Here is a 56,333-nt window from a genome sequence, read left to right as displayed (position 1 = left end):
TAGACGAGTACGTCCCCCCGCGGCCTTTTCGCCTCCGGCGTCGTCGCGGTCACATGTCGGGAAGGGAAACAACCCCCTGTCCGATGACTGTCGTATGGCCGCCGATTGTGACATGAGAGAGTCGGCCGCTACGGCGGTGAGCGCTGGCGTCGATCAGGCTCGGGCGACCCATCCGGACCCCTTGAGTGATACGGAGATGGTAGTCCGTATCGTCGTGGGCGGAATCCTGAACGAGGCTCGCGACGAGGGCCGCCGCGGCCGAGCCGGTGGCGGGATCTTCCTCGATCCTCAGGTCCGGTGCGAACATTCGAGCGTGCAGCGTACTGCCGTCGTCGAGATCGCCGGCGAACACGAACAGGTGTGGAGACCAGCCGTCGGCCAGGCCGGTCGACCATTCGGCACGATCGATGGCGGCTCGATCGACGGCCTCGCTATCGGCAAGGTGTACCAGGCAGAACGGCACGCCGACGCTCCCGTACCAGCAACCGCGGACGACCTCCCCGGAGAGCGACAATGCCGCGGCAACGGCCCTGAGCGTCGGCCGCTCCTCCGGCCGTCGGAATGGTGGAGTGAAAATGAGACGGCTGTATGTCCCGTCGATCCGAACGGCGATCGGCCCGACGGTCTCCTCGAGTATCAGGGTGGTTTCGGGCGCCGTCGTATCGACGAATCCGCCGGCGGCCAGCACCGATGCGGTACCTACCGTGGGATGCCCGGCGAACGGCAGTTCGTTGGATGGGGTGAAGATCCGCAAGCGACGAGTATGGTCCGGGTTCTCGGGTGGGAAGGCGAAAGTCGTTTCGGAGAACCCGAATTCACGTGCCAGGTCTTGCATCTGTTGCTCGGACAGTCCACCCGCGTCCGGAAAGACGGCCAGTTGGTTGCCTCCGAACGGCGTCTCGGTGAAGACGTCGGCGATGACGAACGTGTACTCCATAGTCGTGCTCTGCGTGTCAAGCGACAACCGCGTCCATCTCGACGGCGGCACCCAGAGGCAGGGCTGCCACGGCGATGGTGGTTCGGGCCGGGTAGGGAGCGTGAAAATACTTGCCGTAGACACTGTTCACGGCAGCGAAATCAGTCATGTCGGTCAGATAGACACCGACACGGACGACGTCGTCGAGGGTTTTCCCTGCCGCCTCGATGACAGCCGTCAGATTCTGCAGGATCCGTTCGGCCTGCGCGGCGGCGTCCCCGTCGATCAGCGCCCCGGTCGCGGGATCCTGTGCTACCTGTCCGCTCAGGAAGGTGAGTTCGCCGCGCACCGCCAGGGAGAACGGGCCGATCGGTTGGGCGACCTTGTCGGTGGTGACGATGTCACGTGTCATGGCTGTACTCCCTGTTTCCGAAAGATGTTCTTGTATTGGATGATTCAGACGGCGGTGACCTCGGCCAGTTGCTCCGAGGCGCGGAGTAGCATCCGTAATCGGTCGAGCAGGTCGTCGGCATCGTCGGTGCCGACGACGTCTCGCAGTCGCTGCTGGACCACGATCCAGTGGTGACGAGCTTCGGCCAGCTTCGCCGTTCCCGCAGGTGTCAGCCGGAGCATCCGCCGACGGCGGTCGTTACCGACCTCGGCGGTCAACAGACCGGCCTTGTTGAGCGCCTCCACCTCTCGCGAACACGTTGTCCGCTCGAGCACCAAGCGATCGGCGAGGTCGCTGATCATCAACGGGCCCTCGGCGTCGATCCGGGACAGGATCGAGTACCCGGCCTGCCGCAATCCCGCCTCGCCCAAGGCCCTGTCGTAGAGACGCACGACGGAACGCGTCGCCATGCGCAATGTTGTGCACACGCAAGGTGTTTCCACCGGCTCCATAATATAAGTGTATATACACTCATTTTCTCCGGTCAACCCCTCAGGCCCTGGGGCGCGCTCCTATTGGCGGCCGGAGGTGGGATCGGGAAGATCGGTGCGGCCGGGATCCGGGAGACTCCCGCCGACAGCTGGGTACCGCCGGCCGCCCGACCATCGACGGCAAGTAGCCGGAGCCTTCGGTCCGCCGGACTTGCTCGCCTAGTCGGTGATGATGGCGACGGCGTCGATTTCGACGAGCATTTCCTCGCGGGGGAGGCCGGTGAAAACCGTGGTGCGGCAGGGGAGTGCGTCGCCGGTGGTGTGGGCGGAGACGAAGGCGCCGTAGGCCTCGTTCATGAGGGGGAAGTCTTCGCGGGTGGTGAGGTAGACGCGCAGCATGACGATGTCGTCGAAGGTGGCGCCCGCGGCCTCCATGATGGCCTTGACGTTCTGCAGGGTGCGGGTGGTCTGGGCGGCGACGTCGCCCGGGTGCAGATATTCGTTGGTGGCCGGGTCGACCGGACCCTGGCCGGAGACCTGCACGAACGGGCCCTTGCGCACGCCCTGGGAGAACGTGTGCGCGGGCGCGGGGGCGTCGGTGGTGCGGACGGCGATCTTCTCACTCATGGTGGGCCTTTCGGTGGTCGGGGCTCGGACTCCAGCCGAGCGCGGTGGAGACGGCCTCGGCGGTGGCGCGCACGCGCGGGAGCAGGCCGAGGACCTGGTCGTGGTCGAGCAGGACGTCCGGCACCGACACCGACAGGGCGGCGACGACCGCGCCGGTGCCGTTGCGCACCGGGACCGCGATGCAGTTGACGAAGCTCTCGTGCTCCTCGTGGTCCTCGGCGAAGCCTTGGGCGGCAACGGTTTCCAGTTCCGCCACGTAGCGTTGCGGACTGCGGATGGTGCGTTCGGTGAACGGGTGGTAGTCCAGTTTCTCCGCGATGGTCCGCCACTGCCCGCGCGGTTGCGCGGCCACCAGCACCTTGCCGACGGCGGTGCAGTGCAGCGGCGCGGGACGTCCGATGCGCGAATACATCCGGACGCTCTGGGTGGCGTCGAGCTTATCGATGTAGATCGCCTCACCGGATTCGTAGGTGGCCAGGTGGACGGTCTGGCCGGTGGCGGCATTGAGCGCCTCCAGGTGCGGACGGGCGACGGTGCGCACGTCGCGCCCCTCGAGCGACCGGTTCGCCAGCTCGAACAGGCGCGACCCGAGCAGGTAGCGATGGTCGGAGCCGTGGGTGACGAACCGCTGCGCCTCCATGGTCTGCAGCAGGCGCAGCACCGTCGACTTGTGCACGCCCAGCCGAGTCGCCAACTGGTCCAAGGTCTTCGAATCCTCGCCGAGTTCGGTGAGGATCGTCAGGGCACGCTGCAGGCTCTGACTCATGACGCCACCTCCGCGACGATTGTGCCGTACTGCATTCGCTCCCACTCGGAAGTGCTTGCCGCGGCACGGGATTCGAGACGTGACAGGGGTGGGAGCTCGGCGATGTCGCCGGTTCCGGTGAGCGCGGCGGCCGCGCACAGATGGCCAAAGCGCAGCAGCTGCTCGTGCGGGCGCCCGTGCAGCAGGGCGGCCAGATACCCACCGGCGAATGCGTCACCGGCACCGATCGCCTCGGTGACCTCCAGCCGCAGCGCGGGCACCTCCCGGTGCTCGGCGCCGAGGAACCCGGTGACCGAATGCCCACTGTTCTTCACCACCAGATGCCGTGGCTGCGGGAACATCTCCCGTAAGCGGACGGGATCGCCGGTGCCGAAGACCTCCTCGGCCTCGTCGGCGCCCAGGAACACCACATCGCTGCGCCGCACATGGTCGGCCAGAATCTCGGCGGCCGACTCCGACCGCCGAATCCACAGTGCCGGACGGTAATTCAGATCGAAACTGATGAGCAGGCCGGTACGCGGCAGTGTGAGCAGCGCCTCGGTGAGCTCGGTCGCCGACCGTGACAGCGCGGTGGTGACCCCGGTGAAGTGCACGAGCCCGCAACCGTCCAGCAGTGCGGTGGCCGCGGCCAGATCCGCCGGTGACAGCGCGCTGGCGGCCGATCCGGCGCGGTAGTAGAGCATCCGGCTCGCACCGGCCCCCAGATCGGTCGGCCGCCCCGAACCACTGCCGCGCTCCTTGACATAGATCCCCGTCGGGCGGGCGGGATCGGTGTAGACCGCGGAGGTATCCACCCCGCGCTCGGTCAGATGTCGGACGAGATAGCGACCGAAACCGTCGTCACCGACCCGCGAGATCCAGGAGGTGTCGATACCCAATTGAGTGAGTACGGTGGCCACATTCGCCTCCGCGCCGCCCGCGGTGCGCTCGAAGACCGGCGAGTCCTCGAGCGGGCCCGGCCGTGCGACCAGGACCGCCAGCCCCTCGCCGACGGTCACCGCACGCGGTCGGGTCGGCGTAGGACGGGTCACACGAATCTCCTTCGGGTGCTTGCGGGTATCGGTGGTCCCGTGCAGAATAACCACAGCAAGCACAATGTGCAACAGCCGTTGCAGTATACGCAATAGCTGAATGTTATAGCGAGACATCGGGAAAGGAGCGCCGTGGCCATCGACAGCGGCGAGAGCATCAGGTCGGTCGGCGCGCCCCACCCGGTCCGCATGGACACCGACGCCGTGGCCGCTCTGGACGAGCTGGTGCTGGGCCCCGAGCACAAGGCGCTGCCGCCCGCGGCATGGGGGACCACAGTGCGCGAATTCCTGGCCACCGCACCACATCTGGACGATCTGCAGACGCCGGTACTCACGCTGGACCGGGCGGCGCTCGAGGGGAATGTCGCGGTGCTGGCCGACTGGTCCGCGGCGGCCGGGGTGCGACTGGCTCCGCACGGCAAGACCACCATGGCGCCGCAGCTGTGGGCCGAACAGGCCGCGGCCGGGGCGTGGGGCATCACGCTGGCGACCGGATGGCAGGCGCAGGTGGCGCGCTCGTTCGGGGTGGATCGCATCCTGCTCGCCAACGCCTTGATCGATCCTGTCGGATTGCGCTGGTTGGCAGGGGAATTGGCGCTCGATCCAGATTTCGAATTCCTCAGCTGGGCGGACGGGGTCGGCACTGTCGAGGTGATGGACCGGCATCTGGCCGACGCGCCCGACGGTGTGCGGGTGCCGGTGCTGGTGGAACTCGGCGGCGCGAACGGCCGCACCGGTGCGCGCAGTGTCGAGGAGGCGCTGGCGGTGGCCGATGCCGTGCAGCGTTCACCCCGGCTCGAATTGGCCGGTGTGGCGGGGTATGAGGCCGCGCTCAGCCACGATCGCGAACCCGAGTCGCTGGCCGTCGTTCGCGCATACCTCGACGCCCTGGCCCGGCTGCACCGCGAACTGGCCGCGCGCTATCGGCGTCCGGCGATCGTCACCGCGGGCGGCAGCGCATATCCGGACCTGGTGGTGGAACGGTTGGCCGCGCTGGCGGACGAGCAAGGCGCACACGGCATTCCGACGACGGTGGTGCTGCGCTCGGGCGCTTACATCATCCATGACGACGGCTTCTACTCCGGCATCTCACCGCTGGCCGGGCCGCGGGCGGAGTGCCCGCTGCGGTCGGCCATGCACGGGTGGGCGCGCGTGCTGTCGCGGCCGGAGCCGGGCCTGGCGCTGCTGGACGCCGGAAAACGGGACCTGCCGTTCGATGAGGGACTGCCGGTGCCGCAGCGGTCGAGGGGAGCCGGGGGAGGGGTGCCCGTCGAGGCGTACGTGTCGGCGCTCATGGATCAGCACACCTTCCTCCGGCTCCCGCACGGCGGCGACCTGGCCGTCGGCGATGTGGTGCGGCTCGGCCTGTCGCACCCGTGCACAGCCCTGGACAAATGGCGGCTCATTCCGATGATCGACGATGCCGACGCCGACCGCCCTCGCGTCGTCGATCTCGTGCGGACGTTCTTCTGAGTTGCTATGAGTTACTTGCTGTTTCGCGACGTCGACATCGTCGACGGCACCGGTGCCCCCCGTTTCCGCGGCGATGTCGTGGTAGAGAACGGGCGCATCGCCGATATCACGGCACCGGGGGCGATCACGGAGGCCGACCGCGTCATCGAGGGTGACAACCGGGTGCTGGCACCGGGTTTCATCGATATGCATGCGCATTCGGATCTGCATCTGCTCACCGAACCGGAGCACTTCCCGAAGATCAGCCAGGGGATCACCACAGAGGTCATCGGGCAGGACGGCCTGTCCTATGCGCCCGTCGACGATGCCGCCCTGGCCGTGCTGCGCCGCCAGATCGCCGGGTGGAACGGCAATCCCGCCGACCTCGACTTCTCCTGGCGCACCGTCGGTCAGTATCTGGATCGGCTCGACCGCGGTATCACGCCCAATGCCGCCTATCTGGTGCCGCAGGGCACGCTGCGGCTGCTGGTCGTCGGCTCCGAGCAGCGACCCGCAACACCGGCGGAGATCGCCCGGATGCAGGAGTTGCTCGCCCAAGGACTGGTCGAGGGTGCGGTGGGCATGTCGAGCGGGCTCACCTACACACCCGGAATGTATGCCGACACAGCGGAATTGGCGGCACTGTGCGAGGTGGTAGCCGAGGCGGGCGGCTTCTACGCCCCGCACACCCGTTCCTATGGCGCCGGTGCGCTCGAGGCCTACGCAGAAATGATCGATCTGGCCCGCCGGACCGGCTGCGCGCTGCATCTGACCCACGCCACGATGAACTTCGGTGTGAATCGCGGTCGCGCACCGGAATTGCTGGCGATGATCGACGCCGCCCTCGCCGAGGGCTGCGACATCACCCTCGACACCTACCCGTATCTGCCCGGCTCGACCACGCTGTCGGCGCTGCTGCCCAGCTGGGCCATGTCGGGCGGACCGGATGCGGCGCTGGCTCGGCTGGACGATCCGGGTGCGCGTGCGCGAATCGTATTGGACGTCAATGTGAAAGGCTCCGACGGTTGCCACGGCGTGACCGTCGAGTGGGACACCATCCAGATCAGTGGTGTGGCCAATGCCGAACTCGACAGGTATGTGGGCCACACGGTCGCCGAGATCGCGGCGGCGGAGGGGATCGCGCCGGTCGAGGTGTTCTTCGATCTGCTGCGGCGCGACCAGTTGGCGACCACCATCCTGCAGCATGTGGGCCACGAGGAGAACGTGCGCGCGATCATGCGGCACTCGCGGCATATGGGCGGCAGCGATGCGCTGCTGGTCGGTGAGCGGCCGCATCCGCGAGCCTGGGGAACCTTCCCGCGCTACCTCGGGCACTACGTGCGCGAGGTCGGGGTGCTGGGGCTCGAGGAGTGCGTGCACCATCTCACCGGGCGGCCCGCCGATCGACTGGCGCTGCGGCAGCGTGGGCTGGTGCGCACCGGCTACGCCGCCGATCTGGTGCTGTTCGACCCCGCCACCGTCGCCGACACCGCGACGTTCGAGCGCCCGAAACAGCAGGCGCGCGGCATCACTCATGTGCTGGTCAACGGTGAATTCGCCATCGATGAGGGCAGGCCGACCGGCCGGCTCGCCGGGCGGGCACTGCGCCGGAACCCGAACGCGAAGGAGACTCGGTGACCGCTCTGGACGTCATCCGCGCCGACCGGGTATTGACCGTCGTGCGCGCGCCGGAGATTCCGGATCCGCTGGCCCTGGCCGAGTCGCTGGCCGGTGCCGGAATCCGCGCCGTGGAACTGACTTTCACGACCCCGGGTGTGCTCGAGGCGCTGCGCAAGGCCGCGGCGTCGGAGCGCGCGGTGGTCGGGGCGGGCACGGTGCTCACCGAGGAACAGGCCGCCCGGGCCATCGACAGCGGAGCACGGTTCCTGGTCACCCCCGGCATTCGCGCGGAGGTCGCGGAAGTGGCTGTGCGGCATGGTATTCCGGTCGTGATGGGCGCCTTCACGCCGAGTGAGGTGTTGCAGGCACTCGATCTCGGTGCGGCGGCGGTGAAGATCTTCCCGGCCCGTGCGCTCGGCCCCGGCTATCTGAAGGATCTGCGCGGCCCCTTCCCCGAGACGGCGTTCATCCCCTCCGGCGGTGTCAACGCCGGGAACGCCGCCGAGTTTCTCGCGCACGGCGCGGTGGCGGTGACAGCCGGTACCGATGTCGTCGCACCCACCGACGTCGCGGCGGGCCGATGGTCCGACATCGCCTCGCGCGCGGCGTCGTTCGTTCGATCCATGAATTGAGGTACATCATGGGGCCCGCCGTCGACTGGCTGCGCACCACCACACCGGGGCTGTTGGTGCTGTGCGGCCTGGCCATCGCCGTGTTGCTCGTGGCCATCATCCGGTTCAAGCTGGAGCCGTTCGTGGCGCTGCTACTGACCGGACTGGCCCTGGCGCTGGCGGCCGGGCTACCCGTCGAGAAGATCGTCGGCACCCCGCTGAAACCCGCCGACTCCCTGCTGGAAACGGGATTCGGCGGCATCCTCGGCCATATCGCCGTCATCATCGGGTTGGGCACCGTGCTGGGCGCCATTCTCGAAAAATCCGGTGGTGCCGACGTTTTGACCGAGCGGCTGCTGAAGTTGTTCGGGCCCAAGGGCGCGCCGATCGCGATGGGCGTGGTGGGGCTGATCTTCGGGATTCCGGTGTTCTTCGACATCGGCATCTTCGTGCTGGCGCCGCTGATCTATGTGGCGGCCAAGCGCGGTGGGCGATCGCTGGTGCTGTACGTGCTGCCGATGGTGGCGGGCCTGTCGATGACCCACGCGTTCCTGCCGCCGCATCCCGGCCCGGTGGCGCTGGGCGGGCTGCTGGGGGTGAGCCTGGGCTGGCTGATCCTGATGGGGCTGGTGTGCGGCCTGCCCGGATTCCTGGCCGCGGGCATCGTCTGGGGCAACTATATCGGCAAGCGGATCCATGTGGAGGTGCCCGACGAATTCCTGGTCCGGCCCGAACCCGCCGTGCGCGGCGATGGCCCGGGCACGCCCGCGGAACCGAATTCCCCGCCCACCCTGGAGAAGTCGCCGCCGTCGCCCGCATTGATCGGCGTGATCATCGCGATCCCGCTGGTGCTCATCCTCGGCGCCACCTTCGGTAGCCAACTGCTGGACAAGGGCTCGAAACCGTTGCAGGTGCTGACGTTCCTGGGCACGCCCGCGGTGGCGCTGCTGATCGCGGTGCTGGTGGCGTTCTATGTGCTGGGCCTGCGCCGCGGTTCGACGGTGCAGGAGCTGAGCACCCTCACCGCCGAATCGCTGCGCCCGGTGGGCATGCTGCTGCTGGTCGTCGGCGCGGGCGCCTTCTTCGGCAAGGTCATCTCCGCCACCGGCATCGGTAATGCCCTGGCGCACACCATGTCCGAGGCAGGTCTGCCGGTGATCGTGCTCGCCTACCTGATCAGCTGCGGCCTGCGCATTGCGCAGGGCTCGGCCACCGTCGCCATCGTCACCACCGGCGGCATCGTCGCCCCCCTGCTGCCCGGCCACGACTACTCTCAGATCTCGCTGGCCTTGATCGCCATGGCCATCGCGGCGGGCTCCATCATCCTCAGCCACGTCAACGACGGCGGCTTCTGGATCATCGCCAAATTCTTCAACCTCACCGTCAAACAAACCCTGCAAACCTGGACGGTCCTCGAAACCATCCTGTCCGTGGTGAGTTTCGCCGTCGCCGCGGTCCTGTTCGCCCTCGTGACGTGAGCGCCGCATCACCTCGGCTGCCGCATCCTCGGTGCGGCCGGTCGACGGTGGACGGGTAGCGGATTCCACCAGTTGAACCGGCCCAGCAGTCTCATGAGCGCCGGTACCAGCACACCCCGGACCAGGGTCGCGTCGACCAGGACCGCGACCGTCAGGCCGAGGCCGAACAGTTGGATGAACGACACCTGCGACGAGACCATCGCGAAGAACACGATGGCCATCAAACACGCGGCGGCGGTGACGATTCGACCGGTACGGGCAATACCGCGCGCGACCGATTCGGTATTGGCCGAGGCGGTGCGGTCGGAGGCGAGCCACTCCTCGCGGATCCGCGACAGCAGGAATACCTCGTAGTCCATGGACAATCCGAATGCCAGGCAGAACATCAGGATCGGAATGGTGGGTACCAGGTAGCCGGTCGGCGTGAAGCCCAGCAGATTCGCCAGGTGACCGTCCTGGAACACCCAGACCATCGCGCCGAAGGTCGCCGACAGCGACAGCAGGTTCAGTGCGAGTGCCTTGACCGGCAGCACCACACTTCGCGTGAACAGGTACAGCACAACGAAAGTGATCAGCACGATCAGCCCGATCGCCAGCGGCAGCCTGGCCCTGATCATCGAGAGCGAATCCTGGTTCTGTGCAACGGCCCCGGTGAACAGTACGGGGGCGGGGCCGGGGACGGCTCGCAGCTGATCGAGTTGGCTGCTGCCGGTCGTCGTATAGGGGTCGACTCGGGTGCCGACGGCCAGCACGGCGCCGTTACCGGCGCTCAGCTCGGGGGGAGCCGACGCCACCCGCAGCCCCGAGACGAATGTGCCCGCACCGGAGGCGACCCATGCCACGCCGTCGACCTCGGACAAGCGCGACGCGTAGGACGGCAGATCGGCCGGTCCGTCCCGCAGGTCGGGCAGAACGGCGTAGATCGTGTTGGCGGGATCGGGCGTGAACTCGGTGCGCAGCACATCGCCGACCTGTCGGCTGGACGCGGAGGTCGACAGGACCCGGTCGTCCGGAAATCCGAATCTCACCGCGAGAAATGGGCTGCCCAGCAACAGCAGGAGCACCACCACCGCGGTCGCCACCGGGAGGGGACGACGGGTCACGGCCCGGACCACGCGGTACCAGAACATGCTCTCCGACTCGATGCCGCGCGGGGGCCGATGCAGCAGCCGGTGCAGGGGCGCTCGGACGTCCAGGGCATCGATACGCCGCCCGATCAGCGCCAACGCGGTCGGAAGCAGTAGCAGCGCCGCAAGTGCGGAGGAGATGACGACCGCGAGGGCCGCATACGCGAACGATTTCAGGAAGTAGTGCGGGAAGATCACCAGCACCGGCAGCGAGATGGCCACGGCCAGTGCGGTGAACAGCACGGTGCGACCGGCCGTTTGCACGGTTCGCACCACCGCCGAGCGCACATCGAGTCCGTTGCCGAGCTCCTCCCGGAATCTGCTCACCATGAACAGGCCGTAGTCGATCGCGAGCGCAAGGCCCATACCCGTGGTGATGTTGAGGGCGTAGATCGACACATCGGTGACCATCGTGAGCAGTCGCAGGATCGCGAGGGTGGTGAGGATGGCGAACACTCCCATGACGACCGGGAGCAGGGCGGCGACCAGGCTGCCGAACACCCAGACGAGGAATATCCCCGTCAGCGGAACGGCAATCGCCTCCGCGATCATGACATCGGTCGTGGCCTGCTTGTTGATCTGATCGAGTGCGATCGCCTCACCGCCCGCGCGCACCGTCACATCGGGGCCGACGTCGGGCAGCCCGTCCACCACCGCCGCGGCGTTGTGCGGCGCGTCCGAGTCGTCGCCCGCCACCCGCGCGGCGATGATCCCGTGGCGGCGGTCGGCGGACCGCAGCCCTTGCGCGATATCGGGTTGGACCGACCAATACGACTGCACCGCAGTGACATTCGGATCGCTGCGCAGTGCGTCGGTCAGGGTCGCGCCTGCCGCGCGGGCGGCCGGGCCGTCGACGCCGCCGTCGGCGGTCACCAGCAGAACCAGGTTCGGTGCGCCACCGTGGAATCGGTCGGCGAGCATCTCGCTCGCCCGGGTGGACTCGGTATCGGCGGGTGTGAAGCCGCCGGCACGAAGATGAGCCGTGGCCGATGAGCCGAATACCCCGGACAGGACGAGGATCAGCACCGCGCTCCACAGGATGGCGCGCGGCATGCGCAGTGCGAGTGTTGCGATTCGAGTGAGCATCGCGGCCCCTTGCCGCCGTGACCGGTGACTGGCTGTTGCCACGGTAAACCGCGGCATAGGCGGGCGCAGCCGTGCTCGAGAAAGATTCAAGAATCCCGTCCAGACGCCCCCCTTTGAATCGGAGGACCCCGCGGTGCGGTTCGTTCACCTGCAAAGGAGGCGCAGGCAGTGTCGACAGCTTCCGTGTCATGTATCGCCGGAAACGGGAAGCCCAGGCTCGCCCGAGCGCTCGCCATGTTTCCCGGTCAAGGTTCGCAGCGGGCAGGTATGGCCGATCATCTGCTGCGGGAATATCCGCAGACGGTGGGACCGATCTTCGCCGAAGCGGATGAGGTGCTGGGTCTTCCCCTGACCGAACTCTGCCTCACCGGCGACGCGGTCGACCTGACCCGCACCGAGGTCGCACAGCCGGCGATCCTCGCCACCAGCATCGCGACCTACTCGATCCTGGCGGCCAACGGCTTTCGCCCCGAAGTGGTTGCCGGGCACAGCCTCGGTGAGTTCAGCGCGCTCGTCGCGGCCGGAGTCCTCACCTTCGCCGACGCGCTCGCGCTGGTTCGCCGTCGCGGGCAGTTGATGGGCGGTGTCGCCGATCGGATTCCGGGCGCGATGGTCGCGATCCTCGGAATCCCCGCCGGCGATGTCGAGCAAATCTGTGTGAACGTGGCGGCGGCGACGGGTGGTGTCGTCGAGGTGGCCAACCTGAACGCGCCCACGCAAACGGTGATCTCCGGCAGCCGTGGCGCGGTCGCCGCGGCGGCGAGACAAGCCCGGCAGGCGGGCGCCGATCGTACCGTCCGGCTCGATGTCGGCGCGCCGTTCCACTGCTCACTGATGCTCTCGATCGCCGAGGAATTCAGCGACGAACTGGCCACCGTCCCCTTCTCCGACCCGTGTTTTCCGGTGCTGAGCTCGGTGACCGCGAGCGTCGTCAAAGGTGGCGAACATGCCCGGCGGCTGCTGCGCTGTCAACTGGCCGGACCGGTTCGATGGACCGAATTACTCTGCGCCGCACGGTGGTTCGCGGTCGACTACTACCTCGAGGTGGGTCCGGGCCGGGTGCTCAGTGGCTTCGTCGACCGCACCGGTGCCGAGGCAGCGGTGCACAGCACCAATGACGCCCGCCGGCTCGCCGCGGTCCTGCACACCCTGCAAGCCTCCGTCGCATCTCCTCGAAAGGCAGTACGGAAATGACCAGCACCATCAGCGATTACGAACGCATCGTGCAGATAGCGGTGGCGGACGCCCTCGGCCTCGACCCGTCGGAGGTCGTCCCGGAGGCCACGCTGATCGACGAATTGGGTGCCGAAAGCATCGATCTGCTCGACATCATGTTCCGCGTCCAGCGCGACACCGGGATCAAGATCGCCGTCTCGGATGTGGCGGCCCTGCTGCAGGGCGGAATCCCGGACGAGGAATTCGGCGACGAGAACGAGGTGGTCAGCGACGTCGGCCTGACGCATCTGGAAAAGGTTCTCCCCCAGTTCGATCGTAGCCAGCTGGACGGGCCGCTGAAGGCCGACCAGGTGCTCGGCTTGATCACGGTGCAGAACCTGATCGACCTCGTCGTCGATCGTGCCGCCGCGACAGAGGACACCCGATAGCCATGTCGGGGCTGCTGGAGGGCCGCATTGCCCTGGTGACCGGAGCTTCCCGCGGTATCGGCAGGGCGATCGCGCAGGAGCTGGCGCAGCGGGGCGCAGCCGTCGCCGTCAATTACCGCACCCGCGTGGAGGATGCGGAGAAAGTCGTGCGAGAGATCAGGAGCTGGGGCGGCACGGCCGTCGCGCTCGGTGCCGACGTCTCGATCCCCGGCGAGGCCGAACTGCTGGTGGAGCAGACTATGCGGCGCCTGGGCGGGCTGCACATCCTGGTCAACAATGCCGGCGCCACCGGCGACGGCCTGATCTACGAGACGACCTTCGCCGACTGGTGGAAGGTGCTCGAGGTGAACCTCGGCGGGACATTCAACTGCACGACCGCCGTGGCGGAGCATTTCATGAGCCAGTACGACGGTGCGATCGTGAACATGTCGTCGATCATGGGCGATTTCGGCCTGCCCGGGCAATCGAACTATTCGACGTCCAAGGGTGCGATAAATTCGTTCACCTACGCCTCGGCGGTCGAGTTCGCCCGGTTCGGTGTGCGCGTGAACGCGGTTCTGGGCGGGATCATCCCGACCGACCTCATCTCCCACGTCATGGTCCGCGACGACGGCCGCGGCCGCCTACAGATCCCGATGCGCAGGTACGGGACCGTCGAGGACATCGCGGCGACGGTCGCCTTTCTCGCGGGCCCCGAGGCCTCGTACATCACCGGCGAGCTCATTCGCGTCGACGGCGGCCTGTCGTGCCGGCTCGGCCTGATCCTGAACGCCAACGCGCATCGGTAGCGCCCGAGTTCGCCAGGGAGGCAGATATGCGGTTCCACCTCGTCGATCGAATCGAGTCCTGGGAGTCGATGCGGCACATCACCGCCAGCAAGGTCACCTCTGTGTACGAGGACTATTGGCAGCCCACCGCGAGCGGGTCGCTGCTTCCGTTCGGGATGGCGCTCGAGGCACTGTGCCAGGCCGGTACGTGGCTGGTCCTGCTCAGCTCGGAGCACACCAAGCGGGCGGCGCTGTTGACGGTGGGGGAGGTGTCGATGCACCGGGACCTGCGACCGGGCGACATCCTCCGCATGCACGTCGAGGTCGTCTCCGCCGACCGCGACGCCGCGGTCGTGGACGGTCGGATCGAGGTGGACGGGGCCGTCGTCCTGGAGGCCAGCACCATCATGTGCGCGCTCATCGACGCCGAGAACCTCGACGATCCGGCCGACACCCGCGCCCTGGCGCGACAGCTGCTGGGCCAGGGGGCGCCGCGATGAGGCGCGTGGTCATCACCGGAATGGGGGCGGTCATCCCGCTGGGTCTCGACGCGGAGACGACCTGGCGCGGCCTCGTCGCCGGACGCAGCGGTGTGCGACGCCTGGCCACCTTCGACTGCACCGGGTTCCCGGTGCGGATCGGCGGACAGGTGCCCGACGATTTCGACCCCGATAGCGCGATCCCGCCGAGCACCGACCGTCGCTGGGTCGGCAGGCCCGGCCTGTTCGGGCTCGCCGCCGTGACCGAGGCGCTGGCGGACGCGCACGGCGCCGCCGTGGCGTATCCGCCGGACGAGCGCGGCGTGGCCATGGGCGCCAGCGTGGGACGGCCCGACCTGCACCACCTCCTCGAAATCGCCAGGGTGCGACGCGAATCCGGCAATCCTGCGGCGTTCGTGGCGCAGCCGCCGCGGCGGGTCATGACCGACGACCAGAACGTGGCGTTGAACGCGATGGCGCGCATGCTCGGCGCGTCCGGCCCGATGGTCGGGATCCACACGGCCTGTTCGGGTTCCGGCCATGCGATGGGCGAGACATTGCGGCTCGTCCAGGACGGCGACGCCCGTCTCATGGTTGTCGGCGGCTACGACTCGTTGACCACCTGGGCCGACATTCTGGGATTCGCGCTGCTCGGCGCGATGACCGACCGGTACAACGACAATCCCCCCGCGGCGTCGCGTCCGTTCGACAACAACCGCTCCGGGTTCGTGATCGGCGAGGGCGCGGTCGCGTTCGTCGTCGAGGAACTGCGGTCGGCGCGGGCTCGGGGAGCGCACATCCACGCCGAAATCCTGGGCTACGGATCGAGTCTCAACGCCTGGCGGATCACCGACTCGCCGCCGGACGGGGCGGGCGCGATCGAGGCGATGGAGGCCGCGATCGCCGACTCCGGCCTGGCCGCGGACGAGATCGACGTCGTCGTCGCGCACGGCACCGGCACCCAGGGCAATGATGTGTCGGAGACCAGGGCGATCAAGAAGGTGTTCGGCGACCACGCGTATCGCCTCGCCGTCACCTCGCCCAAGTCGATGACCGGTCATCTGACCGCCGCCGCGGCCGCGCTGAATGTGCTCGTCGGCATCGGAGCGATGCGCGAATCCCTCGTGCCGCCGACGATCAACCTCGAAACCCCGGACCGCGCCTTGGATCTGGACTACGTGCCCCGGCGCGCCAGGCCCATGCCCGTCTCGGCCGTCCTGATCAACGCGCTCGCCTTCGGCGGGTCGAATACGAGTCTCGTCCTCGCTTCCTATCAGGAGGATTCGCTATGACCGCCGCCGTGCTACCGGCATCGATCGCCGATCCGGGATTCGACCGGATACTCGAACTCGAACCCGGCCTCCGCGCCGTCGCGATCCGGAATATCCCGGGAACGCTGCCGGTGTTCGCCGATCACTTTCCGCGCTATCCGATCATGCCCGGAGTGTTGTTGCTGGAGGGCATGATCGCGCTCGCGGGCCGGGCGGCGGGCGCCGGCGAGTGGCGGTTGCGCACAGCGGAGGCGGTGCGTTTCCGGCGGTTCGTCGTCCCCGGAGACCAGGTCGTGTTCACCGTCGAGGCCGCCGGGTACGACGCCGACTCCGGGCTCTGGTGCTGCACGGCAACGGTCGACGGCCGGGTGGTCGCGAGCGCACGGACACTGCGGCTGGTCCGGATGTCCCCGCGCGGAACGAGCCCCGCATGACCGCGCCGCGCCGCGCCATGGTCACCGGCATCGGGATCATTACCGCTCTCGGGACCGGTGTGGAGGAGAACTGGGCGGCCATCGTGGCGGGCCGCACAGCGGTGCGGCGATTCCGGCTGTTCGACCCCGCCCCGCTGCGCACCCACCTGGGCGCGGAGATCCTCGACTTCGATCCGTCCCGGTACCTCAACGCGCGGGCCCGCAAGATGTCCACGCGGGGCGATCAATTCGCCGTGGCCGCGGCCTCGCTGGCACTCGACGACGCGGGGATCGAGAAATCGGCACTGGGCCACCGCGCCGGGTTGTTCCTCGGGGGCAACAAGGACATCTGCCACCGTGACGAGACGATCGCCGAACTCGACAGCGTCCGCAAGCCCGACGGCACGATCGACCTGCGTGCCCTCGGCGAGAACGCCAGAACGCTGATACCGCCGCTGGCCTACGTGGAGGGTCTGCAGAACGGCGCCGTTTTCCACGTGTCGTCGAAATTCGGTATCCAGGGGGCGAATTGCTTCTACGCGGGTACCGCGGATGCCGGTGCGACGGCCATCGGTCGGGCGATGCGTGCGGTGCGGCGCGGTGAGGTCGATGTGGCGCTGGCCGGTGGTTTCGACGACGCCACGACCTGGTGGGCGATGTCGCGGATGGACGGGCTCGGCGTACTCACCGACCGAAACGAGTTGGGCGAGCGTGCGTTCCGGCCCTTCGACAGGGACCACAGCGGGTCCGTGCTGGGTGAGGGCGCGGTCGTGCTGGTCGTCGAGGAACGGGAGCGGGCGCGTAAACGTGGCGCTGGATGCTACGCGGAGATCACCGGATTCGGTGCGGGAAACGATGGAATGCGTCCCCCCACACCGGAACCGCAAGGCCGCGGCCTGTCCAGGGCGATTCGATACGCCGCCGCCGACACCGGCGACTCGGTGCACTCGATCGATTACATCGCCGCGCACGGGTGTGCGACTCCGGCCGGTGACGTCACCGAAACCCGCGCCCTGCATGCCGCTTTGGGGCCGGCCGCACGGCACGCCCAGATCAGCAGTGTCAAACCGCAGGCCGGACATCTGGTCGGTGGCGCCGGCGCCCTCAATGCCGCGGTCGCGGCCATGGCACTGCACTCGGGCATCGTGCCCGCGACGCAGAACCTGCAGACACCGGCGCGGGGTTGCGATCTGGATTTCGTTCCGGGTGCGGCCCGGCAGTCGTGCCCGACCAGCGCTCTCGCGCTCGCCCGCGGACTGGAGGGCCAGGCGGTGGCGCTGGCGCTGAGCAAGGCCGGATGAGAGGACCTCACGAGATGGACGAGCGGGATACACGGGTCGTCGTCACGTCGCTCGGCGCGGTGACGGCACACGGTATCGGTGTGGCGAGCCTGTGGGACGAGGTGCGCCGGGGAAACGTGGCGATCGGCGCGATACACGGTCTGTCGCTGGACGGGTTCGACGCACCGATCGGCGGCGAAGTCCCCGAATCGCGTCGGCCGAAATACGACTATCTGACCCGGCTCGGGCTGCGTGATCCCGAGCCCGCCGTGGATTTCGCGCTCCTCGCCGCGGAGGAGGCGATGTCCGGCGCGGGCGTCGCGGTGCCCGCGACGCGGTGGGGCGTCTCGCTCGGCACCTGCAATGGCGGAATACGCAGCGGCGAAAGGGTTTTGCGGCGGACACGGGGGCAGGGCGCGAATCCGCGCGACGACAAACATCTGCTGCTGGTGCCGCCGCATGTCATCGCGGAGGTGCTGAGCGCGGCATTCGGACTTCGAGGCCCGGTGTTGACGGTCAACACCGCCTGCGCATCGAGTGCGCACGCCTTGGCCCACGCCGTCGAGATCATTCGTGCCGGGCGTGCGGACGCGATGCTGGTGGGCGGCAGCGATGCGCTGACCGAGATGGCGTACGTGGGATTCGGCAGTGTCGAGTCGCTGTCCGCGCGCCCGGCCGCGCCGTATTCGCGCAGTCGCGACGGCTTGTCGCTGGGCGAGGGGAGCGGGATGCTCGTCGTCGTTCGTGCCGATATCGCGCTCGCCGCCGGTGCCCCGATCCTGACCGAGATCCTCTCCTACGGCATGTCCGCCGACGGCTATCACGCGACCGCCCCGCACCCCGCCGGTGAGGGCGCGGCACGCGCGATCCGCAGTGCGTTGTGCGAGGCCGGTCTGACCGGTGCCGACGTCGCGTACATCAACGGGCACGGGACCGGCACGCCGAAAAACGACTCGGCGGAAAGCAATGCGGTGCGCTCGGCACTCGGCACCGCCGCCCAGCAGGTGGTGCTGAGCAGTACGAAGTCGATGATCGGGCATCTGCTCGGTGCGGCCGGTGCGGTCGAGGCGATCGTGACGATCAAGGCGCTGGAGGACCAATGGGCCCCTCCCACAGCGGGATTCACCGGTGCCGACCCCGGCTGCGGGCTGGAGGCCGCACCCAACGAAGGTCGCCCGCTGGCCATGGACGTCGCGCTGTCGAACAATTTCGCCTTCGCCGGAGCCAACGCCACAGTCGCCTACGCCCGCCCGGGAACCCGCACCCGCCCGAGAACCCGATTCCCCGTGGACGACGTGGCGGTCACCGGCATCGCGGCGGTGAGCCCGGCCGGAACCTCGATCGACGAACTCTGGCAGGCCTATCGCGCCGGAATCCGCCTCGGCCGTGACGAAGACGGCCTGCGGGTCGCCCGGATCACCGCCGACATGACGCGCTACACCGCACCGAGGCAACGACGCCGGATGGATCGGCTCGGACAGCTCGCGGTGGCGACCTGCCGGGGAGCGCTCGAGCATGCCGGACTGGACGCCGACGAACGGGTCGGTGTCGTACTCGGCACCGGAATCGGCCCGATCCAGAGCATCGGGGACTTCTTCCTGCCGGTCGTCGAGGGCGGGCCGTCGATGGCCAATCCGGCCTTCTTCCCCAACACCGTCTTCAACGCGGCCGCGGGCCAGGTGGCCATGGTGCTCGGCGCCAAGGGCCCGACATCCACGGCGGCCGTGGGACATTCGGCCGGTGCCGCGGCGTTGACGATCGCCACCGACCTGCTGCGCGCGGGGCGGGCGGAGGCGGTGCTGTGCTGCGCCGTCGACGAGCTGTCGAGTTATGCGACCGACGCCTACCGTGGTCTGTCGCTGTTCGGCGGGCGCTCGGGCCGCGACTACCTGCTCGCGGAGGGCAGCATCACCCTGCTGCTGGAGCGAGCCTCGCTCGCGCGTGCGCGCGGCGCCCGAATTCTCGCCGAGGTGGGCGGATACGCGACGACCTCCGACGCCGTCGGCATCGCCCGCTGGGATCCGCGTGGTCGCGGCCTGGAACGGGCCATGCGCGAGGCGCTCGGGGAGGCGCGGTTGCGGCCCGATCGACTCGCTGCCGTCTGGGCCAACGCGGCGGGCCTGCACGTGGCCGACAACCCGGAGAACCGCGCGATCGCTCGGCTCGGTCTGCCGGATTCCTGTCGCGTCGAACGCCCCAAGCGCGTGCTGGGCGAGCCCGGCGGCGCCGGGGCGCAGCTGTGCGCGGCGCTGGCCGTCGCGAGCTGGAAGAACGGATTCCCGTGCGGCCCAGCGCTTATCAATTCCTCGTCACTCGGCGGCACGCACACCGGCCTGGTCCTGCGCCCGCCTACTTCATCGTGAAACGGAGTGATCCACCATGCCCAGTACGACCGACCGGCATGTGTCCGTCCTCAGCACCGGCGCACACGTGCCCGGCGAACCCATCGACAACGCCCGGCTGGCGCGGCTGTGCGGACCGCTGCCCGAGGAGGTGGCCGACGGCATCCAGGTCCGCTCCCGGTACTGGATCGCCGACCCCGAGACCGGCTCGCACCGAACCGGTACCTCGGCGATGGCCGTGGCGGCCGCACAACAGGCGCTCGACCGGGCCGCGGTGGATCCGGACGAGGTGGATCTGCTGATCATGTCGACGGCCAGCCCGGAGTATCCCCTGCCCGCGGCCGTGACCTACGTCCAGGAGCAGCTGGGTCTGCCACACTGTGCTGCGATGGAGTTCCGGGCGGCGTGCGCGGGATTCGTGCAGGGCGTGGACTACGCGCGGCGGCTGCTCGCCGACGGCACCTACGACACCGCGGTGGTGATCGGTGCGGAGTCGATCTCGCCGCTGCTCGTTCCCGTGTACCTCGGCAAGGATCCGCAGCGGGTTCGGATGCGAGATCGGCTCTGTCTCTACACCTTCGGTGACGGTGCCGGTGCCGTGGTGCTGCGCGCGGATGCCCAGCACCCGCCGCCGCGAAAGCCCGGCCTGCACGTCTTCGCCACCCAGTGCCTGGGGGGACAGCGCAGGCCCGGCATGCGGATCGTCGGTGGCGGTACCGATCTGCCCGCCGCGGAGCAGGCGCGGCGCAAGCGACTGGTGGAGATCGAACTCGATGTCGCGGGCACGGCCACGGTCGGCCCGCAGGTCTTCCACACCGCCCTGCGCGACATGCTCGCCCGCACCGGGCTGGCGATCTCCGACATCGACGCCTGCGTCCTGCCGGAGGGCAACGCGGAATACTTCGCGGAGGGATTCGACGCCGCAGGCATCTCCGGTGCGGACCAGGCCGCCCTGCAGAAATGCCTCGTGGAGAACCTCTCCGACGTCGGTGCGACCGGTGCGGCCGCGGTTGCGCTGGCACTGGATGCGGGCTGGGTGAGCGGCAGGATCCGTCCCGGCGCCACGGTGCTGCTGCTCGGCGTCGAGGCCAGCCGCTACGTCTACGCGGGGCTGACCCTGGAATGGGAGGCGCCCACACCACCGCGGGCGGAGCGCCATGGATGAGGAGTACAACAAGGCCGTCATCCGCCGCGTCTTCGACGAGTTCGTCAACCGCGGCGACTTCTCCGTCGTCGACGAGATCTACCGGCCCGACGTGATCGATCACCAGCCGCTACCGGGCGCGCCCGAGGGACGCGACGGGGTCAGGTACACCATCGCCGGATTGCGCACCGGATTTCCGGACCTGCACGTCACGATCGAGGCGATGAGCGCCCACCGGGAGTATGTCGTCATCCACAATACTTGGCGCGGAACACATCTCGGTGAGTTCCTGGGCCTGCCGCCGACGGGTGAGGCGATCGAGTTCCACGGCGTCGTGATCTGGCGCCTGGCCGACGGGCTCATTGCCGAGCGATGGGGGATCGGCGTCGAGTCGAGCGTGCTCTCCGCGCTCGGGCTCGGCTGGCTGGCACCGGGAGGACATGTGAGGGGTCCTCGAGGAACTCGTCGATGACGGCGAGTTCCTCGAGGTGTGCTCGAGATAGTCGTCAAACAGCCCGGCCCACACTGGGATCACCATTCCCGCCGGCGGTGAAGGAGATACGGCGATGTCAGCGGAACCGGTGCGGCGTGTTCTCGTCGCCGGTGGCGGCATAGGCGGCCTGGCCGCCGCAGTTGCCCTGCAACACAAGGGTTTCCAGGTCAGTGTGTTCGAAAGCGCCGATGCCCTGCGCGATGGTGGTGCCGGACTGCACATCTGGACCAACGGCACGATCGCGCTCGACCGTCTCGGCGTCGCCGACGCCGTACTGGAAACCGCACCCGCACAGCGGATCTGCCACTTCGGCACTTGGCGGGGCGAGATATTCGGCGCGTGGCCGGTCGGTGACTTCGTGGCCGAGTACGGTCGGCCGACCCTCGCCGTAGAGCGATCGGTCCTGCACGCGATCCTGCGTCGTGCGCTGGCGGGCGACCCGGTGCGCACCGGGGCCGGGGTGGTCGGCTTCACCCAGGACACGGACGGTGTCACCGTGCGGCTCGCCGACGGGCGGTACGAGCGCGGCGACGTGCTCATCGGCGCCGACGGCATCCACAGTGTGGTGCGCGCCGGGCTGCTCGGTGCCGCGCCGCCCCGGTTCAACGGCTATATCGCCTGGCGCGGTAAGGGATACCTGGAGCACGAGCTGATCCCGCCCGGCAGTTTCTACGCACTCTTCGGTCGCGGCACCCGATTCACCTTCTACGACGTCGCGCCCGGTGTCGTGCACTGGATGAGCGTGGCCAACGGCCCGCCCGGAGGTCACGACGGGCCCGGCGTCGCGGCACTGCTCGCCGATCGTCATCGCGGGTGGATGCCGCCGGTCCAGGACATCCTCGCGGCCACGCCGGAGACGGAGATCATCCGCAGCGACGTGCTCGACCGAAAGCCGGACCGGCGCTGGGGAACCGGCCGCGTCACGTTGCTCGGCGATGCGGCGCACCCGATCACGTTCAATATCGGTCAGGGCGCGTGCCAGGCGCTCGAGGATGCGCTCGTGCTCGCCGACCGGCTCGGTGCCCGCCCTGACGATCCCGCGCGCGCACTGCGGCGCTATGAGCGAGACCGGCGCGGCCGCACCGCCTCGATGCAACGCGTCGCCTGGCTGATCGGCCGGATGGGCGCGGTGGAGCATCCGCTGCTGATCGCCGCGCGGGAGATGTTCATGCGGCTCGTCTGGCCGACGCTGGCGTTCCGCATCGCCGAGCGCGACCAGATCGCCTATGCGAAACGGTGGCGCACACCGGCCCCACCGCTGTCGAGTACGGAAGTGCAGAACCGATGACCGATCACACCGTGAACGACGACTATTTCTTCGGCGCATTCGCCGACAGCTGGTGGGACCGCGACTCGCGGATGCGGGGCCTGGCGTCGTTCCAGGGCCCGCGGTTTCGATATTTCGACCGCTTCGTCGGGGAGTGGACGGGCAAGCGGGTTCTCGACGTCGGCTGCGGCGGCGGTTTCACCACCGAGTTCCTGTGCGAGCGCGGTGCCGACGTCTGCGGGATCGACCCGTCGCCGCGACTGATCGACGCCGCGCGCCGGCACGCCGAACAGACCGGCAGGCGCATCGACTACACCGTGGGGAAGGCCGAGGAATTACCCTACGACGACCGCTGTTTCGACGTCGTCACCTGTGTGGACGTCCTCGAACACGTCGAGGATCCGGCGCGGACGATAGGCGAGATCGCCCGCGTGCTGATGCCCGGGGGCCTGTTCCTCTACGACACGATCAACCGGACGCCGCTGTCGCGTCTGGTCATGATCTGGATTCCCGAATACCTCACCCGGATCGTGCCGCGCGGGGCGCATCGCTGGCAGGACTTCATCACGCCGAAGGAGATGCGACGGTATCTCGCGGACGCCGGGCTGGTGCCGGTGGACAAGATGCGCGGACTGTCGATCCTCGGTCAGCGGCGCGACGGCCGATTGATCTTCCTGCGAACCCCCGATGTCTCGGCCACCTATATGAGTGTCGCCCGTCGCCCGGTCGACCTCGTCGAGGAGTAACGATGAAAGCAGTGTTCTACCGCCGCTTCGGCGATGCGGACGTCCTGGAATACGGCGACCTGCCCGAACCCAAGATGGGCCTGGACAGTGTGAAGATCCGGATCAAGGCCGCGGCGGTCAATCCCGTCGACTGGAAGGCACGCGAGGGATATCTGGATTCGGTGTGCGACACCGTCTTTCCGGTGGTCCCGGGCGGCGACTTTGCGGGTGTCGTCGTCGACGTCGGCATCGGTGTCACCGAATTCGCCGCGGGCGACGAGGTGATCGGATTTCAGCTCGACGATTACCTGTCCCGCGGCACGTTCGGTGAGATCGCGGTGGTGCCCACCCGCGCGGTCACCCGCAAACCCGCCCGGCTGGGCTGGCTCGAGGCCGCGGCGCTGCCCCTGGCCGGTATCACGGCGTATCAGGCGCTGGTGCGCGCTCTGGACGTGCGGCGGGGACAGACCGTGCTGGTCCATGCCGCGGCGGGCGGGGTGGGCAGTGTCGCGGTCCAGATCGCGGTGAACCTCGGCGCGCGAGTGATCGGAACGGCAAGTCCGCCCAACCACGAGTTCGTGAAATCGCTCGGTGCCGAGCCGGTCGATTACCGTCGCGGACTGGCGGAATCGGTTGCGGCGCTTGCTCCCGGCGGAGTCGACGCGGTTCTCGACGCCGCCGGCAAGCGGACGTTGCGCACGCTGGGGCCATTGCTGCGGCCGGGCGGCAGATTGGCCTCCGTCGTCGACCCCGGCGTCCGTTCCGCGGGTGGGCACTACGTGCTGGCCCGGCCGCACGGGCCCGACCTCGCGACGGTCGCCCGGATGGCGGCCGACGGCGCCGTGAAGGTCGAGGTGAGCCACACCTTCCCGCTGCGCGAGACCGCGCAGGCGCATCGGCTGAGCCAGGGCAGCCACACCCGCGGCAAGATCGTCGTGGTCGTCGACGAGTCGGTCACGTACAGGCAGCAATCCTGAGCAGGAGAGGGATATGGATGAGGTCCGGCTCGTGCGGCGAGCGCAGCCCCTGGTGAAGCAGATGGCCTGGTCCCAAGGCCTGGCACGAGTACTGATCGGCACGTCGATGTTCGCCGCGCCCGCGCTCGTGGCCGGATCGTGGACCGGCGAGGCCGACACCGCGACGGTGCGCCTGCCGATGCGGGCGCTCGGACTGCGCGATGCCGTGATCGGTATCGGCACGCTGTGGTCGCTGCGCCGACGGCAACCGGTTCGGCATTGGTTCGTGCTCGGTGTCGCAGTCGAACTCGTCGATGCGTCGGTGACGCTGAACAAGCGCCGTCGCCTCGGCGCTACCGGACATCCGGATGCCTGGGAGCTGCTGACCGCGGCGGGACTGGCCGGTGGCGTGATCGTGGCTGCGGCACTGCGGGATTGAGCTTCGCTCACACCTGCCGCACGAGCTCTTCCGAGGTCCGCCACAGCAGGTCGCCGCGCTGCCTGTCGTAGGAGGCCGGCGCGCTCGCCACCGGCGTCCTGCCGGTGAAGTAGCGACCGGTGACCTCGGCGAGCTCGGGGGCGGTGGCAAGCCAGGCCAGATCGGCGGCGGACTGCGCCACGCTGCGCCCGATCGGCATCAGGCGCCGGACCATCGGCGCCAGCAACCGATAGGACTGCCGCATCGGTGCCGGATAGTCGCGCGACAGCCCGGTCTCCGGCATCAGACCCGGATTGAAGGCGTTGACGGCGATTCCGCGCGGGCGCAGACGCTCGGCCAGCTCGTACGCGAAGTACACATTGGCCAGTTTGGACGTAGCGTAGCGCACGCGCCCGGCGCGGCCGGAGGCGCGATCGCGTTGCACGCCGACGTCGGCCAGATCCTTCGGGTGCATCCACACCGGTGCCGGGAAGCCCATCGACTTTCGCGGGCCTTGATGAACGTCGCTGGACACCACCAGGATTCGTGACCCGGCGGGCAGTCCGCCGGCCAGCTCGGTGACCAACTGGAAATGGCCGAGGTGGTTCGTCGCGAAGGTGAGTTCATACCCGTCCGCCGATTCCCGGACGCCGTGCACGATCTGCAAGCCTGCGTTGCAGATGATTCCGGCCAGTGGCTGCTCCGCGAGGATCTGTGCCGCACGGTGAACCGACGAGATCGAGGCGAGGTCGACGATGACGGTCTGCACCTGCGCATCCGAGGCGGCGCAGCGGATCTCCTGCGCGGCAGCTTCCGCGCGGGCGGGATCGCGGCACGCCAGGATCGTGTTGTGCCCGGCCCGGGCGAGTTCCTTCGCTGTTGCCGAACCCAACCCGGACGATGCGCCGGTGATGACGAACCATCCGGACATCAGCTGTCTCTTCTGTGCGCTCGCAGCCATTGTTCGGTGAAACAGGCTGTATCGGCGGCTTCCTCCCGGACACCGTCGATCATCCGCGCCTCGATCGGCTTGCCGAGGACCGGGATGTGGACCGTGACCGTGCCCGCGAAGTGGAGTACGCATCGCGAATCATCGCCCCGCAGACGAAAATCGGCCGAGACCGTGATCGGTGCGCCGACGACGCGGCCGTCCATGTGCCCCTCGGAGCATCCGTCGACCAGAGCCGACCACGACTCGCGGTATTCGAACCGGACACCGGAGGGGCGCAACAGCGCTGCTTTGTCCGGCATCCGCTCCGGGGGAATGAGCTTCGAGACGGCCAAACGCACGGTGGCGCCGTCGGATTCGAAGGAATCCAATGTCGCATCCTCGCCGTCCACCTCGGCGATCCGCGCCTCCCAGTACGCCCGATTCAGTACAGCATCGTGGAACGCTGCCGCCGAGAACGGATATTCGGTGGTTCGGTCAACCTCTGTGGACATGATCTGTTCCCTGACCCTGAATTCAATTGGTGATCACCTGGAGATGGTCTGTCAGCGATGCGGTGGAGACCGCCCGGGGCAGGCGACGACCCCGCTCCGCGGCATAGATCCGGTACACGTCGAGCATGCTGTACTGGATTCGCCCGAGTGGGTCGCGGCCGACGACATTCAGCAGGTGCGCATCGACCAGCCGATCCAACGCCTCCTCGGCGTCGATCATACGGTCGAATCCGAGACCGGGCGACGCGGTGATGATCGTGCCGGGCCGCAGATTGCTGCCGAGGTGGGTGAACATGCGCGCGGCTCTGCGGTCGAGCCTGTCGTAGCTCGAGTCGATATAGGCGCGCATATCCATTGAGCCGAAGGACAATTCGTCCAGGCGATTCGTCTCGTCGGCAAGCCGGGCGGCCAGCTGGTCGAAGGTTCGATGCGGTCGGCTCGTCATCCGGCTCGCGACGATGCGCAGGGCGGACGGCAGGCCCGAACAGTAGCCGGCCAGTTCTTCGGCCGCGTCCCGTTCGCCGAGCACCCGGGCTCGCCCGACGATGCGGCACAGCATCTCCACGCTGTCCGCGACCGACAATTCTCGTACCGTGTGCCGGCACATCCCCGCGACGGCGAGGCAGGTCCGGCTCGTCATGAGCGCCACGCTGCCGCGGCCCCCGGGCAACAGCAACCGCAGCTGCTCCTCGTTCGCGGCGTCGTCCAGGACGATCAGGATCCGGCGACCCGCCACGCGATTTCGGTAGGCCTCGGCGCGGGCGTCGAGATCGGCCGGGATCGCGCCGGAGGACGTGCCGAGCGCCCGCAGGAACCTGGTGAGAATCGTCCCCGGATGGGCGGGCAGCGCGCTGGTGCCGCGCAGATCGGCATAGAGACATCCATCGGGAAACGCTGGTCGCAGGATGTGTGCGGCTCGGACGGCGAGTGCCGTCTTACCCACACCGGGGCCGCCGGTGATGAGGATCGGACGAGCGTCGGCGCGACGCGACAGTGCCTCGTCGAGCCACACGACCTCGCGGTCTCGCCCACCGAAGTCGAGGACGTCCATGGGCAGCAGATCGGGTGCCTGGTCGGGTGCGACGGCGTTCTCGGGTGCGGTGGCCGGTCTGGTCGCCGGTCGCCGAGCCGGCCGGGGCTCGGCGGGACCGGGCGGCTTACCCGGCACGATGGGCGGGCGGCCCTGCAGAATCATCGTGTGCAGCACGCGCAGGGTCGGTGCCAGGTCGGCACCGAGTTCGTCGGCGATGCAGCGGCGGGCGCGATCGTATTGGCGCAGCGCCTCGGCGGTCTGCCCACCCAGGTAATACGCGCGGATGAGCCGCTCGTGCAATTCCTCCGCGAGCGGCTCGTCGAGCAGTGCCTTGCGCAGTTCGACGATGGCCCGGGCATGGCGGCCGGCGCGAAGTTCCGCGTCGGCCCATTCCGCGATGGTCTCGTGTTTGAGCTGTCGAAGTGTGTCGCTGAACCGGCGGGCCCACCCGCTGGTCAATCCGGCCAGGGCCTCTCCGCGCCACAGCTGCAGGGCACGTGCCAGATATTCGGCGCGCAGCGGGTCGTCGGCCGGTAACGCGCGGGCGCCGTCGGTCAGGGCGCGAAAATTCGACAGGTCGATTTGGTCGGGCCGCACGTCCACGAAATACCCTCCGCCATTTCGGGACACGGTCACCGGTCGGCCGGTGCATTCGGTTGCCGCTTTCAATGCCCGCCGCAGCCGCGCGATGTAGGTGTATACGACACTGCGCACGGCACCCGGAGGTTCATCGTCCCAGACCCGATCGATCAGCGCTTCGATCGAGAGCGGACGTCCCGGTTCGGCCAGCAATGCCGCCAGAATGCCGCATTGCCGGGGAGGCCCCAGGTCGACACGCCTTCCCAGCACTCGGAGCTCGACAGGTCCTAACAATCTGAATTCGATCACTGAGTTCCGCCTGAGCCTAGGCGTGGATAATCGCGATGCACAGCCCGGTCAGTGCCGAGCCCTGCAACGCGACACGGGCATTGATGACGCTGTCCCACTTGTGCTGTAGTGCCCGGGCGTCGGGGGAGACGGCACCGGCGGCGGCCGCCTGCTTCAGCTTCTTGTTCACGGGGGCGCTGATCGTGGCATAGATGCCCAACCAAATGAGCAATGCCGCGGTCGAAATGCTCGCGGACACAGCGGGAACCGTATTGCGATCGTGGATCGCCGCGGCAGCACACACCGCCGACGTCACCGCGCCGATTGCGCCGGGTATCGGCATCCGCTCGTCTCCGTATCTATGAATGTGGCCCATGGTGGCCGTGAGGGTGCGGTCATCGATCCGGGCCATGGCCGGGCGCTGTACTGTCGCGCAGAAGAAGTCCGTGCCGTAAATTGCGGCATTGGCAATGACCGACGCTGTTCCCAGCGTCTTGATCAGATTTCTCACAATCGGCCTCTCGAACGATGTGTCGCACTTCCCGGACCGCCGCTCGGGAGTGCGGAGAACGAAGTCCACTGTGGCGGTGACAACTTGCCGGTTTCCTCGAGGAAGTCTCGAGAGACTCGGTGTTTCCGTCGTGAAGATTTCCTTTCTGTACCTTCGGCGACCTTGCACACCATCCAGACTTCCTGCGGTTGCGTACCTGCCACTGAACTATCGCCTAACAGGCTGCTCTTTCCGGTTGCAGTGGGTGGCTCCCGGTCTTGGTTGCGCTTAGGCTGACTGCGCGGGGTGTGCGATGGGGAGGGAAGGTTATGTTGGCGGAGAGGCAGATTCGATACGGTGTGCTCGGTCCGGTCACGGCGTCGCGGGATGAGCAAACTATTGATCTCGGGCAGGCCCGGCAGCAAGCCGTTTTCGTGACGCTACTGCTGGAAATGAACCGTCCGCTATCGGTGAATTCGATCATCGATGCGGTCTGGGGCGAGCATCGGCCGGGAGATGCGCGCAACGCGATCCAGACCTATATCAGCCGGTTGCGCCGGGCCCTGGCGCTCGGGCGCGAGCCGGACGAGCCGGGGCCCGCCCTGCTGTGGACCGAGCGAGGGTATGTGTTGCGGGGCGATCCCTCGCTGCTGGATTGCGTGGTGTTCGAACGACACATGGCCACGGCGGAACTGTGCAGGCGCCATGGGGATTACGGCGCCGCGGCCGAAAAGATCGAGGCGGCGCTCGAGCTCTGGCGCGGTGAGCCGTTCACCGGTCTGGACGGCCCGTTCATCGAGGCCGAACGACGACGGTGGTCGGAACGGTACCTGTCGGCCCTCGAGTGCCGCGCGGCGACGAAGATCGACCTGCATCGGTATGCCGACGCGGTCGCCGAACTGACGCAATTGGTGGCGGCGCATCCGCTGCAGGAGCGGTTCCGGGCGCTGCTCATGTTCGCGTTGTATCGCTGCGGTCGCCGGGCCGAAGCCCTGGAGGTATTCCAGGACATTCGACGCCGGCTCACCGAGGAGCTGGGGATCGAGCCCGGGCCCGAGCTTCGGAAGCTGCAACAGCAAATACTTCGCGGTGAATTCGAGCAATCCGAATACACGCATCCCGAGGTGTTGGTCAGCAGAAATCAGCTGCCGGGCGATATCGCGGACTTCACCGGTCGCAAGGACGAGATGGCGCGCTTGATGGCCGCCATACCGCGGGATACGGCTCCGGCGACCGTGCTGGTGGAGGCCGTCGACGGCATGGCCGGGGTCGGCAAGACGACACTGGCGGTGCACGCGGCTCACCAGCTCAGCAGCCGCTACCCGGACGCACAGCTCTATATCGATCTGCACGGCCACGCCGCCGAGCAGGAGCCCACCGAGCCGGCGGCAGCGCTCGACACGCTGTTGCGGGCGATCGGAGTCCCGGGCGAGGTGATCCCCGGTGATCTCGATGCGCGGGCGGCCCTGTGGCGCAGCAAGCTTGCGGTCCGTTCGGCGCTGATCGTGCTGGACAACGCGGCCGACGCCGATCAGGTGCGGCCGCTGCTGCCCGGCACGCCCACGTGTTTCGTCCTGGTCACCAGCCGGCGCCGACTGATCGACCTGGAGGGATGCCGGACATTGTCGCTGGGCGTTCTGCCGCTCGAGGACGCGGTGGGCTTGTTCGCGACAATCGTCGGTGACGATCGAGTGGCCGCAGAACCCGAGGCTGTGGAGGAGATCGTCCGACTGTGCGGACGTCTCCCGCTGGCGATCCGTATCGCGGCCGGCCGACTTCGTGCGCGTCCGGCCTGGCGCGTCGGTGAGCTGGCGCAGCGGTTGCGACAACCGCGTCGTCGGCTCGATCATCTCAGCGCGGGCTCGCGCAGCGTGACCGCCGCTCTCACCGTGGGCTACAAGGATCTGCCCGTCGATCAACAGCGGGTATTCCGGCTGCTCGGACTGCATCCCGGGCCGGATTTCGACGCCTATGCCACCGCCGCCCTGGCCGACATCGATGTCGATGTCGCCGAACAGATCCTGGAGGCGCTGGTCGATGTCCACCTGCTGGAGCAGGTCGTCTCGGGGCGCTACAGCTTTCACGATCTGGTCAGAGATTTCGCGGCGACGCTGACTCGCCCATCCGACCCCGGTCGCGCAGCCGCCTTGACGCGGTTGTTCGATCATTACCGGTACGCCGCCTGGACCGCCAGCACGACGCTGTTTCCCGACGATTCGGTGCGTTCCCTCGATCCACTCGAGCCTACGACGCCGATCCCCGCACTGACCGATCCGCACGATTGCATGGCCTGGTTGCACAGCGAACGGCCCAACCTCCTGGCCGTCGCGAAGTACGCGGCGCGGGTGTGCTGGCCGGGTTACACGAAGCAGTTCTCCGAGATTCTGTGGCAATTCCTGACCGGCCTGCAGTGCTCGGACGACGCGATCAAATTGCATTCCGATGCGATCGAAGTCGCTCGCCGCACCGGGGAACAGGAACAAGAGTGCCGCCTGCTGACCAATCTCGGATTCACGCTCTGGCGGACCCGCCATGGCAGGCAAGCCCTTTCGGTGCTGAACGAGGCCGTGCAACTGGCCCACGCGCGAGGCGACCGTGCCGCCGAGATCCGGGCAATGCACCACTGTGGTCTTGTCTATTTCCGTTTGGGTCGTTATCGCGATGCCTTGATCAGCTATCACGGCGCCTTGTTGTTGTCGCGCATCGGTGGTGACCGGTTCTTCGAAGGCCACGCGCTCAATGGTTTGGGGCTCGTGTACAAGGTGATGGGGTATCACGAGGAGGCGCTGTCGTGTCTTCGGCGGGCGCTGCGCGTCGCGGACGACACCACAAATCTGTATCTACGCGCCTCCGCCCTGATCCGGGCGGGAGAGACCCGTCTGCGGACGGGCCGGTACGAGCAGGCCCTTGTTCACCTGGAGGACGCTCGCGAAACTCTGGCACCGATGTTGCCGCACACCCTGTTTCACAACTGGCTCTGGGTGCAGATCGGCATCGCGCATTATCATTTGGGGCAGCACGAGGCGGCACTCGACAACTTGAGAAGAGCCTTGGCGCTCGCCGAGCGAAACAGGGATCTGATTCCGGAATGCTATGCCCATCTGGGATTGGGTAACGTCCACCGGTGGCGGGGGCAGCATCACACCGCACTCGTGCACTACAGCCGGGCGCTCGGCATTTCCCGGTCGACCGTATCGCCCTATGAAGAGGTGCTGGCCTGCGACGGCATCGCGTTGTCGTATTTACAGAATGTGCGCATCGCCGACGCTCGTCGTTACTGGGAAACGGCTTTCGCCATAGCCTCCGATCTGGGGATACCCGAGGCCCTGCCAATCGCGGATCGCCTAGGAGCCGTCGACCCGAATTTCACTGCTGAGCAGGCGGTTCGATCTGCCGCGTCCCGGTCGGCGGAGTTCCGCGCGGTCGCCTACTCGATTCGAAGCGATATCTCACCATTCGGCGTGGCAACTTCGTCGCCGCTCGTGTTCACCGAGGTCGACCCCGAAGCATCCTGACACCAACGGCGGCGTGGATCGTCGATCAAGGCTTGAATGTCGGCGTAGCTCGGGACGTTCGGCGATGGCCGACCCGCACGGACCGCTCGCGCGGTGCCCACGGCCGCGGCGATGGCGGCGCGGAACAGCAGTCCGCCGGTGCTTACCCGGCGCACACCGAGTGCACCCAGCTGGGCGACGGAGGGACCGCCGGGAAGGGACAAGACGTTGAGCGGCAACGGGATTGCGGCCACCACGCGGCGGATGTCGTCCGGCTCGCGCAGGCCCGGCACGAAAATGCCGTCGGCTCCGGCCGATCGGTACTGTTCGGCACGGTCGAGGGTGGAATCGTGGTCGATGTTCAGCCAGTAGGTGTCGACGCGGGCATTGACGAACACCTCCGGCGTGCGGGCCTTGATCGCGGCGACCAGCTCGGCGTGGTGCGCGGGATCGGCGAGCGTGCCGCCCGGACGGCCGTCCTCGATATTGATCCCGGCCACCCCCAGTGCGGCCAGGGTGTCGGCGAAGTCCGCCACCTCCGCCGGATCGGTGCCGAAACCGCCCTCGATGTCGACGGTGACCGGCACCGGAAGCCGCACGAGTCGCCGTGCGAGGGAGAGGGTTTCGTCCTTGGTGGCACCGGCGGCATCCGGGCGTCCGGCCGCGGCGGCGACGCCCAGGCTGGTGGTGCCCACCGCCGGAAACCCCGCCGCGACCAGCGCCGCGCCCGAGCAGTAGTCCCACGCATTGGGCAGTACCAGGGGCTGCTCTCCCCGATGCAGGCAGCGGAACAGTTCCGTCTCTCCGATCGCAGTCATGGCGCGACCGTACGGACGGAATGCTTCGGCCCCGGCCGAAGTGTCGTCGGGCGGGGCCTCCTGCATTGAACCTTCAAGGTATCGGCCCTTCCGGGGGCGGCCCCCACCCGGTTGTGTATGAGCTTGCACGATCGTGCATAATCATCACATGGCGGATACCTCGGGTGGGCCCGTGCTGCGGGTCGCGGTGGCTGGTGCGAGCGGATACGCGGGCGGTGAAGTGCTGCGTTTGCTGCTGGGGCATCCGGCCTATCGATCGGTGCGCCTCGAGATCGGGGCGCTGACCGCGGGCTCGAATGCGGGGACCGCGCTGGGGGAGTTGCAGCCGCATCTGCTGCCGCTGGCCGAGCGGATTCTGGTCGAGACGACGCCGCAGACGCTGGCCGGGCACGATGTGGTGTTCCTCGGGCTGCCGCACGGGCAGTCGGCGGCCATCGCGCAGGCGCTCCCCGAGTCCACGGTGATCATCGACTGCGGTGCCGACTTCCGGCTCACCGATGCCGCGGCGTGGGAGAAGTACTACAAGACCCCGCACGCGGGCAGCTGGCCCTACGGTCTGCCGGAGCTACCCGGCGCCCGCGACCGGCTGCGCGGCGCCACCCGCATCGCGGTGCCCGGCTGCTATCCGACCGTGTCGAGCCTGGCGCTGGCGCCCGCGGTGGCCGCCGGAATCGTGGAGCCACGGGTGAATATCGTTGCCGTGAGCGGAACCTCGGGTGCGGGCCGCAAACTCGATGTGGGACTACTGGGTTCGGAGGTCATGGGTTCCGTGCGCGCCTACGGCATCGCGGGCGCGCACCGGCACACCCCCGAGATCGCCCAGAATCTCGCGGCAGTCGCCGGTGCCGATGTCGCGGTGTCGTTCACCCCCGTGCTGGCGCCGATGCCGCGCGGCATCCTCGCCACCTGCACCGCCCCCACCCGCGTGGACGCCGCACAGGCCCGCGCGGTCTACGAAAAAGCCTATGCCGACGAGCCGTTCGTGCACCTGCTGCCCGAAGGCGTCCTGCCGCAGACCGGTTCGGTGCTCGGCTCCAATGCCGTCACCCTGCAGGTCACGGTGGACGCCGACGCCGGGCTGCTGGTGGTGATCGGCGCCGTCGACAATCTGACCAAGGGCACCGCGGGCGCCGCGGTGCAGTCCATGAACCTGGCGCTCGGCTTCGACGAGACCGCCGGACTTTCCACCGTAGGAGTGGCACCGTGACATCCACCGATACCGCCAGCGGAAAGTTGGTTCGGAACCAAGGCGTGACGGCGCCGCTGGGCTTCCGCGCCGCCGGGATCGCCGCGGGCATCAAGGCCAGCGGAAAGCCGGATCTGGCTCTGGTTTTCAGCGAAGGGCCGGAGTATTCGGCGGCCGGTGTCTTCACCCGCAACAAGGTGAAGGCCGCACCCGTGCTGTGGTCGCAGCAGGTGCTGAAGGGCGGGCAGCTGCGCGCGGTCATCCTCAACTCCGGCGGCGCCAACGCCTGCACCGGACCGGGCGGGTTCCAGGACACCCACGCCACCGCCGAGGAGCTGGCGAAGGCGTTGAGCAACTGGGGAACCGAGACCGGTGCCGGTGAAATCGCGGTCTGCTCGACGGGTTTGATCGGCGACCGGTTGCCGATGGACAAGCTGCTGCCCGGCGTCACCGAGATCGTGCACGAAATGGGCGGCGGCCTGTCCGGCGGCACCGACGCCGCACACGCCATCATGACCACCGACACCGTGCCGAAGGAGGCGGCGTTCCACCACCGCGACAAGTGGAACGTCGGCGGCATGGCCAAGGGGGCGGGCATGCTGGCGCCGTCGCTGGCGACCATGCTGGTGGTGCTCACCACCGACGCCGTGGCCACACCCGAACAGCTGGACCGGGCCCTGCGCAACGCCACCCGCATGACCTTCGACCGCCTCGACGTCGACGGCTCCTGCTCCACCAACGACACGGTGCTCCTGCTGGCCAACGGCGCCAGCGAGGTCACACCCACCCAGGACGAACTCGACGCGGCCGTGCTGGCGGTGTGCGATGATCTGGCCGCCCAGCTGATGGCCGACGCCGAGGGCGTGACCAAGCGGGTACTGGTCACCGTCACCGGCGCGGTCAGCGAGGACGAGGCGCTGATCGGCGCCCGCGCGGTCGCCCGCGACTCGCTGGTGAAGACCGCGTTCTTCGGATCGGACCCGAACTGGGGCCGGGTGCTGGCCGCCATCGGTATCGCACCGATCACCCTGGAACCGGACCGAATCTCGGTGTCGTTCAACGGGAATCCGGTGTGCGTGAACGGTATGGGCGCGCCCGGCGCTCGCGAGGTCGACCTGTCCGGCGCCGACATCCACGTGGTGATCGACCTGGGACTGGGGGAGGGCACCGCCACCATCCGCACCACCGACCTCTCGCACGGATACGTGGAAGAGAATTCGGCCTACAGCTCATGACCACTTCTATGAAGCTGACCGCGCTGGACAAGGCGCATGTGCTGGCCGGGGCGCTGCCGTGGCTGCAGAAGTTCCGCGACAAGATCGTGGTCGTCAAATACGGCGGCAACGCCATGGTCGACGACGACCTCAAGACCGCCTTCGCCGCCGATATGGCCTTCCTGCGCACCGTCGGCGTGCATCCGGTGGTCGTGCACGGCGGCGGCCCGCAGATCAGCACGATGCTGCAGAAGCTCGGTCTGCAAGGAGAATTCCGCGGCGGCTTCCGCGTCACCACACCCGAGGTGATGGAGGTCGTGCGGATGGTGCTGTTCGGTCAGGTCGGCCGCGAGCTGGTCGGGCTCATCAACGCACACGGCCCGTACGCCGTCGGCATCTCCGGTGAGGACGCGCATCTGTTCACCGCCACCCGGCGCACGGTGACCGTGAACGGCGCGCCCACCGATATCGGCCTGGTCGGCGACGTCACCACCGTGAACCCCGAAGCGGTGCACGACCTCATCGCCGCCGGTCGCATCCCGGTAGTGTCGACCATCGCCCCCGACGCCGACGGCGTGGTGCACAACATCAACGCCGACACCGCCGCCGCGGCGCTGGCCGAGGGCATCGGCGCGGAAAAGCTGGTCATCCTCACCGATGTGGAGGGCCTCTACACCGACTGGCCCGACCGCTCGTCGCTGACCACGCGCATCGACACCGGCGCGCTGGCCGAGTTGCTTCCGCGCCTCGATGCGGGCATGGTGCCGAAGATGGAGGCCTGCCTGCGCGCCGTGGCGGGCGGCGTCCCGACCGCGCACGTGATCGACGGCCGCGTGCCGCACGCGGTGCTGCTGGAACTGTTCACCGGGGAGGGTATCGGAACGATGGTGGTCCCTGCAGAACAGAGCAACGGAACGGAAACCCCATGAGTACAGCCGAATTGCAGCGGCGGTGGTCCGCCGCGCTGATGAACAACTACGGCACCCCGAAGGTGGCGCTGGTGCGCGGGGCGGGCGCGGTGGTCTACGACGCCGACGGCAAGCGCTATCTGGACTTCCTCGGCGGTATCGCGGTCAACAGCCTCGGCCATGCGCATCCGGCGATCCTGGAGGCGGTCACTCAGCAGCTGGGCACCCTCGGACACGTGTCGAATCTGTATGCCAGCGAACCGACCGTCGAACTGGCCGAGCGGCTCGTCGCGCAGTTCGGTGATGGACGGGGCAGGGCGTTCTTCTGCAACTCCGGCACCGAGGCGAACGAGGCGGCGTTCAAGATTGCACGGCTGACGGGGCGGCGCAAGATCATCGCCTGCGAGGAGGCGTTCCACGGCCGCACCATGGGTGCGCTGGCGCTGACCGGGCAGGCCTCGAAGCGGACGCCGTTCGAGCCGATGCCGCCCGGCGTCGTGCACATCCCCTACGGCGACGCGGACGCACTGGCGGCCGCGGTCGACTCCGACACCGCCGCGGTCTTCCTGGAACCCATCATGGGCGAGAGCGGCGTCGTGGTGCCGCCCGCCGACTATCTGTCCAAGGCCCGCGCCCTCACCGCCGAGCACGGCGCGCTGCTGATCCTCGACGAGGTGCAGACCGGTATCGGCCGCACCGGGCACTTCTACGCCCACCAGGCCACCGGTGTCGTGCCCGACATCATCACCCTGGCCAAGGGCCTGGGCGGCGGACTGCCGATCGGCGCGGTGCTGGCGCAGGGCGTGGCGGCCGAACTGTTCACCCCCGGCCTGCACGGAACCACCTTCGGAGGCAACCCGGTCTGCGCGGCCGCGGCGCTGGCGGTGCTGCGCACCATCGATGAGGCCGGTCTGCTCGCGCATGTCGAAACCCTCGGCAAGACATTGATCGACGGCATCACCGACCTCGGCCACCCGCTCGTCGACCACGTGCGGGGTGCGGGGCTGCTCATCGGAATCCAGCTGACCCAGGACGTTTCGGCGCAGGTGGAGGAATCCGCCCGGGCGGCAGGATATCTGATCAATCCGGCCAAACCGAATGTGATCCGGCTGGCCCCGCCGTTGATCCTCACCGAGGCACAGGCGGAGAATTTCCTGACAGACCTACCCGGCATCCTGGATAGAGCGCTACCGAAAGGGAACCAGTGACGATTCGGCATTTCCTGCGCGACGACGACCTGTCGCCGGCCGAGCAGGCCGAAGTGCTCGCGCTGGCAAGGGAATTGAAGAAGGCCCCGTTCTCGCACCGGCCGCTGGAGGGACCGCGCGGGGTCGGGGTGATCTTCGAGAAGAACTCCACCCGCACCCGGTTCTCCTTCGAGATGGGCATCGCGCAGCTGGGCGGGCATGCGGTCGTCGTGGACGGTCGCGACACCCAGCTGGGGCGCGAGGAGACCCTGGCCGATACGGGCCGGGTGCTCTCGCGCTACGTGGACGCGATCGTCTGGCGCACCTTCGAGCAGTCCCGATTCGACGAGATGGCCTCGGCGGCAACGGTTCCCGTGGTCAATGCGCTGTCCAACGAGTTTCATCCCTGCCAGGTGCTGGCGGATCTGCTGACGCTGACCGAGTACAAGGGCGATCTGCGCGGCCGCAAGCTCACCTATCTGGGTGACGGCGGGAACAATATGGCGCATTCGCTGTTGCTGGGTGGTGCCACGGCCGGGTTGCACGTGACCATCGCCGCGCCGGCGGGTTTCGCACCGCTCAAATGGGTGGTCGAGGCCGCCCGCAAGCGAGCCGCCGAGACCGGTGCGAGGATCACGGTGACCGACGACTCGGTGGCGGCGGCCACCGGCGCCGACGCCCTGGTCACCGACGCGTGGACGTCGATGGGACAGGAGAACGACGGCCGCGACCGGGTGCGGCCGTTCCGGCGGTTCCGGCTCGACGGCGACCTGCTGGCCCGCGCCGCGTCGGATGCCGTTGTGCTGCACTGCCTTCCGGCCCACCGCGGGGAGGAGATCACCGACGAGGTGATCGACGGCCCGCACAGCGTGGTGTGGGACGAGGCGGAGAACCGGCTGCACGCGCAGAAGGCCCTGCTGGTGTGGCTGCTGGCCAAGCGAGGGGAATCGGCGTGAGCACCGCGGACAAGCGGGCGGCGGAGGCGGCCAAGGCCGGTCCGGTGATCGCGCGCACGCGCGCGGGACGTCAGCAGCGCATCGTGGAACTGCTGTCCGCGCACGCCGTCCGCAGCCAGACCGAATTGGCGGCACTGCTGGCCGAGGAGGGCATCGAGACCACGCAGGCCACCCTGTCACGCGATCTGGACGAATTGGGGGCGGTGAAGCTGCGGGCCGCCGACGGCGGCGCAGGCATCTATGTGGTGCCCGAGGACGGCAGTCCGGTGCGGGGCGTCACCGGCGGCACCGCGCGGCTGTCGAAACTGCTCGGCGACCTGCTGGTGTCGACCGACCACAGCGGCAATATCGCCGTGCTGCGCACCCCGCCGGGCGCGGCCCACTTCCTGGCCAGCGCCCTGGACCGCGCCGCACTGCCGGAGATCGTGGGCACGATCGCGGGCGACGACACCATCGCCGTCATTGCCCGCGAGCCCCTCACCGGCGCCGAACTGGCCGCCAAGATCGAGGAACTCGCCTGAGCTATCGCCGACCGAGGTGCTGATCGAGCGTAGCCAGAATGTCGTCGACAGGACCGAAGGTGATCATGGCGGTTGCTCCGCCCGCGATTTCGCCGCGCAGGGGGTAGAGGGCGTCGCGCGCTTGTGTGGCGAGCGATTCGTCTCGGAGCTGGATCGCGGTGTGCGCGTTGACGGCCCAGAGTGAGTCGTTCAGGTGGTCGGCAGGGGGTACGGGCAGAGCGGCGGCGGCGTGGCGGGCTGCTGCGAGATTGCCGCGGGCGAGGTAGAGGAGGGGCTGGACCCAAGGACGGTAAGGGCCCCAGTCGAGATCGGGGTCTGTCGGCGCGGGGCGTTGGTGGCGCAGGCGGAGTGAGAGGAGTGCGAGCGGGAGGAGGCCGGCTTCTACGCCGGGCATGCCGGCGCCGGCGAGGTCGGTGGCTACGGTGCGATAGGCGTGGGCGACCTCGGCGGGTTCGTTCGATCGTTCTGCTAGCTGCATTGTCCGGAAAGCTGCGGTGAGAACGTGAACGAGCGGGGTCTCGTGGACGGTGGCGAGCCGTTCGGCCGCTACGACATGGCATTGTGCGGCCTCGGAGTCGCCGCCGGCCGCAGCGACCTGGATCTTGATGAGATGGCCGAGGATCTCGAACATCGGCAGATCATGTCGCGCGGCGAGATCGATGAGTTCGCTCGCGATGGCGTCGCGTTCGGCGGTGCGCCCGAGGTGTTGAAAGGACTGCACGAACCGGGCGTTGAGCGCAAGGACCAACACGGTGGGGTCGTGTAGTTCTCGGGCCAGGTGTTCGGCTTCGGTAGCTGCCTCGGCAGCCCAGCGGTCTCGGGTTCCGCGATGCTCGAGCCCGATGGTCGCGAGCAGACGTGCTCGAAGCGCAGGCACGGCTCGTGGTCCGAGTCTGTGCAGAGTGCGTCGGGCCGTCGCAACCAGGGCCTCGGAGCGCCCGGGGTCGTCGGCGCGAGTCCAGATGGTGGGGACGTCGTAGGCGGTGATCACGCGGGCGGTGAGGTCGGGGTCTCCGGTTCGTTCCGCTTCTGCGACCGCTGCGGCGTGTTGCCGTTGGGCGAGTACCAGGTTGGTGCCGCCGGTGACCGCGGCGGCCCGGGCCACGGTGCTCATCGAGCGCAGTCGGGTATAGGTCCCCGTCGCTTCCGTGCGTGTCAGCAGGCGCAGCCGATCCTCGTCCCGGGGCGAGGGCATCAGATGTGGAGAGTGTCGGAGGATGTCGCGTTCGAGATGGTCGAGACTGTTCACCGATTCCAGCCCGAACCGCTCGAGCAGCCTGGCACGCGCGTGACGCAGCGAAGCCAACGCGTCGACCTGGCGGTCGGCCTGATAGAGGGCATGGGAAACAAGGACCCAGGCCTGCTCCCGCCATGGGTGTGCGGCGGCGAATGCCTCCAACTCCGGGATGAGGGGCGCGCCGTCTCCGAGCTCGAGCGTCGCCCTGGCGCGCAGCTCGATGGCTTGACAGTGCAGTTCTGTCAGGCGGGCGCGCTCTCGCGTCAGCCAGGGCGAGGCGCCGAGGCCCGCGTACGGCTCGCCCGCCCACCACGAGAGCGCTTCGCTCAGCGCACTGGCAACCTGACCGCTGGATCCGTGGCGCATGGCCTGGAGGGTGTCCTCGAAGCGGTGGGCGTCGACGTGTGCCCGGGGAATCCGCAGGGCGTATCCGTTGCCGACGGTCTCGATGATGTGCGACCGGGCGCGCGGGCAGCGATCCGGTTCGAGAGCACGGCGCAGTTCGGAGATGAAGGTGCGGACAGCGCCGGTGGCTGCAGAGGGGGGATCCTCCCAGAGATCATCGACGAGCACAGGCAGCGGGACGGCTCGGCCGCCGGCCGCGACCAGCCGTCCCAGCAGCTCGCGGCGGCGTTGGCTGCCTACCGCTACGGGGCGGCCCCCAGCGTCCCTGACCTCTATCGGTCCGAGCACCTTGATGAAGATCTCCACGTGCTCATTGTCGTCGACGCCGGACCGCCGCTGATCCGCTGCTGATCCGGTTCCGAGATCCTCCTCTTCACGCTGGGCGGCAGATCTGGCGCATCTGCCCGATGCGCTCGATGTCGAGTTCCATGACGTCGCCGGGGCGCAGGTAGGGGAAGCGGCCGGAGAGGGCGACGCCTTCGGGGGTGCCGGTGTTGATGAGGTCGCCGGGTTCGAGGACGGCGAACTGGGACAGGTGCCAGACCAGGTAGGCGACGTCGAAGATGAGGTCGGCGGTGGTGGAGTCCTGGCGAGGCTCGCCGTTGACGAAGGAGCGCAGGCGCAGATCCTTCGGGTCGAGGTGCGCGGCCGGGACGAGTGCGGGGCCGAGCGGATTGAAGGTTTCGCAGCATTTGCCCTTCGACCACTGCCCGCCGGACAGCTCGAGCTGGAACCTGCGTTCGGAGACGTCGTTGGAGATCGTATATCCGGCAATGTGTTTCATCGCCTCGTCGGGGGATTCCAGGTAGCGGGCCCGAGTGCCGATCACCACGGCCAGCTCCACCTCCCAGTCGGTGCGCTCGGAACCGCGGGGGAGCAGCACATCGTCGTAGGGGCCGACGATCGTATTCGGTGTTTTGAAGAAGACCACCGGCGTCGTCGGCGGGGCCGAGCCGGACTCGGCCGCGTGTGCGGCGTAGTTCATGCCGATGCACCACACCGCCTGCGGGCGCGCGATCGGCGGCCCGATGCGCTGCCCGGTGATGTCCACTCCGGCCAGGCGCCCTGCGGCCAGCGCCGCCGCAACCATCGAAATGCCTTCGGAGGCAAGGAATTCGCCGTCGATGTCCCGCGTCAGCGGTGATAGGTCGTAGGCATCCCCGTCCGCCACGACGACCGGACGCTCCGCACGGTTCGGGCCGACCCGCTGCAGTTTCACGCACTCTCTCCTTCTCGTTCTCGGCTCGGCGCGATCCGGTAGATCCGGCGCGCGGTCGAGGACAGCACTGCGGCGCGATCGGCCGCCGACAATCCCGACAGCGTCCCCAACGTGGCCTGCCACACCGTCCGATACGACGCCGCGGTCAGCGTGAACGGCCAATCCCCGCCCACCATCAGCCGATTCGGACCGAATACCGACAGCGCATGCTCCACATAGGGGCGCCAGTGCGCGGCGGTGAAGCCGGGCGCGGAAACCGTTGCCAGGCCGGAGATCTTGGCCACCACATTGGGTTGCGCCGCCGCCTCGGCCAGCAGATCCGCCCACGGGTGCCAGCGGCCGTCGGCAATGGGCGGCTTACCCAGATGGTCGAGCACCACCGTCAGATTCGGATGATCGGCCGCGATCACCGGCACCTGCGCCAACAGATCCGGGCGCTCGGCGACCGCGTCGAAGCTCAGCCCCGCGTCGGCCAGAATGCTCAGGCTCTCCGAAACCTCGGGCCGCAATAGCCATTTCGGGTCCGGGTCGCGATGAATCATGTGCCGCACGCCGACCAGGCCCGGATACCGGGCCAGTTCGGTCGCGACCCGATCGGGCCGGTGCAGCGGCAGCCAGCCCACCACCACCGCCCGGCGCGGGGCGTGGGCGGCGGCCTCGAGCAGGGCCAGGTTCTCGGCCGTGGAATCGGAGGCCTGCACCAGCACCAGCGCGCCCACCCCGGCTTCGGCCAGTTGCGGTTCGAGGTCCTCGAGGGTGTACGTCTGGAATAAGACATCGGATGTCTGAGTGAGCCACTCGTATTCCACGTGGAACTTTCCACCGCTGATATCCCAGACGTGGACGTGAGCGTCTACAGTCATCGGAGGCATGGGTTCACATCCTCGGCAGTAAGGGAACAGGGTTGTCGGTCACCGACGATGCGATAGCGAAGATCAAGGCGATGATCGTGTCCGGCGATCTGAAACCCGGTTCGCGGCTGCCGCGGGAGGCCGATCTGGCCGCCGAACTCGGGGTGTCGCGCAATTCGCTGCGGGAGGCCGTGCGGGCGCTGTCGCTGGTGCGGATTCTGGACGTGCGCCAGGGCGACGGCACGTATGTGTCGAGCCTGGAACCGAATTCGCTGCTGGACGCCATGAGCTTCCTGCTGGAATTCCATCAGGACGATTCGGTGCTCGACATCCTCGGTGTGCGCCGCATCCTGGAGCCCGCCGCCACGGCATTGGCCGCGCAGCGCATGAGCGACGACGAACTGGCCCACCTGCGCACGCTGGTCGAACCGGGCGGCTCCTCGGTGACCGATCTGGTCGCGCTGGATCTGAACTTCCACGCCGCCATCGCGGCGGCGTCCGGCAACACGGTGCTCGCCTCCCTGCTGGATTCGCTGTCCATGCCGACGACCCGCGCGCGGATCTGGCGCGGGATCACCGAGGAGGGCGCATTCGAGCGGACCGTCGCCGAGCACCGCGGGATCTGTGACGCCATCGCCGCCCGCGATCCGGAACTGGCCCACGCGCGGGCGCTGGCCCATGTGGCCGGTGTGATGGAGTGGCTGGCCCGCGCCGCCGGTTGAGGTCACCACAGCGCGCGCTCCGACAGCTCGCGCCACAGTTCCTGCGGCACCGGGGTATTCAGCATGGCGAGGCTGTCGTCGATCTCGGCGCGGGTGCCCGCGCCGAGGACGATGGCGCCGACCGCGGGATGGCGTCCGGGAAACTGCAGGGCGGCGGCGCGCAGGGGCACAGCGTATTTCGCGCAGGTCCACTCCATCGATCGTGCTCGCGCGATCACCGCGGGTTCGGCGGCGTGATAGTCGAAGGTCGACCGCCGCAGCGGATCGGCCAGTATGCCGCTGTTGAGCAGCCCGGCGACGAGGACACGAATGCCGCGTCGCGCGCATTCGGGCAGGAGCTCGGCCTCGGCGCGGCGGTCCAGCAGCGTGTACCGCCCGGCGATGAGCACATGGTCGACCGGTGTCTCGCGAACGAACCGCAGCGCCACCTCGACATCGTTGACGCCCACGCCGATTCCGGCGGTCAGGCCCTCGGTGCGCAGTCGTTCGAGTTCCGGGACCGCCTCGTCGAGCGCTTGGTCCAGGTATTTGTCGGGGTCGTGGACGAGCAGCAGATCGACCCGATCGACCCCGAGCCGGGTCAGCGAGTCCTCCAGCGAGCGCCGCACACCCGCGGCCGAATAGTCGCGCCGCCGTGAGCGTTTCGGCACGCCGTAGAAGCCCTCGGCCCCCTCGGGTGCGCCGGGGTCGTTGTAAAGCACACGGCCGACCTTGGTGGAGAGGGTGAATTCGGCACGGTCGCGGCCGCGCAGGAAGCGGCCGAGCCGTTCCTCGCTCAGTCCCGCGCCGTAGTGCGGTGCGGTGTCGAAGGCGCGAATTCCGGCCTGCCAGGCGGTATTCAACGCCAGCTGCGCCGCCGACTCGTCGACCGGCCGGTACAGCCCCGCATACCCCGCGCCGCCGAGGACCACGGTGCTCGCGTCGCCCATCCTCACTCCTGTCGGCGCCCGCTGGCGATGCGGGTGATGACGAGGGCGACGAGAATCAGCGCGCCGTTGATGAATTTGAGCGAGTCGGCGCTGACTCCGCCGTAGGACAGCAGCTTCTGGATCAGGGTGAGGATCAGGATGCCGAAGAACGCGCCGATCACCGACCCGCGCCCGCCGTTGAGTGCGACGCCCCCGATGACGCAGGCGGCGAAGACGTTGAAGATCATGCCGTCGCCCTGGCTGACCTGCACGCTGGCGAACTGCCCGGAATAGATGAGCCCGCCGATCGCGGCCAGCCCGCCCGCGATGATCAACACCGCGATCACGACGTGGTCGGTGCGGATACCCGCCGCTCGGGCGGCGGCCTCGTTGCCGCCCACGGCATACAGCGCCCGTCCCGCGGTGGTGTACTGCAGGATCAGATAGCCGAGTGCGAACAGCGCCAGGCAGATCAGCACGTTCACCGGGATGCCGAAAACCCGTGCGTTACCGAGCCATTCGACCGAATCCGGAATCTTGGTCAATGTGAATCCGGAGGTGAGGAAGGTGAGCAACCCGCGCAGCGCGATGAGCATCGCCAGCGTCACGATGAACCCGTTGAGCCCGAACCGCACGATCAGCACGCCGTTGACCGCACCCACGGCCAGACCCACCAGCAGCGCGATCGGAATCGTCATCCACGGCGAGGTCCAGGTGTAGGCGCCGACCTGGGCCGTTCCCATGGTCGCCCAGATGGCCACGCCGGGCGCCAGCCCGAAGGTCGATTCCAGCGACAGATCCATCCGACCGACGATCAGCACCAGCACCTCCGCCAGCACGATCAGCGAGATGCCGCTCATGGTGGTGAGCACATTGGTCAGATTGGCGGGGGAGACGAAGTTGGCGTTGATGAAATACCCGACCACCAGCACCAGCAGGACCGGGGGAACCAGCAGGAAATCGCGGAAAGCGCCCCAGCGCACCATATTTCGCGGCCGCCGCGGGCCGGTCGCGGTCGCGGTGTCCGGGGCGGAGCCGGTGGCGATCCGTGTCATGACAGTCCCTCCATGGCGGCGACGAGTTCGCGGTCGTCCCAGCCTTTGTCGAACGTGGTGGTCAGGACGCCCTGCACCATCACCAGCACGCGATCGCAGTCGCGCAGATCGTCGAGTTCGTCGGAGACCACGAGGACGGCCGTGCCGCGGTCGGCGGCGTCGCGCACGACGGCGCGCAGGGTTTGTTTGGACCGCACGTCCACACCGGCGGTGGGGGTGATCAAGACCAGGACCGTGGGGTCGGTGGCCAGGGCGCGGGCGAACACCACCTTCTGCTGGTTGCCTCCGGACAGTTCGGCCACGGCCTGACCCGGTCCCTCGGCCTTGATATCGAGATCGGCAATGGCCTTGCGGGTCAGGCTGTCCCGGGTGCGGCGCGAGAGCAGGCCGAAGCGGCCCAGCCGCCGCGGCACGGTGAGGGTGGCGTTGTCGGCCACCGTCATCTGGGGGATCAGGCCCTCGTCGTGGCGGTCGCGGGGCACGAACCCGATTCCGGCCTCGCGGGTGGGCCGTACGCCGTGGCGGCGCAACGGCGTTCCCGCCAGGGTCACGACGCCGTCGGCGGCTCGCCGCAATCCGACGATGGTTTCGGCCACCTCGATACGACCGCTGCTGCCGCCCCCGGCCAGTCCGACGATCTCCCCGCGCCGCACCTCGAAGTCGACGCCGGTGAACTCCCCCGGCCGGGTCAGCCGCCGCACGCGCAGGGGCGGCATCTCGCCGTGCACGGGTGGTTGTCGCGGGACGGGTTGCTCCAGGTCGACCGAATCGCCGGTCATCGCCGCGATCAGATCCGCCTTGCCCAGTTCGGCGGCCGGGGCCGTGACGATGTGGCGGGCGTCGCGGAAAACCGTGATGTCCGAGCAGATTTCGTAGGTCTCGTCGAGATGGTGGGAGATGAACAGGAAGGTGACGCCCTGTGCCTGCAGATCCCGCACGCGGGTGAACAGCCGGGCGATGGCGGGGCCGTCCAGTTGCGCGGTCGGTTCGTCCAGAATGATGAATCGGGTGCCGTGCGACAGCGCTCGCGCGATCTCCACGAGTTGCCGATGTTCCACCGACAGCTCACGCGCCTGAGTGTCCACATCGACCGGCACCGACCAGGTGTCGAGCAACTCCCGCGCCCGACCGCGCAGACTCCGCCAATTGATGACGCGCCGCCCCAGGCCCTGCCGGTTGACGAACAGGTTCTCCGCCACCGACAGATCCGGGATGATCGTCGAATGCTGGTAGACGCACGCCACCCGCGAGCGCCACGCGTCGCGGTCGGCGGGCGGCGGTGCCGGGGAACCCTGGAAGCGCACCTCCCCCTCGTCCGGGGCTGTCAGCCCGGTCAGAATCGACACCAGCGTCGACTTCCCGGCGCCGTTGCGGCCGACCAGGGCGTGGGTGCGTCCTGGCGACACCCGCAGGTTCACCCGGTTCAGGGCGATGGTGCGGCCGAAGCGTTTCGAGACGCCGATCGCCTCCGCCACCGGCGTCTGCGCTGATACTGGGCTGTCCGTCACTGCCATCACCTCAGCGGCCGCGTCCCCACAGCCCGGGATCGGAGGCCGCGACGGTGTCGAGATCACCGATCTTGCCGCCGGTGCGGGTGACCACCGGGGCGGGCAGCTGGTCTTCGAGCATGCCGCCGATTCCGGTGTCGATGATCGTCGAGCCGTGATCGGTCGGTCCGGGCCCGAACTTCTTGCCCTCGGTGGCGGCCCTGGCGTAGGTGACCGCGTATTGCGCGTAGAGATCGGCGGGCTGCGAGACGGTGGCGTCGATCTCGCCCGCCTCGATGGCGTCGAGCTCGGCCTTGATCCCGTCGTTGGACACGATCGTGATGTGGCCCGGCTCACCGGCTTTCACCAGTTTGCCGGTGCGTCGCAGCAGCGCCATCGTCGACTGGAGGAAGACACCACCCGCCTGCATGTAGATGCCGTTGATATCCGGATCGGTGAGCAGCTTGTCCTGCAGACCGGAGACGGCCCGGTCGCCCTTCCAGTCGGTGGGGATCTCGATCACCTTGATACCCGGATACTTCGAGCGCATGCACTCGGCGAAGGCCTCGGACCGATCCCGTCCGTTGATCGAGGCCAGATCACCCTGGAACTCCACCACTTTGCCTGTGCCACGCAAGGTTTCGCCCAGGTAGGTGCACGACTTGATGCCGTAGGCGCGGTTGTCGGCGCGCACCACCATATAGGCGCCACCGGTGTCGGGGCGGGTGTCGACGGTGACCACCGGCACGTTGCGGGCGGCCGCGGCGGCGATCGCGGGCTTGACCGCGGCGGTGTCCTGCGGGGCCATCACCAGGGCCTTCACATTCTTCGACAGCAGCGTGTCCACATTCGATTTCAGCCGGTTGGCATCGTTGTCGGAGGACGTGTTCTCCAGCCGCACCCCCGCCTCGGCGGCCTTCGGACCCAGATAGGCGGCGTAGGCGCTCCAGAAGTCGGAATCCGAGCGCGGCTGATCCGCCCCGACGAGCACGCCGTCGGCCGCGCCGTGGCCGACGGTGACGGCGGGCCCGGAGGTGCCGACCGGGTCGCGAGCGCATCCGGCGGCGAGGGTGACGGCCAGCGCGGCGGCCATGACCGCGCCGAAGGTCCTGGTGTTCATCGTTTCTCGTGCTCCTTACCGGACCGCCACGCGGCCCCGGTCGGGTAGGTGTGGGCGCGCAGGGATTCGGGCAGCATCTCGGCGCTGAAACCCGGTGCGCGCGGTGCCCGATAGCATCCGCCGACCACCCGCGCCGGATGGCGGAAGTGCTCGTGCAGGTGATCGACGAATTCGATGGCGCGGCCGTCCATGGTGGCCGAGACGGCGATATAGTCGATCATCGCCAGATGCTGGACCAGCTCGCACAGCCCGACCCCGCCCGCATGCGGTATCACCGGAACCCCGAATTTGGCCGCCAGCAGCAGAATTGCCAGATTCTCGTTGACCCCGCCGACGCGGGCGGCATCGATCTGCACCACGTCCACCGCCTCGGCCTGCAGCAGCTGTTTGAACAGGACCCGGTTCTGGCCGTGTTCGCCGGTGGCGATCCGCACACCGCCGGTGCGGCGGCGGATCTCGGCGTGGCCCAGGATGTCGTCGGGGCTGGTCGGCTCCTCCACCCAGGACAGTCCGGCCGGAGCGAGCCGTGAAATCCATTCCGCCGCCTCGTCGATGCCCCAGCGCTGGTTCGCGTCCACCGCGAGCCCCACATCGGGACCGATGGCGTCGCGGGCGATCTTCACCCGGCGCATGTCCTCGTCGACATCGCGACCGACCTTGATCTTGATGGTGCCGAAGCCGTCGGCGACGGCCTGGCGCGACAGCGTGGCCAGCTTGTCGTCGGAATAGCCCAGCCAACCGGGGGAGGTGGTGTAGGCGGGGTAGCCGGTGGCTAGCAGGGTGGCAGTGCGGTCGCGGCGGCCGGGTTCGGCGCGGCGTAGCAATTCCAGCGCCTCGTCGGGCGTGAGGGCATCGGTGAGGTAGCGGAAGTCGATCAGGCCCACGATCTGCTCCGGTGACATCTCGGAGACCAACTGCCACACCGGTTTTCCCGCCACCTTTCCGGCCAGATCCCAGGCCGCGTTGATCACCGCGCCGATGGCCATGTGCATCACGCCCTTCTCCGGGCCCAGCCAGCGCAGCTGCGAGTCGTCGGTGAGCGAGCGCGCGAAAGCGCCGGGGTCGCCGAGGATTTCGTCGATCGACCGACCCACCACCAGATGCGCGAGGGCGGCGATGGCGACCTGCTGGACCTCGTTGCCGCGGCCGATGGTGAAGGCGAAGCCGTGGCCCTCGTGTCCGGCCGGATGATCCGTGCGCAGCACGACATAGGCCGCCGAGTAGTCCGGATCGGGATTCATCGCGTCGGATCCGTCCAGGTGCGCCGACGTCGGAAACCGGACATCGAGCGTCTCCAGCGCGGTGATGTGTGCCATGGGCGACCCTCGTCTCGGTAGTGATCTGGGTCACGACTATACATCCGATGTCTAACAAGGCAAGTGGATCGATGATCCGCCAATCTTCAGCAATCCCCGCAAATTTCCCCGGAGCCTCCGCGGGTGGTGTTAAGTTCGCCAGCGTAAACATCGGAGCGATTTGCGGGGTGAGGCCGATATGTCGGGCGGGGAGCTGGACGGTTCGGTGGCGGTCGTCACCGGTGGCGGGTCGGGGATCGGAAATGCCGTTGCCACGGCCTTTCTCGCCGCGGGCGCTCGCGTGGCGGTGCTGGACCTGCGGCCCGGTGCGGATCTGGGGCCGGACAGTCTGAGTGTGATCTGCGATGTGTGCGACGACGAGTCGGTGCGGGCCGCTGTCACCCGCGTGGCCGCCGCGTTCGACGGGATAGATATCGTGGTCAACAATGCCGGTATCGGCGCACAGGGCACCGTCGAGGACAACACCGATGACGAATGGCGCCGCGTGTTCGAGGTGAATGTGCTGGGCGCCGTGCGGGTTTCGCGGGCCGCGTTACCGCATCTGCGCCGCTCGCGCGCCGCCTCGATCGTCAACACCTGCTCCATCGCGGCCACCACCGGGTTGCCGAACCGGGCCGCCTACAGCGCGAGCAAAGGTGCGATCCTGGCGCTCACCCGCGCCATGGCCGCCGATCATCTCGCCGAGGGCATCCGGGTCAACTGCGTCAATCCGGGGACCGTCGACACCCCGTGGGTGCGGCGACTGCTCGCCGCCAGCGACGATCCGGACGAGGAACTGGCTGCCTTGCGGGCGCGGCAGCCGCACGGGCGGCTGGTGAGCCCACAGGAGGTGGCCGCCGCCGTGTGCTACCTGGCCGGGCCGGGTGCGTCCTCGACGACAGGCACCATGCTCGAGGTGGACGGCGGCATGCATTCCTTGCGGCTGCGCGCACCGGTGGCGATGACCGACGCGGCGCGGTGACGGAGGTTCGGAGGTGTTTGCGCAGCGGCACGGCCGCGGGGTCGGGCTTGTCACGCAGGTACTGTCGAGGCTCGACTGCACGATGGCTCCGGTCGTCTGCACCGCCGATCCGGTGGCGGTCGACGACGCCGTGACCAAGAGGAAGGCTGGTGCTCGAATGGTGAACCGCCGCATGCCCAAACCTCGGGAGCTGGCGCCGCTGGTGAAGTTCGAGCGGCCGTTCGGCGGCCGCGCGCGCAAACTTGCCCGGGCGCAGACGATCTGGGATCTGCGGGAGATGGCGCGCAAGCGCACGCCGAAGGTGGCCTTCGATTACACCGATGGCGCAGCCGACGGCGAGATCAGCCTGCGCCGGGCGCGACAGGCGTTCGAGGACATCGAATTCCGGCCCGCGATCCTGCGCAACGTGGCCGAAACCGACACCGCCGCGGAGGTTCTCGGAGCACGGTCGGCGCTGCCGTTCGGTATCGCACCCACCGGATTCACCCGGATGATGCACACCGCGGGCGAGATCGCCGGTGCGCGGGCGGCCGAGCGGGCCGGAATCCCGTTCACGCTGTCCACCATGGCGACCACGGCGATCGAAGACCTCGCGGCCGCAACGGGTTCGGCTGCCCGCAACTGGTTTCAGCTGTACATGTGGAAGGACCGGGACCGGTCGATGGCCCTGGTCGATCGCGCGGCGCGGTCGGGCTTCGAGACCCTGGTGGTGACCGTGGACGTCCCGGTGGGCGGTGCGCGCCTGCGCGATGCCCGCAACGGGATGACCGTGCCGCCGTCGATCACCGTGGGCGGTGCCCTCGACGCACTGCGCAGGCCCTGGTGGTGGTGGGATTTCCTGACCACCGAACCGCTCGCCTTCGCCTCCCTGGACCGCTGGTCCGGGACGGTCGGCGAAATGCTGGACGCCATGTTCGACCCGACCGTCGGATTCGACGATCTGACCTGGATCCGCGAGCGCTGGCCGGGCAAGGTGCTGGTGAAGGGCGTGCAGACCGTCGACGACGCGAAACGCCTGGCCGGTATGGGCGTCGACGGCATCGTGCTGTCCAATCACGGTGGCCGCCAACTGGATCGCGCGCCGGTGCCACTGCATCTGCTGCCCGCGGTGGTGGGTGAGGTCGGCGACGACGTGGAGATCCATCTCGACACCGGCATCATGCACGGTGCCGACATCGCCGCCGCCGTGGCCCTGGGCGCCCGTTTCACCCTCATCGGCCGCGCCTACCTCTACGGCCTGATGGCCGGGGGAGAAGCCGGAGTCGACCGTGCCATCGACATTCTGCGAACCCAGCTGATCCGCACCATGAAACTGCTCGGCGTCGGCTCGCTCGAGGAACTGGAGCCCGCCCACGTGCGCCTGCTCGAACGCCACCGCCCCCTCACCTGAGCGTCGCCAGGCGCCGCAACGACGCGTCCAGTTCGCGCCAGAGCTCTCCCACCCGGCCGCGGCCACTCGGGGCTTCGGGGTAGCGCGTCAGGACGCTCACCACGATGGGGTTGGCGAGATCTGTTGCCTTCTCGATGTAGTGGGCGCCCACGGTACGGTCGTCGCCGGCATCGAGCTCGAATGCTCGAGCAGCGTGGGCAGCAGACATGAGGATGTGCCCGCCCTGATGCGCCTTCGCCAGCGGATGCAGGTACGCCGCCCCTCCCGCGTGACCGGCGGCGCGCGCCGCGTCGGCGGCGGCTTCATATCCCCTCTCTTCGGCTGCCCGCGCGGCTCTGTGCGCATCGAATGCGGTCACCCGTATCGCTTTCGTCCGCCTGCCTCCAGCGGCGAATCTGCGCACCTCGTCGAGCACCGCCCGTGCGCGCGGATCATCCGGACAGTCGCGCTCGAAGATCGCCGAAGCGGGCTCCGCGCAGGCCACGGCATAGCCCGCGATCTCGCGCAGTTCAGCCATGCTGAGTTCGATCGTCGGATTCTCGTCGGCCGTATCCATGCCGTTCAACAGTATCGTTGAAGTCTCGGTTGAAACTTCCCAGCGATATCGGCAGGCGGTAAGGAGAAACCTTCAAGGCAGTGGCCAAGGCGAGTGCCGAAAGCGGTGTCCGCGATGCAAGACTCCACGCATGAGATGGGCGGTGGCGGAGTCGGGCGAGGGAGGTGCTCGCTTGTGCCCGCTGGATCGGGACGGCCGGCCCGCGGGACCGGTGGTGGACGAGCCCTCGCTCGCCGAGGCGGTGCGCGCACGTCCCGACGTCGAGCGGTGGGTGTGGCGATCCACGGCCGAGATCTACCGGCACCTGCTGGCGGCCGGTGTGCGGGTCGAGCGCTGCTACGACGTGGAGGCCGGGGAGGCACTGCTGATCGGCCACGAGGAGGGCCAGTCGGGTCAGGCCCGCTCGTTGGCGGCCGCGTGGGCGCGGCTGCACAACCTGCCCGTCCCACCGGATGCGCCCGCACGGGCCGCCGAAACGCAGCCGTCGCTGTTCGAGTCGGGCCCGGTTCCGCTGCCATCCGGCACAGACGAGTTCACCGCCCTCCTGGAGGTGTACGCGGGTCAGCTGACCCGGACGGCGAAAGCCGAACACCCGGAGCGGATGCGGCTGCTGCTGGCCGCCGAATCGGCGGGCATGCTGGTGGCCGCGGAGATGTCGCGATACGGAATCCCCTGGCGCGCAGACATTCACCGCGAACTGCTGGACGAGCTGCTGGGGGAGCGTTTTCCGGGTGGGGGCGAACCGCGCCGGATGGCGGAGTTGGCCGATGAGGTGTCGCGTGCCTTCGGCGACGGCGTGCGGGTCCGGCCCGATCTGCCCAACGACATCATCAAGGCCTTCGCCCGCGCCGGAATCTTCCTGTCTTCCACCCGGAAATGGGAACTCCAGCGGATCGATCATCCCGCGGTGGCGCCGCTGCTGGCATACAAATCGCTCTACCGCCTCTACACCGCCCACGGCTGGTCCTGGCTCGAGCAATGGGTGCACGACGGACGCTTCCGTCCCGAATACCTGCCCGGCGGAACGGTTTCCGGGCGCTGGACCACCAACGGCGGTGGTGCCCTGCAGATTCCGAAAGTGATCCGGCAGGCCGTGCGCGCGGACCCGGGATGGCGCTTGGTGGTCGCCGACGCCGACCAGATGGAGCCTCGCATCCTTGCCGCGATCTCCCGCGACCCGGGACTGATGGAGGTGGCCGGTCGCGGCGACGATCTGTACGCGGATCTGGCGGCCCGATCCTTCGACGGCGACCGCGCCCAGGCCAAACTCGCCCTGCTGGGCGCCATCTACGGCCAGACCTCCGGTGATGCCCTCACCCACATGGCCGAACTGCGCCGCCGCTATCCGGCCGCGGTGGCCTACGTCGACGACGCGGCCCGCGCGGGGGAAGAGGGCCGCCTCGTGCGCACCTGGCTGGGGCGCACCAGCCCACCTGCCTCCGCCGGATCGCCCGACCTGCCCCAGGAGGAGCAGCCGAGCGGATACAGCAGCACCTCCACGATGCGTGCCCGTGGCCGCTTCACTCGCAACTTCGTGGTCCAGGGCAGCGCCGCCGACTGGGCCCTGCTGGTCTTGGCGGCAATACGCCATGAGGTGGCCCGCGCCGGGCTCCGTGCCGAATTGGTCTTCTTCCAGCACGACGAGGTCATCGTGCACTGCCCGGCCGGGGAGGCCGCCACGGTCGCCGAGGCGATCGCGACAGCGGCCGAGACCGCAGGCCGGATCGCCTTCGGGCCCACACCCGTGCGCTTCCCCTTCACCACCGCGGTGGTGGAGTGCTACGGGGACGCTAAGTGATGACGTGCCGCACGCGGGCTGCCTCGCGGGTGAGGTGGTCGCGTTCGGCCAGGCTGGTGGCGGCGCGGGCGGCTTCGGCATACAGGTCGGCGGCGCGGCCGAGATCGCCCGCGCGTTCGTGGAGGTATGCGCTCACCGCGGTGTAGCGAGGCAGGGTGGGGTCGATATCGGCGAGCGCGGCGAGACCGGCCTGTGGTCCGTCGGCCTCGCCGACCGCCACGGCCCGATTGAGCCGCACGATCGGGCTGCCGGTGAGCCGCAGCAGCTCGTCGTACCACTCCACGATCTGTACCCAGTCGGTCTCGGATGCGGTGCGGGCGTCGGCGTGCAGGGCGGCGATCGCGGCCTGGGCCTGGTATTCGCCGAGCCGGTCGCGGGCCAACGCGGTCTGCAGGATCGTCACTCCTTCGGCGATCATCTCGGTGTCCCAGAGCGAGCGGTCCTGTTGCGCCAACGGCACCAGGCGGCCGCCGGGCCCGGTGCGGGAGGCCCGGCGCGCGTGGTGCAGCAGCATGAGCGCGAGCAACCCGGCCGCTTCGGGCTCGTCGGTGAGGGCGGCGAGTTGGCGGGCGAGCCGGATCGCCTCGGCCGCCAGATCGACATCCCCGCTGTATCCCTCGTTGAACACCAGATACAGCACTCGCAACACCGTCGCCAGGTCGCCGGGCTCGGCGAGCCGGACCCCGGCGATGCGCCGCTTGGCCCGGCTGATCCGCTGGGCCATCGTCGCTTCCGGAACCAGGTATGCCGCCGCGATCTGCCTGGTCGTCAACCCGGCGACCGCGCGCAGGGTCAGCGCGACCGCCGAACTCGCGGGCAAGCTGGGATGCGCGCACAGGAAGTACAGGCGCAGCGTGTCGTCGGTGGCGGGCGCCGGGCCGGCGGGTGGTTCGGCCTCCACGACGCGCTCGCGCTCGCGCCGGGCCGTCTCCGCGCGGGCGGCATCGAGGAATCTGCGCCACGCGACCGAGATCAGCCAGGCTTTCGGGTTGTGCGGTTGCTCCTGCGGCCAGGTTTCGAATGCCCGGATCAGGGCCTCCTGCACGGCGTCCTCGGCCGAGGCGAAGTCTGCTCCGCGACGGACGAGGACGCCGATCACCGCGGGCACGAGCTCCCGCAGCAGGGACTCGTTCACTCTGTCACCGTGGGTGGTTCGGTAAGGAACGGCCGCACCTCGAGCCATTCGTGAATCGGCTTGCCACCGGCCCCGGGAGCTGCGGACAGCTCCCCGGCCAGCTCGACCGCTCGATCCCAGGACTCCACGTCGATGACCGTCCAGCCCGCGATGAGGTCCTTCGTCTCGGCGAACGGCCCATCGGTCACCGGTGGCCGTCCCGCACCGTCGTAGCGCACGAAGGCACCCTCGGGGGCGAGGGCCTGCCCGTCCACGAACTCGCCGGTCTGCTTCAGGCGCTCGGCGAAGTCGTGCATGTACTGGATGTGCGCGTCGACCTCCTGCGGGGTCCACTGATCCATCGGAGGCTGGTCCACAGCCGGGGTCGGGCCACCTCGATAATGCTTGAGCAGCAGGTACTTCACGACGAACTCCTTCTCGGTTGTACGGCCCGTGATGGCCGATCGTGCCCCGGGGACGGAGCCGCCGCACCGTTCTCGACACTCCCGCCGGAAATCCGCGAAAAAAGGACGGTTCCTGGTTGTGCGGCTAGGCCGAGCCTTCGGCAAGCGAGCGGTCGGAGGAGCGGCTGTCGGCCAATGCGGCTGCCGCAGCGTGGGCGAGCGCGACGAGTTGCGCGCGGTCGGTAGCGGGCAGGCGCGTGGACAACTCGTGTTCGAAGGCGGCCCGGATATCGTGCCGCATCTTCTGCCCCTGTTCGGTGATGACGATCCGGCTCACCCGGCGATCCGCGGGATCGGTCTCCCTGGACAGGAAGCCCCGACGTTCCAGCCGATCCACCAGGCCGGTCACATTGGTCTTATCGCAACCCAGCGCACTGGCCAACTCGCCGAACGACGGTGGGCGCCCACTCACCAGGCACAGCAGTTCGGCCTGCTGCATCGTCAACCCGAACCGCCGCGCGATGAGGTGGTAGAGCGCGTTCACTTCGCGATTCAACCCCCGGAAGGCCACTGCCAGCTGCGGATCCTCGGTCGCCATGTGGCAAGTCTAGACACTGGACTGTTGACACTCCCGACAAATTGGTCGACATCTCTACTATCTAGATCATCTACTAATTGGGAGGTGTCATGCCGGTCGCAATCGTCACCGGGGGCTCGCGCGGCATCGGGCGGGCCATCGCAGAGCGACTGGGCGCCGACGGCGCCACGGTTGTCGTCAACTACCAGTCGAACCGAACCGCGGCCGAGCAGGTGGTCGCTACCATCGAAGGATCGGGTGGCCACGGCACGGCGGTACAGGCCGACGTGGCGGATCCGGCACAGGTGCGTGGTTTGTTCGACGTTGCCGAGGAACGCTTC

At 68.5% G+C, this 56,333-nt stretch carries 55 protein-coding genes (2 of these 55 cut by a window edge); 31 read left to right on the top strand and 24 right to left on the bottom strand.

Going from position 1 to position 56,333, the window contains the following annotated elements; genetic code table 11:
• Window positions 1-3 carry the 3' end of a hypothetical protein gene (locus tag IU452_RS15555; RefSeq protein ID WP_195109781.1) on the top strand. 1,020 nt of this gene lie to the left of the window's left edge, so the window shows 3 of its 1,023 coding nt (coding positions 1,021-1,023); the start codon falls outside the window, past its left edge; its stop codon occupies window positions 1-3.
• 46 nt (window positions 4-49) lie between these two features.
• Here IU452_RS15555 and IU452_RS15550 read toward each other — a convergent pair whose 3' ends face one another.
• The 6 genes from IU452_RS15550 to IU452_RS15525 all read right to left on the bottom strand — a co-directional run bounded on the left by IU452_RS15550 (window position 50) and on the right by IU452_RS15525 (window position 4,222).
• A complete protein-coding gene (locus IU452_RS15550) occupies window positions 50-937 on the bottom strand; it encodes a PhzF family phenazine biosynthesis protein (RefSeq protein WP_195109780.1) in 888 nt (295 codons plus the stop codon).
• Window positions 938-953: 16 nt separating this feature from the next.
• Window positions 954-1,328: a Rid family detoxifying hydrolase gene (locus IU452_RS15545; protein WP_195109779.1), complete on the bottom strand. Its 375-nt coding sequence runs from the start codon at window positions 1,326-1,328 to the stop codon at window positions 954-956.
• Between the two features lie 44 nt (window positions 1,329-1,372).
• Complete coding sequence (locus tag IU452_RS15540; RefSeq protein WP_195109778.1) at window positions 1,373-1,777, bottom strand: MarR family winged helix-turn-helix transcriptional regulator; 405 nt, start codon at window positions 1,775-1,777, stop codon at window positions 1,373-1,375.
• Between the two features lie 240 nt (window positions 1,778-2,017).
• Complete coding sequence (locus IU452_RS15535; RefSeq protein ID WP_195109777.1) at window positions 2,018-2,425, bottom strand: RidA family protein; 408 nt, start codon at window positions 2,423-2,425, stop codon at window positions 2,018-2,020.
• The gene (locus IU452_RS15530) at window positions 2,418-3,191 is read right to left on the bottom strand and encodes an IclR family transcriptional regulator (RefSeq protein WP_195109776.1); all 774 of its coding nucleotides are present in this window, start codon (window positions 3,189-3,191) and stop codon (window positions 2,418-2,420) included. The genes IU452_RS15535 and IU452_RS15530 overlap by 8 nt, the downstream gene beginning before the upstream one ends.
• Window positions 3,188-4,222 carry a sugar kinase gene (locus IU452_RS15525; protein WP_324192640.1) on the bottom strand — a complete coding sequence of 345 codons (1,035 nt, stop codon included), beginning with the start codon at window positions 4,220-4,222 and terminating at the stop codon, window positions 3,188-3,190. The genes IU452_RS15530 and IU452_RS15525 overlap by 4 nt, the downstream gene beginning before the upstream one ends.
• Before the next feature lie 189 nt (window positions 4,223-4,411).
• Between IU452_RS15525 and IU452_RS15520 the strand changes: the two genes are divergently transcribed.
• From IU452_RS15520 to IU452_RS15505, 4 genes are read left to right on the top strand one after another with little or no spacing between them, the layout of a single operon-like run.
• Window positions 4,412-5,695 (top strand): alanine racemase, encoded by a 1,284-nt coding sequence (locus IU452_RS15520; protein WP_195110208.1) that lies wholly within the window; start codon window positions 4,412-4,414, stop codon window positions 5,693-5,695.
• A 6-nt stretch (window positions 5,696-5,701) separates the two neighbouring features.
• A complete protein-coding gene (locus tag IU452_RS15515) occupies window positions 5,702-7,312 on the top strand; it encodes an N-acyl-D-amino-acid deacylase family protein (protein ID WP_195109774.1) in 1,611 nt (536 codons plus the stop codon).
• Window positions 7,309-7,926, top strand: coding sequence for a bifunctional 4-hydroxy-2-oxoglutarate aldolase/2-dehydro-3-deoxy-phosphogluconate aldolase (locus tag IU452_RS15510; protein ID WP_195109773.1), 618 nt, complete (start codon window positions 7,309-7,311; stop codon window positions 7,924-7,926). The genes IU452_RS15515 and IU452_RS15510 overlap by 4 nt, the downstream gene beginning before the upstream one ends.
• An 8-nt stretch (window positions 7,927-7,934) precedes the next feature.
• Complete coding sequence (locus tag IU452_RS15505; RefSeq protein WP_195109772.1) at window positions 7,935-9,383, top strand: GntP family permease; 1,449 nt, start codon at window positions 7,935-7,937, stop codon at window positions 9,381-9,383.
• An 8-nt stretch (window positions 9,384-9,391) separates the two neighbouring features.
• Here IU452_RS15505 and IU452_RS15500 read toward each other — a convergent pair whose 3' ends face one another.
• A complete protein-coding gene (locus IU452_RS15500; RefSeq protein WP_195109771.1) occupies window positions 9,392-11,596 on the bottom strand; it encodes an MMPL family transporter in 2,205 nt (734 codons plus the stop codon).
• Between the two features lie 168 nt (window positions 11,597-11,764).
• Between IU452_RS15500 and fabD the strand changes: the two genes are divergently transcribed.
• From fabD to IU452_RS15430, 14 genes are all read left to right on the top strand, one after another.
• Window positions 11,765-12,790, top strand: a complete 1,026-nt coding sequence (gene fabD / locus IU452_RS15495; RefSeq protein ID WP_416382325.1) for an ACP S-malonyltransferase — start codon at window positions 11,765-11,767, stop codon at window positions 12,788-12,790.
• Complete coding sequence (locus IU452_RS15490; RefSeq protein ID WP_195109770.1) at window positions 12,787-13,200, top strand: acyl carrier protein; 414 nt, start codon at window positions 12,787-12,789, stop codon at window positions 13,198-13,200. The genes fabD and IU452_RS15490 overlap by 4 nt, the downstream gene beginning before the upstream one ends.
• A 2-nt stretch (window positions 13,201-13,202) precedes the next feature.
• On the top strand, window positions 13,203-13,988 hold the full coding sequence (locus IU452_RS15485; protein WP_195109769.1) for an SDR family NAD(P)-dependent oxidoreductase: 786 nt from the start codon (window positions 13,203-13,205) through the stop codon (window positions 13,986-13,988).
• A gap of 26 nt (window positions 13,989-14,014) precedes the next feature.
• Window positions 14,015-14,467: a 3-hydroxylacyl-ACP dehydratase gene (locus tag IU452_RS15480; protein WP_195109768.1), complete on the top strand. Its 453-nt coding sequence runs from the start codon at window positions 14,015-14,017 to the stop codon at window positions 14,465-14,467.
• Complete coding sequence (locus tag IU452_RS15475; protein WP_195109767.1) at window positions 14,464-15,738, top strand: beta-ketoacyl-[acyl-carrier-protein] synthase family protein; 1,275 nt, start codon at window positions 14,464-14,466, stop codon at window positions 15,736-15,738. The genes IU452_RS15480 and IU452_RS15475 overlap by 4 nt, the downstream gene beginning before the upstream one ends.
• On the top strand, window positions 15,735-16,151 hold the full coding sequence (locus IU452_RS15470) for a 3-hydroxyacyl-ACP dehydratase FabZ family protein (RefSeq protein ID WP_195109766.1): 417 nt from the start codon (window positions 15,735-15,737) through the stop codon (window positions 16,149-16,151). Before IU452_RS15475 ends, IU452_RS15470 begins: the two co-directional genes overlap by 4 nt.
• On the top strand, window positions 16,148-17,431 hold the full coding sequence (locus IU452_RS15465; RefSeq protein WP_228817913.1) for a beta-ketoacyl-[acyl-carrier-protein] synthase family protein: 1,284 nt from the start codon (window positions 16,148-16,150) through the stop codon (window positions 17,429-17,431). Before IU452_RS15470 ends, IU452_RS15465 begins: the two co-directional genes overlap by 4 nt.
• A 14-nt stretch (window positions 17,432-17,445) precedes the next feature.
• Window positions 17,446-19,773 (top strand): beta-ketoacyl-[acyl-carrier-protein] synthase family protein, encoded by a 2,328-nt coding sequence (locus tag IU452_RS15460; protein ID WP_228817911.1) that lies wholly within the window; start codon window positions 17,446-17,448, stop codon window positions 19,771-19,773.
• Between the two features lie 16 nt (window positions 19,774-19,789).
• Window positions 19,790-20,917: a 3-oxoacyl-ACP synthase III family protein gene (locus tag IU452_RS15455; RefSeq protein ID WP_195109764.1), complete on the top strand. Its 1,128-nt coding sequence runs from the start codon at window positions 19,790-19,792 to the stop codon at window positions 20,915-20,917.
• Window positions 20,910-21,368, top strand: coding sequence for an ester cyclase (locus IU452_RS15450; protein ID WP_195109763.1), 459 nt, complete (start codon window positions 20,910-20,912; stop codon window positions 21,366-21,368). The genes IU452_RS15455 and IU452_RS15450 overlap by 8 nt, the downstream gene beginning before the upstream one ends.
• A gap of 94 nt (window positions 21,369-21,462) precedes the next feature.
• Window positions 21,463-22,677, top strand: a complete 1,215-nt coding sequence (locus tag IU452_RS15445; protein ID WP_195109762.1) for an FAD-dependent oxidoreductase — start codon at window positions 21,463-21,465, stop codon at window positions 22,675-22,677.
• Window positions 22,674-23,402 carry a bifunctional 2-polyprenyl-6-hydroxyphenol methylase/3-demethylubiquinol 3-O-methyltransferase UbiG gene (ubiG, locus tag IU452_RS15440; RefSeq protein ID WP_195109761.1) on the top strand — a complete coding sequence of 243 codons (729 nt, stop codon included), beginning with the start codon at window positions 22,674-22,676 and terminating at the stop codon, window positions 23,400-23,402. Before IU452_RS15445 ends, ubiG begins: the two co-directional genes overlap by 4 nt.
• A gap of 2 nt (window positions 23,403-23,404) precedes the next feature.
• The gene (locus IU452_RS15435; RefSeq protein WP_195109760.1) at window positions 23,405-24,358 is read left to right on the top strand and encodes an NADP-dependent oxidoreductase; all 954 of its coding nucleotides are present in this window, start codon (window positions 23,405-23,407) and stop codon (window positions 24,356-24,358) included.
• 13 nt (window positions 24,359-24,371) lie between these two features.
• Complete coding sequence (locus IU452_RS15430; RefSeq protein WP_195109759.1) at window positions 24,372-24,776, top strand: hypothetical protein; 405 nt, start codon at window positions 24,372-24,374, stop codon at window positions 24,774-24,776.
• A 7-nt stretch (window positions 24,777-24,783) separates the two neighbouring features.
• On the opposite strand, the gene IU452_RS15425 is transcribed toward IU452_RS15430, so the two are convergent.
• Genes IU452_RS15425 through IU452_RS15410 form a run of 4 tightly spaced genes read right to left on the bottom strand, consistent with a single transcriptional unit; the run spans window position 24,784 to window position 28,609 of the window.
• Window positions 24,784-25,686, bottom strand: a complete 903-nt coding sequence (locus tag IU452_RS15425; RefSeq protein ID WP_195109758.1) for an SDR family NAD(P)-dependent oxidoreductase — start codon at window positions 25,684-25,686, stop codon at window positions 24,784-24,786.
• Window positions 25,686-26,198, bottom strand: coding sequence for a DUF2505 domain-containing protein (locus IU452_RS15420; protein ID WP_195109757.1), 513 nt, complete (start codon window positions 26,196-26,198; stop codon window positions 25,686-25,688). The genes IU452_RS15425 and IU452_RS15420 overlap by 1 nt, the downstream gene beginning before the upstream one ends.
• Window positions 26,199-26,220: 22 nt before the next feature.
• A complete protein-coding gene (locus IU452_RS15415; RefSeq protein ID WP_195109756.1) occupies window positions 26,221-28,080 on the bottom strand; it encodes an AfsR/SARP family transcriptional regulator in 1,860 nt (619 codons plus the stop codon).
• A 55-nt stretch (window positions 28,081-28,135) separates the two neighbouring features.
• The gene (locus IU452_RS15410; RefSeq protein WP_195109755.1) at window positions 28,136-28,609 is read right to left on the bottom strand and encodes a DUF1772 domain-containing protein; all 474 of its coding nucleotides are present in this window, start codon (window positions 28,607-28,609) and stop codon (window positions 28,136-28,138) included.
• 308 nt (window positions 28,610-28,917) lie between these two features.
• Between IU452_RS15410 and IU452_RS15405 the strand changes: the two genes are divergently transcribed.
• A complete protein-coding gene (locus IU452_RS15405) occupies window positions 28,918-32,103 on the top strand; it encodes an AfsR/SARP family transcriptional regulator (RefSeq protein ID WP_195109754.1) in 3,186 nt (1,061 codons plus the stop codon).
• Here IU452_RS15405 and IU452_RS15400 read toward each other — a convergent pair.
• Window positions 32,016-32,900 (bottom strand): isocitrate lyase/PEP mutase family protein, encoded by an 885-nt coding sequence (locus IU452_RS15400; RefSeq protein ID WP_228817909.1) that lies wholly within the window; start codon window positions 32,898-32,900, stop codon window positions 32,016-32,018. The two genes, IU452_RS15405 and IU452_RS15400, sit on opposite strands and share 88 nt — an antisense overlap.
• 148 nt (window positions 32,901-33,048) lie before the next feature.
• On the opposite strand from IU452_RS15400, the gene argC reads away from it, so the two are divergent.
• From argC to IU452_RS15370, 6 genes are read left to right on the top strand one after another with little or no spacing between them, the layout of a single operon-like run.
• Window positions 33,049-34,107, top strand: coding sequence for an N-acetyl-gamma-glutamyl-phosphate reductase (gene argC, locus IU452_RS15395; protein ID WP_195109752.1), 1,059 nt, complete (start codon window positions 33,049-33,051; stop codon window positions 34,105-34,107).
• Window positions 34,104-35,321 (top strand): bifunctional glutamate N-acetyltransferase/amino-acid acetyltransferase ArgJ, encoded by a 1,218-nt coding sequence (gene argJ / locus IU452_RS15390; RefSeq protein ID WP_195109751.1) that lies wholly within the window; start codon window positions 34,104-34,106, stop codon window positions 35,319-35,321. The genes argC and argJ overlap by 4 nt, the downstream gene beginning before the upstream one ends.
• Entirely contained in the window at window positions 35,318-36,229 is a 912-nt protein-coding gene (gene argB / locus IU452_RS15385; protein ID WP_195109750.1) for an acetylglutamate kinase, read from the top strand. Before argJ ends, argB begins: the two co-directional genes overlap by 4 nt.
• Complete coding sequence (locus tag IU452_RS15380; protein WP_195109749.1) at window positions 36,226-37,416, top strand: acetylornithine transaminase; 1,191 nt, start codon at window positions 36,226-36,228, stop codon at window positions 37,414-37,416. Before argB ends, IU452_RS15380 begins: the two co-directional genes overlap by 4 nt.
• Window positions 37,413-38,351 (top strand): ornithine carbamoyltransferase, encoded by a 939-nt coding sequence (argF, locus tag IU452_RS15375; RefSeq protein ID WP_195109748.1) that lies wholly within the window; start codon window positions 37,413-37,415, stop codon window positions 38,349-38,351. The genes IU452_RS15380 and argF overlap by 4 nt, the downstream gene beginning before the upstream one ends.
• Window positions 38,348-38,872: an arginine repressor gene (locus IU452_RS15370; RefSeq protein ID WP_195109747.1), complete on the top strand. Its 525-nt coding sequence runs from the start codon at window positions 38,348-38,350 to the stop codon at window positions 38,870-38,872. The genes argF and IU452_RS15370 overlap by 4 nt, the downstream gene beginning before the upstream one ends.
• Before the next feature lies 1 nt (window position 38,873).
• On the opposite strand, the gene IU452_RS15365 is transcribed toward IU452_RS15370, so the two are convergent.
• From IU452_RS15365 to IU452_RS15355, 3 genes are all read right to left on the bottom strand, one after another.
• On the bottom strand, window positions 38,874-40,820 hold the full coding sequence (locus IU452_RS15365) for a BTAD domain-containing putative transcriptional regulator (protein ID WP_195109746.1): 1,947 nt from the start codon (window positions 40,818-40,820) through the stop codon (window positions 38,874-38,876).
• 67 nt (window positions 40,821-40,887) lie between these two features.
• The gene (locus IU452_RS15360; RefSeq protein WP_195109745.1) at window positions 40,888-41,733 is read right to left on the bottom strand and encodes a fumarylacetoacetate hydrolase family protein; all 846 of its coding nucleotides are present in this window, start codon (window positions 41,731-41,733) and stop codon (window positions 40,888-40,890) included.
• The gene (locus IU452_RS15355) at window positions 41,730-42,596 is read right to left on the bottom strand and encodes an amidohydrolase family protein (RefSeq protein ID WP_195109744.1); all 867 of its coding nucleotides are present in this window, start codon (window positions 42,594-42,596) and stop codon (window positions 41,730-41,732) included. The genes IU452_RS15360 and IU452_RS15355 overlap by 4 nt, the downstream gene beginning before the upstream one ends.
• A gap of 41 nt (window positions 42,597-42,637) precedes the next feature.
• Here IU452_RS15355 and IU452_RS15350 point away from each other — a divergent pair, with 41 nt between their 5' ends.
• The gene (locus tag IU452_RS15350; RefSeq protein WP_195109743.1) at window positions 42,638-43,306 is read left to right on the top strand and encodes a FadR/GntR family transcriptional regulator; all 669 of its coding nucleotides are present in this window, start codon (window positions 42,638-42,640) and stop codon (window positions 43,304-43,306) included.
• Window positions 43,307-43,308: 2 nt separating this feature from the next.
• On the opposite strand, the gene IU452_RS15345 is transcribed toward IU452_RS15350, so the two are convergent.
• Genes IU452_RS15345 through IU452_RS15325 form a run of 5 tightly spaced genes read right to left on the bottom strand, consistent with a single transcriptional unit; the run spans window position 43,309 to window position 49,192 of the window.
• Complete coding sequence (locus IU452_RS15345) at window positions 43,309-44,235, bottom strand: aldo/keto reductase (protein WP_195109742.1); 927 nt, start codon at window positions 44,233-44,235, stop codon at window positions 43,309-43,311.
• Between the two features lie 2 nt (window positions 44,236-44,237).
• On the bottom strand, window positions 44,238-45,269 hold the full coding sequence (locus tag IU452_RS15340) for an ABC transporter permease (RefSeq protein WP_228817907.1): 1,032 nt from the start codon (window positions 45,267-45,269) through the stop codon (window positions 44,238-44,240).
• A complete protein-coding gene (locus IU452_RS15335) occupies window positions 45,266-46,777 on the bottom strand; it encodes a sugar ABC transporter ATP-binding protein (protein WP_324192639.1) in 1,512 nt (503 codons plus the stop codon). The genes IU452_RS15340 and IU452_RS15335 overlap by 4 nt, the downstream gene beginning before the upstream one ends.
• A gap of 10 nt (window positions 46,778-46,787) precedes the next feature.
• The gene (locus IU452_RS15330) at window positions 46,788-47,876 is read right to left on the bottom strand and encodes a sugar ABC transporter substrate-binding protein (RefSeq protein WP_195109740.1); all 1,089 of its coding nucleotides are present in this window, start codon (window positions 47,874-47,876) and stop codon (window positions 46,788-46,790) included.
• Window positions 47,873-49,192 carry an enolase C-terminal domain-like protein gene (locus tag IU452_RS15325; protein ID WP_195109739.1) on the bottom strand — a complete coding sequence of 440 codons (1,320 nt, stop codon included), beginning with the start codon at window positions 49,190-49,192 and terminating at the stop codon, window positions 47,873-47,875. The genes IU452_RS15330 and IU452_RS15325 overlap by 4 nt, the downstream gene beginning before the upstream one ends.
• Before the next feature lie 178 nt (window positions 49,193-49,370).
• On the opposite strand from IU452_RS15325, the gene IU452_RS15320 reads away from it, so the two are divergent.
• Entirely contained in the window at window positions 49,371-50,153 is a 783-nt protein-coding gene (locus IU452_RS15320; RefSeq protein WP_195109738.1) for an SDR family NAD(P)-dependent oxidoreductase, read from the top strand.
• Between the two features lie 157 nt (window positions 50,154-50,310).
• The gene (locus IU452_RS15315; protein ID WP_195110204.1) at window positions 50,311-51,543 is read left to right on the top strand and encodes an alpha-hydroxy acid oxidase; all 1,233 of its coding nucleotides are present in this window, start codon (window positions 50,311-50,313) and stop codon (window positions 51,541-51,543) included.
• On the opposite strand, the gene IU452_RS15310 is transcribed toward IU452_RS15315, so the two are convergent.
• Window positions 51,536-52,099: a putative immunity protein gene (locus IU452_RS15310; protein WP_195109737.1), complete on the bottom strand. Its 564-nt coding sequence runs from the start codon at window positions 52,097-52,099 to the stop codon at window positions 51,536-51,538. The two genes, IU452_RS15315 and IU452_RS15310, sit on opposite strands and share 8 nt — an antisense overlap.
• A gap of 130 nt (window positions 52,100-52,229) precedes the next feature.
• Here IU452_RS15310 and IU452_RS15305 point away from each other — a divergent pair, with 130 nt between their 5' ends.
• The gene (locus tag IU452_RS15305) at window positions 52,230-53,897 is read left to right on the top strand and encodes a bifunctional 3'-5' exonuclease/DNA polymerase (protein WP_195109736.1); all 1,668 of its coding nucleotides are present in this window, start codon (window positions 52,230-52,232) and stop codon (window positions 53,895-53,897) included.
• On the opposite strand, the gene IU452_RS15300 is transcribed toward IU452_RS15305, so the two are convergent.
• From IU452_RS15300 to IU452_RS15290, 3 genes are all read right to left on the bottom strand, one after another.
• Window positions 53,890-55,032, bottom strand: a complete 1,143-nt coding sequence (locus IU452_RS15300) for an RNA polymerase sigma factor (protein WP_195109735.1) — start codon at window positions 55,030-55,032, stop codon at window positions 53,890-53,892. The genes IU452_RS15305 and IU452_RS15300 overlap by 8 nt on opposite strands.
• Complete coding sequence (locus tag IU452_RS15295; protein ID WP_195109734.1) at window positions 55,029-55,436, bottom strand: YciI family protein; 408 nt, start codon at window positions 55,434-55,436, stop codon at window positions 55,029-55,031. The genes IU452_RS15300 and IU452_RS15295 overlap by 4 nt, the downstream gene beginning before the upstream one ends.
• A gap of 124 nt (window positions 55,437-55,560) precedes the next feature.
• Complete coding sequence (locus IU452_RS15290; RefSeq protein WP_195109733.1) at window positions 55,561-56,013, bottom strand: MarR family winged helix-turn-helix transcriptional regulator; 453 nt, start codon at window positions 56,011-56,013, stop codon at window positions 55,561-55,563.
• Window positions 56,014-56,102: 89 nt separating this feature from the next.
• On the opposite strand from IU452_RS15290, the gene IU452_RS15285 reads away from it, so the two are divergent.
• Window positions 56,103-56,333: the beginning of a glucose 1-dehydrogenase gene (locus IU452_RS15285; RefSeq protein ID WP_195109732.1), read on the top strand. It continues 495 nt past the right edge of the window; 231 of the gene's 726 nt are visible here — the first part of the coding sequence; the start codon lies at window positions 56,103-56,105; its stop codon lies beyond the right edge, outside the window.

Origin of the sequence: Nocardia transvalensis, from assembly GCF_015477765.1 — a bacterium.
Lineage (GTDB): Bacteria > Actinomycetota > Actinomycetes > Mycobacteriales > Mycobacteriaceae > Nocardia > Nocardia transvalensis_A.
The sequence above is the reverse complement of the archived record's forward strand: the minus strand, read 5'-3'. Positions and strand labels throughout refer to the sequence as shown.

What these genes read in the sequence shown, in the direction of transcription:
- IU452_RS15520 (WP_195110208.1), top strand. Translation starts at nt 4,412, where the DNA reads ATGGACACCGACGCCGTGGCCGCTCTGGACGAGCTGGTGCTGGGCCCC.
- IU452_RS15460 (WP_228817911.1), top strand. Translation starts at nt 17,446, where the DNA reads ATGGACGAGCGGGATACACGGGTCGTCGTCACGTCGCTCGGCGCGGTG.
- IU452_RS15315 (WP_195110204.1), top strand. Translation starts at nt 50,311, where the DNA reads ATGGTGAACCGCCGCATGCCCAAACCTCGGGAGCTGGCGCCGCTGGTG.
- IU452_RS15490 (WP_195109770.1), top strand. Translation starts at nt 12,787, where the DNA reads ATGACCAGCACCATCAGCGATTACGAACGCATCGTGCAGATAGCGGTG.
- IU452_RS15450 (WP_195109763.1), top strand. Translation starts at nt 20,910, where the DNA reads ATGGATGAGGAGTACAACAAGGCCGTCATCCGCCGCGTCTTCGACGAG.
- IU452_RS15485 (WP_195109769.1), top strand. Translation starts at nt 13,203, where the DNA reads ATGTCGGGGCTGCTGGAGGGCCGCATTGCCCTGGTGACCGGAGCTTCC.
- IU452_RS15380 (WP_195109749.1), top strand. Translation starts at nt 36,226, where the DNA reads ATGAGTACAGCCGAATTGCAGCGGCGGTGGTCCGCCGCGCTGATGAAC.
- IU452_RS15465 (WP_228817913.1), top strand. Translation starts at nt 16,148, where the DNA reads ATGACCGCGCCGCGCCGCGCCATGGTCACCGGCATCGGGATCATTACC.
- IU452_RS15455 (WP_195109764.1), top strand. Translation starts at nt 19,790, where the DNA reads ATGCCCAGTACGACCGACCGGCATGTGTCCGTCCTCAGCACCGGCGCA.
- IU452_RS15405 (WP_195109754.1), top strand. Translation starts at nt 28,918, where the DNA reads ATGTTGGCGGAGAGGCAGATTCGATACGGTGTGCTCGGTCCGGTCACG.
- IU452_RS15430 (WP_195109759.1), top strand. Translation starts at nt 24,372, where the DNA reads ATGGATGAGGTCCGGCTCGTGCGGCGAGCGCAGCCCCTGGTGAAGCAG.
- IU452_RS15540 (WP_195109778.1), bottom strand. Translation starts at nt 1,777, where the DNA reads ATGGCGACGCGTTCCGTCGTGCGTCTCTACGACAGGGCCTTGGGCGAG.
- ubiG (WP_195109761.1), top strand. Translation starts at nt 22,674, where the DNA reads ATGACCGATCACACCGTGAACGACGACTATTTCTTCGGCGCATTCGCC.
- IU452_RS15500 (WP_195109771.1), bottom strand. Translation starts at nt 11,596, where the DNA reads ATGCTCACTCGAATCGCAACACTCGCACTGCGCATGCCGCGCGCCATC.
- IU452_RS15345 (WP_195109742.1), bottom strand. Translation starts at nt 44,235, where the DNA reads ATGGGCGACGCGAGCACCGTGGTCCTCGGCGGCGCGGGGTATGCGGGG.
- IU452_RS15535 (WP_195109777.1), bottom strand. Translation starts at nt 2,425, where the DNA reads ATGAGTGAGAAGATCGCCGTCCGCACCACCGACGCCCCCGCGCCCGCG.
- IU452_RS15470 (WP_195109766.1), top strand. Translation starts at nt 15,735, where the DNA reads ATGACCGCCGCCGTGCTACCGGCATCGATCGCCGATCCGGGATTCGAC.
- IU452_RS15445 (WP_195109762.1), top strand. Translation starts at nt 21,463, where the DNA reads ATGTCAGCGGAACCGGTGCGGCGTGTTCTCGTCGCCGGTGGCGGCATA.
- IU452_RS15310 (WP_195109737.1), bottom strand. Translation starts at nt 52,099, where the DNA reads ATGGATACGGCCGACGAGAATCCGACGATCGAACTCAGCATGGCTGAA.
- IU452_RS15325 (WP_195109739.1), bottom strand. Translation starts at nt 49,192, where the DNA reads ATGGCACACATCACCGCGCTGGAGACGCTCGATGTCCGGTTTCCGACG.
- argC (WP_195109752.1), top strand. Translation starts at nt 33,049, where the DNA reads ATGGCGGATACCTCGGGTGGGCCCGTGCTGCGGGTCGCGGTGGCTGGT.
- IU452_RS15545 (WP_195109779.1), bottom strand. Translation starts at nt 1,328, where the DNA reads ATGACACGTGACATCGTCACCACCGACAAGGTCGCCCAACCGATCGGC.
- IU452_RS15435 (WP_195109760.1), top strand. Translation starts at nt 23,405, where the DNA reads ATGAAAGCAGTGTTCTACCGCCGCTTCGGCGATGCGGACGTCCTGGAA.
- IU452_RS15505 (WP_195109772.1), top strand. Translation starts at nt 7,935, where the DNA reads ATGGGGCCCGCCGTCGACTGGCTGCGCACCACCACACCGGGGCTGTTG.
- IU452_RS15400 (WP_228817909.1), bottom strand. Translation starts at nt 32,900, where the DNA reads ATGACTGCGATCGGAGAGACGGAACTGTTCCGCTGCCTGCATCGGGGA.
- IU452_RS15515 (WP_195109774.1), top strand. Translation starts at nt 5,702, where the DNA reads ATGAGTTACTTGCTGTTTCGCGACGTCGACATCGTCGACGGCACCGGT.
- IU452_RS15480 (WP_195109768.1), top strand. Translation starts at nt 14,015, where the DNA reads ATGCGGTTCCACCTCGTCGATCGAATCGAGTCCTGGGAGTCGATGCGG.
- IU452_RS15550 (WP_195109780.1), bottom strand. Translation starts at nt 937, where the DNA reads ATGGAGTACACGTTCGTCATCGCCGACGTCTTCACCGAGACGCCGTTC.
- IU452_RS15320 (WP_195109738.1), top strand. Translation starts at nt 49,371, where the DNA reads ATGTCGGGCGGGGAGCTGGACGGTTCGGTGGCGGTCGTCACCGGTGGC.
- argB (WP_195109750.1), top strand. Translation starts at nt 35,318, where the DNA reads ATGACCACTTCTATGAAGCTGACCGCGCTGGACAAGGCGCATGTGCTG.
- IU452_RS15420 (WP_195109757.1), bottom strand. Translation starts at nt 26,198, where the DNA reads ATGTCCACAGAGGTTGACCGAACCACCGAATATCCGTTCTCGGCGGCA.
- IU452_RS15355 (WP_195109744.1), bottom strand. Translation starts at nt 42,596, where the DNA reads ATGACTGTAGACGCTCACGTCCACGTCTGGGATATCAGCGGTGGAAAG.
- IU452_RS15305 (WP_195109736.1), top strand. Translation starts at nt 52,230, where the DNA reads ATGAGATGGGCGGTGGCGGAGTCGGGCGAGGGAGGTGCTCGCTTGTGC.
- IU452_RS15340 (WP_228817907.1), bottom strand. Translation starts at nt 45,269, where the DNA reads ATGACACGGATCGCCACCGGCTCCGCCCCGGACACCGCGACCGCGACC.
- IU452_RS15530 (WP_195109776.1), bottom strand. Translation starts at nt 3,191, where the DNA reads ATGAGTCAGAGCCTGCAGCGTGCCCTGACGATCCTCACCGAACTCGGC.
- IU452_RS15475 (WP_195109767.1), top strand. Translation starts at nt 14,464, where the DNA reads ATGAGGCGCGTGGTCATCACCGGAATGGGGGCGGTCATCCCGCTGGGT.
- IU452_RS15425 (WP_195109758.1), bottom strand. Translation starts at nt 25,686, where the DNA reads ATGTCCGGATGGTTCGTCATCACCGGCGCATCGTCCGGGTTGGGTTCG.
- IU452_RS15330 (WP_195109740.1), bottom strand. Translation starts at nt 47,876, where the DNA reads ATGAACACCAGGACCTTCGGCGCGGTCATGGCCGCCGCGCTGGCCGTC.
- IU452_RS15290 (WP_195109733.1), bottom strand. Translation starts at nt 56,013, where the DNA reads ATGGCGACCGAGGATCCGCAGCTGGCAGTGGCCTTCCGGGGGTTGAAT.